The sequence below is a fragment of the Traorella massiliensis genome (assembly GCF_900104665.1).
Lineage (GTDB): Bacteria > Bacillota_I > Bacilli_A > Erysipelotrichales > Erysipelotrichaceae > Traorella > Traorella massiliensis.
Map to the genome: position 1 here is coordinate 424,328 of NZ_LT629968.1, position 56,620 is coordinate 480,947.

At 36.4% G+C, this 56,620-nt stretch carries 63 protein-coding genes and 3 tRNA genes (1 of these 66 only partly in view); 16 read left to right on the forward strand and 50 right to left on the reverse strand.

Annotated elements, in window-relative coordinates; all coding sequences use genetic code 11:
- On the forward strand, nucleotides 1-187 hold a 187-nt coding region (locus tag BQ5367_RS13820), incomplete at its 5' end, for a hypothetical protein (protein ID WP_235858745.1).
- On the opposite strand, the gene BQ5367_RS06560 is transcribed toward BQ5367_RS13820, so the two are convergent.
- The 33 genes from BQ5367_RS06560 to BQ5367_RS06720 form a co-directional block, all read right to left on the reverse strand.
- Nucleotides 184-447: a Txe/YoeB family addiction module toxin gene (locus tag BQ5367_RS06560; protein WP_071440553.1), complete on the reverse strand. Its 264-nt coding sequence runs from the start codon at nucleotides 445-447 to the stop codon at nucleotides 184-186. The two genes, BQ5367_RS13820 and BQ5367_RS06560, sit on opposite strands and share 4 nt — an antisense overlap.
- A gap of 3 nt (nucleotides 448-450) precedes the next feature.
- Nucleotides 451-699, reverse strand: a complete 249-nt coding sequence (locus BQ5367_RS06565; protein ID WP_071440554.1) for a type II toxin-antitoxin system Phd/YefM family antitoxin — start codon at nucleotides 697-699, stop codon at nucleotides 451-453.
- A gap of 189 nt (nucleotides 700-888) precedes the next feature.
- Nucleotides 889-2,154: a ParB/RepB/Spo0J family partition protein gene (locus BQ5367_RS06570; protein ID WP_071440555.1), complete on the reverse strand. Its 1,266-nt coding sequence runs from the start codon at nucleotides 2,152-2,154 to the stop codon at nucleotides 889-891.
- Between the two features lie 293 nt (nucleotides 2,155-2,447).
- A complete protein-coding gene (locus BQ5367_RS06575) occupies nucleotides 2,448-3,032 on the reverse strand; it encodes a hypothetical protein (protein WP_071441727.1) in 585 nt (194 codons plus the stop codon).
- A 97-nt stretch (nucleotides 3,033-3,129) separates the two neighbouring features.
- Nucleotides 3,130-3,441 (reverse strand): single-stranded DNA-binding protein, encoded by a 312-nt coding sequence (locus BQ5367_RS06580; protein ID WP_071441728.1) that lies wholly within the window; start codon nucleotides 3,439-3,441, stop codon nucleotides 3,130-3,132.
- A 282-nt stretch (nucleotides 3,442-3,723) separates the two neighbouring features.
- Nucleotides 3,724-3,867: a hypothetical protein gene (locus BQ5367_RS13500; protein WP_154667083.1), complete on the reverse strand. Its 144-nt coding sequence runs from the start codon at nucleotides 3,865-3,867 to the stop codon at nucleotides 3,724-3,726.
- Nucleotides 3,864-4,259 carry a hypothetical protein gene (locus BQ5367_RS06585; RefSeq protein WP_071441729.1) on the reverse strand — a complete coding sequence of 132 codons (396 nt, stop codon included), beginning with the start codon at nucleotides 4,257-4,259 and terminating at the stop codon, nucleotides 3,864-3,866. Before BQ5367_RS06585 ends, BQ5367_RS13500 begins: the two co-directional genes overlap by 4 nt.
- 290 nt (nucleotides 4,260-4,549) lie before the next feature.
- Nucleotides 4,550-5,932, reverse strand: coding sequence for a HipA domain-containing protein (locus BQ5367_RS06590; RefSeq protein ID WP_071441730.1), 1,383 nt, complete (start codon nucleotides 5,930-5,932; stop codon nucleotides 4,550-4,552).
- 223 nt (nucleotides 5,933-6,155) lie between these two features.
- Entirely contained in the window at nucleotides 6,156-7,181 is a 1,026-nt protein-coding gene (locus BQ5367_RS06595; protein WP_083383187.1) for a toll/interleukin-1 receptor domain-containing protein, read from the reverse strand.
- Nucleotides 7,182-7,198: 17 nt separating this feature from the next.
- A complete protein-coding gene (locus BQ5367_RS06600; protein ID WP_071441732.1) occupies nucleotides 7,199-7,513 on the reverse strand; it encodes a single-stranded DNA-binding protein in 315 nt (104 codons plus the stop codon).
- A gap of 25 nt (nucleotides 7,514-7,538) precedes the next feature.
- Nucleotides 7,539-8,174, reverse strand: a complete 636-nt coding sequence (locus tag BQ5367_RS06605; RefSeq protein ID WP_071441733.1) for a hypothetical protein — start codon at nucleotides 8,172-8,174, stop codon at nucleotides 7,539-7,541.
- A gap of 40 nt (nucleotides 8,175-8,214) precedes the next feature.
- Nucleotides 8,215-9,207 (reverse strand): CHAP domain-containing protein, encoded by a 993-nt coding sequence (locus BQ5367_RS06610; protein WP_071441734.1) that lies wholly within the window; start codon nucleotides 9,205-9,207, stop codon nucleotides 8,215-8,217.
- A gap of 1 nt (nucleotide 9,208) precedes the next feature.
- The gene (locus BQ5367_RS06615; RefSeq protein WP_235858746.1) at nucleotides 9,209-11,035 is read right to left on the reverse strand and encodes a VirB4 family type IV secretion system protein; all 1,827 of its coding nucleotides are present in this window, start codon (nucleotides 11,033-11,035) and stop codon (nucleotides 9,209-9,211) included.
- Nucleotides 11,022-11,735, reverse strand: coding sequence for a hypothetical protein (locus BQ5367_RS06620; RefSeq protein ID WP_071441735.1), 714 nt, complete (start codon nucleotides 11,733-11,735; stop codon nucleotides 11,022-11,024). Before BQ5367_RS06620 ends, BQ5367_RS06615 begins: the two co-directional genes overlap by 14 nt.
- A complete protein-coding gene (locus tag BQ5367_RS06625; protein WP_083383189.1) occupies nucleotides 11,713-12,039 on the reverse strand; it encodes a hypothetical protein in 327 nt (108 codons plus the stop codon). Before BQ5367_RS06625 ends, BQ5367_RS06620 begins: the two co-directional genes overlap by 23 nt.
- Entirely contained in the window at nucleotides 12,036-13,823 is a 1,788-nt protein-coding gene (locus BQ5367_RS06630; RefSeq protein ID WP_143052359.1) for a hypothetical protein, read from the reverse strand. The genes BQ5367_RS06625 and BQ5367_RS06630 overlap by 4 nt, the downstream gene beginning before the upstream one ends.
- A gap of 77 nt (nucleotides 13,824-13,900) precedes the next feature.
- On the reverse strand, nucleotides 13,901-14,203 hold the full coding sequence (locus BQ5367_RS06635; RefSeq protein WP_071441737.1) for a hypothetical protein: 303 nt from the start codon (nucleotides 14,201-14,203) through the stop codon (nucleotides 13,901-13,903).
- 182 nt (nucleotides 14,204-14,385) lie between these two features.
- On the reverse strand, nucleotides 14,386-14,571 hold the full coding sequence (locus BQ5367_RS06640) for a hypothetical protein (RefSeq protein WP_071441738.1): 186 nt from the start codon (nucleotides 14,569-14,571) through the stop codon (nucleotides 14,386-14,388).
- 67 nt (nucleotides 14,572-14,638) lie between these two features.
- A complete protein-coding gene (locus tag BQ5367_RS06645) occupies nucleotides 14,639-19,261 on the reverse strand; it encodes an MSCRAMM family protein (RefSeq protein WP_071441739.1) in 4,623 nt (1,540 codons plus the stop codon).
- Between the two features lie 264 nt (nucleotides 19,262-19,525).
- Nucleotides 19,526-20,548, reverse strand: a complete 1,023-nt coding sequence (locus BQ5367_RS06650) for a DUF5011/hyalin repeat domain-containing protein (protein ID WP_071441740.1) — start codon at nucleotides 20,546-20,548, stop codon at nucleotides 19,526-19,528.
- A 15-nt stretch (nucleotides 20,549-20,563) separates the two neighbouring features.
- Entirely contained in the window at nucleotides 20,564-20,767 is a 204-nt protein-coding gene (locus BQ5367_RS06655; RefSeq protein WP_071441741.1) for a hypothetical protein, read from the reverse strand.
- 100 nt (nucleotides 20,768-20,867) lie between these two features.
- Nucleotides 20,868-21,284 (reverse strand): hypothetical protein, encoded by a 417-nt coding sequence (locus tag BQ5367_RS06660; protein WP_071441742.1) that lies wholly within the window; start codon nucleotides 21,282-21,284, stop codon nucleotides 20,868-20,870.
- 6 nt (nucleotides 21,285-21,290) lie between these two features.
- Nucleotides 21,291-21,728 carry a hypothetical protein gene (locus BQ5367_RS06665; protein WP_071441743.1) on the reverse strand — a complete coding sequence of 146 codons (438 nt, stop codon included), beginning with the start codon at nucleotides 21,726-21,728 and terminating at the stop codon, nucleotides 21,291-21,293.
- Nucleotides 21,729-22,173: 445 nt separating this feature from the next.
- Nucleotides 22,174-22,641: a hypothetical protein gene (locus BQ5367_RS06670; RefSeq protein ID WP_071441744.1), complete on the reverse strand. Its 468-nt coding sequence runs from the start codon at nucleotides 22,639-22,641 to the stop codon at nucleotides 22,174-22,176.
- A gap of 64 nt (nucleotides 22,642-22,705) precedes the next feature.
- Nucleotides 22,706-25,414, reverse strand: a complete 2,709-nt coding sequence (locus BQ5367_RS06675) for an InlB B-repeat-containing protein (RefSeq protein ID WP_071441745.1) — start codon at nucleotides 25,412-25,414, stop codon at nucleotides 22,706-22,708.
- A complete protein-coding gene (locus tag BQ5367_RS06680; protein ID WP_071441746.1) occupies nucleotides 25,401-25,637 on the reverse strand; it encodes a hypothetical protein in 237 nt (78 codons plus the stop codon). Before BQ5367_RS06680 ends, BQ5367_RS06675 begins: the two co-directional genes overlap by 14 nt.
- 20 nt (nucleotides 25,638-25,657) lie before the next feature.
- Nucleotides 25,658-26,098, reverse strand: coding sequence for a hypothetical protein (locus BQ5367_RS06685; RefSeq protein ID WP_071441747.1), 441 nt, complete (start codon nucleotides 26,096-26,098; stop codon nucleotides 25,658-25,660).
- A 164-nt stretch (nucleotides 26,099-26,262) separates the two neighbouring features.
- Nucleotides 26,263-26,577, reverse strand: coding sequence for a hypothetical protein (locus tag BQ5367_RS06690; RefSeq protein WP_143052360.1), 315 nt, complete (start codon nucleotides 26,575-26,577; stop codon nucleotides 26,263-26,265).
- Between the two features lie 4 nt (nucleotides 26,578-26,581).
- The gene (locus tag BQ5367_RS06695) at nucleotides 26,582-26,929 is read right to left on the reverse strand and encodes a hypothetical protein (protein WP_071441749.1); all 348 of its coding nucleotides are present in this window, start codon (nucleotides 26,927-26,929) and stop codon (nucleotides 26,582-26,584) included.
- Complete coding sequence (locus BQ5367_RS06700; RefSeq protein WP_071441750.1) at nucleotides 26,919-27,149, reverse strand: hypothetical protein; 231 nt, start codon at nucleotides 27,147-27,149, stop codon at nucleotides 26,919-26,921. The genes BQ5367_RS06695 and BQ5367_RS06700 overlap by 11 nt, the downstream gene beginning before the upstream one ends.
- Complete coding sequence (locus BQ5367_RS06705; RefSeq protein WP_071441751.1) at nucleotides 27,124-27,915, reverse strand: hypothetical protein; 792 nt, start codon at nucleotides 27,913-27,915, stop codon at nucleotides 27,124-27,126. The genes BQ5367_RS06700 and BQ5367_RS06705 overlap by 26 nt, the downstream gene beginning before the upstream one ends.
- 10 nt (nucleotides 27,916-27,925) lie before the next feature.
- On the reverse strand, nucleotides 27,926-28,222 hold the full coding sequence (locus BQ5367_RS06710) for a hypothetical protein (RefSeq protein ID WP_071441752.1): 297 nt from the start codon (nucleotides 28,220-28,222) through the stop codon (nucleotides 27,926-27,928).
- A gap of 292 nt (nucleotides 28,223-28,514) precedes the next feature.
- A complete protein-coding gene (locus BQ5367_RS06720) occupies nucleotides 28,515-28,775 on the reverse strand; it encodes a helix-turn-helix domain-containing protein (RefSeq protein ID WP_071441754.1) in 261 nt (86 codons plus the stop codon).
- A 59-nt stretch (nucleotides 28,776-28,834) separates the two neighbouring features.
- Here BQ5367_RS06720 and BQ5367_RS06725 point away from each other — a divergent pair, with 59 nt between their 5' ends.
- Entirely contained in the window at nucleotides 28,835-29,716 is an 882-nt protein-coding gene (locus BQ5367_RS06725) for a hypothetical protein (protein ID WP_071441755.1), read from the forward strand.
- A 360-nt stretch (nucleotides 29,717-30,076) separates the two neighbouring features.
- Here BQ5367_RS06725 and BQ5367_RS06730 read toward each other — a convergent pair whose 3' ends face one another.
- Nucleotides 30,077-30,334 (reverse strand): helix-turn-helix domain-containing protein, encoded by a 258-nt coding sequence (locus BQ5367_RS06730; protein WP_071441756.1) that lies wholly within the window; start codon nucleotides 30,332-30,334, stop codon nucleotides 30,077-30,079.
- A 65-nt stretch (nucleotides 30,335-30,399) separates the two neighbouring features.
- On the opposite strand from BQ5367_RS06730, the gene BQ5367_RS06735 reads away from it, so the two are divergent.
- Nucleotides 30,400-31,038, forward strand: coding sequence for a hypothetical protein (locus tag BQ5367_RS06735; RefSeq protein WP_071441757.1), 639 nt, complete (start codon nucleotides 30,400-30,402; stop codon nucleotides 31,036-31,038).
- Between the two features lie 562 nt (nucleotides 31,039-31,600).
- On the opposite strand, the gene BQ5367_RS06745 is transcribed toward BQ5367_RS06735, so the two are convergent.
- From BQ5367_RS06745 to BQ5367_RS06795, 12 genes are all read right to left on the reverse strand, one after another.
- On the reverse strand, nucleotides 31,601-32,002 hold the full coding sequence (locus tag BQ5367_RS06745; protein WP_071441759.1) for a hypothetical protein: 402 nt from the start codon (nucleotides 32,000-32,002) through the stop codon (nucleotides 31,601-31,603).
- Nucleotides 31,992-32,177: a hypothetical protein gene (locus tag BQ5367_RS06750; protein ID WP_071441760.1), complete on the reverse strand. Its 186-nt coding sequence runs from the start codon at nucleotides 32,175-32,177 to the stop codon at nucleotides 31,992-31,994. Before BQ5367_RS06750 ends, BQ5367_RS06745 begins: the two co-directional genes overlap by 11 nt.
- Nucleotides 32,158-32,292 (reverse strand): hypothetical protein, encoded by a 135-nt coding sequence (locus BQ5367_RS13920; RefSeq protein WP_268874439.1) that lies wholly within the window; start codon nucleotides 32,290-32,292, stop codon nucleotides 32,158-32,160. The genes BQ5367_RS06750 and BQ5367_RS13920 overlap by 20 nt, the downstream gene beginning before the upstream one ends.
- 228 nt (nucleotides 32,293-32,520) lie before the next feature.
- On the reverse strand, nucleotides 32,521-33,738 hold the full coding sequence (locus BQ5367_RS06755) for a hypothetical protein (protein WP_143052361.1): 1,218 nt from the start codon (nucleotides 33,736-33,738) through the stop codon (nucleotides 32,521-32,523).
- 88 nt (nucleotides 33,739-33,826) lie between these two features.
- Nucleotides 33,827-34,105: a helix-turn-helix domain-containing protein gene (locus BQ5367_RS06760; protein ID WP_071441762.1), complete on the reverse strand. Its 279-nt coding sequence runs from the start codon at nucleotides 34,103-34,105 to the stop codon at nucleotides 33,827-33,829.
- A gap of 53 nt (nucleotides 34,106-34,158) precedes the next feature.
- The gene (locus BQ5367_RS06765; protein ID WP_071441763.1) at nucleotides 34,159-34,884 is read right to left on the reverse strand and encodes a ParB/RepB/Spo0J family partition protein; all 726 of its coding nucleotides are present in this window, start codon (nucleotides 34,882-34,884) and stop codon (nucleotides 34,159-34,161) included.
- The gene (locus BQ5367_RS06770; RefSeq protein ID WP_071441764.1) at nucleotides 34,881-35,741 is read right to left on the reverse strand and encodes a ParA family protein; all 861 of its coding nucleotides are present in this window, start codon (nucleotides 35,739-35,741) and stop codon (nucleotides 34,881-34,883) included. The genes BQ5367_RS06765 and BQ5367_RS06770 overlap by 4 nt, the downstream gene beginning before the upstream one ends.
- A gap of 35 nt (nucleotides 35,742-35,776) precedes the next feature.
- Nucleotides 35,777-36,040: a cold-shock protein gene (locus tag BQ5367_RS06775; protein WP_071441765.1), complete on the reverse strand. Its 264-nt coding sequence runs from the start codon at nucleotides 36,038-36,040 to the stop codon at nucleotides 35,777-35,779.
- 47 nt (nucleotides 36,041-36,087) lie between these two features.
- Nucleotides 36,088-36,555, reverse strand: coding sequence for a hypothetical protein (locus tag BQ5367_RS06780; protein WP_071441766.1), 468 nt, complete (start codon nucleotides 36,553-36,555; stop codon nucleotides 36,088-36,090).
- 470 nt (nucleotides 36,556-37,025) lie between these two features.
- Nucleotides 37,026-37,099 (reverse strand) — tRNA-Gly (locus BQ5367_RS06785).
- Nucleotides 37,100-37,109: 10 nt separating this feature from the next.
- Nucleotides 37,110-37,185 (reverse strand) — tRNA-Thr (locus BQ5367_RS06790).
- Nucleotides 37,186-37,191: 6 nt separating this feature from the next.
- A tRNA-Val gene (locus tag BQ5367_RS06795) sits at nucleotides 37,192-37,267 on the reverse strand.
- Nucleotides 37,268-37,382: 115 nt separating this feature from the next.
- Here BQ5367_RS06795 and BQ5367_RS06800 point away from each other — a divergent pair.
- The 4 genes from BQ5367_RS06800 to alr all read left to right on the forward strand — a co-directional run bounded on the left by BQ5367_RS06800 (nucleotide 37,383) and on the right by alr (nucleotide 41,964).
- Nucleotides 37,383-38,108, forward strand: a complete 726-nt coding sequence (locus BQ5367_RS06800; protein WP_071441767.1) for a carbon-nitrogen hydrolase family protein — start codon at nucleotides 37,383-37,385, stop codon at nucleotides 38,106-38,108.
- 275 nt (nucleotides 38,109-38,383) lie between these two features.
- Complete coding sequence (locus BQ5367_RS06805; RefSeq protein ID WP_071441768.1) at nucleotides 38,384-39,742, forward strand: UDP-N-acetylmuramoyl-tripeptide--D-alanyl-D-alanine ligase; 1,359 nt, start codon at nucleotides 38,384-38,386, stop codon at nucleotides 39,740-39,742.
- 5 nt (nucleotides 39,743-39,747) lie between these two features.
- Nucleotides 39,748-40,806, forward strand: coding sequence for a D-alanine--D-alanine ligase family protein (locus tag BQ5367_RS06810; RefSeq protein WP_071441769.1), 1,059 nt, complete (start codon nucleotides 39,748-39,750; stop codon nucleotides 40,804-40,806).
- 3 nt (nucleotides 40,807-40,809) lie between these two features.
- The gene (gene alr, locus BQ5367_RS06815; protein WP_071441770.1) at nucleotides 40,810-41,964 is read left to right on the forward strand and encodes an alanine racemase; all 1,155 of its coding nucleotides are present in this window, start codon (nucleotides 40,810-40,812) and stop codon (nucleotides 41,962-41,964) included.
- A 33-nt stretch (nucleotides 41,965-41,997) separates the two neighbouring features.
- Here the strand turns inward: alr and BQ5367_RS06820 are convergent, their stop codons facing one another.
- Entirely contained in the window at nucleotides 41,998-42,216 is a 219-nt protein-coding gene (locus tag BQ5367_RS06820; protein ID WP_071441771.1) for a hypothetical protein, read from the reverse strand.
- Between the two features lie 40 nt (nucleotides 42,217-42,256).
- Entirely contained in the window at nucleotides 42,257-44,170 is a 1,914-nt protein-coding gene (locus BQ5367_RS06825) for a BglG family transcription antiterminator (protein WP_071441772.1), read from the reverse strand.
- A gap of 142 nt (nucleotides 44,171-44,312) precedes the next feature.
- Between BQ5367_RS06825 and BQ5367_RS06830 the strand changes: the two genes are divergently transcribed.
- The 6 genes from BQ5367_RS06830 to BQ5367_RS06855 all read left to right on the forward strand — a co-directional run bounded on the left by BQ5367_RS06830 (nucleotide 44,313) and on the right by BQ5367_RS06855 (nucleotide 49,714).
- Nucleotides 44,313-45,713, forward strand: coding sequence for a glycoside hydrolase family 1 protein (locus BQ5367_RS06830; RefSeq protein WP_071441773.1), 1,401 nt, complete (start codon nucleotides 44,313-44,315; stop codon nucleotides 45,711-45,713).
- The gene (locus BQ5367_RS06835; protein ID WP_071441774.1) at nucleotides 45,710-46,009 is read left to right on the forward strand and encodes a PTS sugar transporter subunit IIB; all 300 of its coding nucleotides are present in this window, start codon (nucleotides 45,710-45,712) and stop codon (nucleotides 46,007-46,009) included. The genes BQ5367_RS06830 and BQ5367_RS06835 overlap by 4 nt, the downstream gene beginning before the upstream one ends.
- Nucleotides 46,010-46,020: 11 nt before the next feature.
- Nucleotides 46,021-47,304 (forward strand): PTS sugar transporter subunit IIC, encoded by a 1,284-nt coding sequence (locus BQ5367_RS06840; protein WP_071441775.1) that lies wholly within the window; start codon nucleotides 46,021-46,023, stop codon nucleotides 47,302-47,304.
- Nucleotides 47,305-47,368: 64 nt separating this feature from the next.
- The gene (locus BQ5367_RS06845; RefSeq protein WP_071441776.1) at nucleotides 47,369-47,716 is read left to right on the forward strand and encodes a PTS lactose/cellobiose transporter subunit IIA; all 348 of its coding nucleotides are present in this window, start codon (nucleotides 47,369-47,371) and stop codon (nucleotides 47,714-47,716) included.
- Entirely contained in the window at nucleotides 47,697-48,311 is a 615-nt protein-coding gene (locus BQ5367_RS06850; protein WP_071441777.1) for a YczE/YyaS/YitT family protein, read from the forward strand. Before BQ5367_RS06845 ends, BQ5367_RS06850 begins: the two co-directional genes overlap by 20 nt.
- Complete coding sequence (locus BQ5367_RS06855; protein ID WP_071441778.1) at nucleotides 48,302-49,714, forward strand: glycoside hydrolase family 1 protein; 1,413 nt, start codon at nucleotides 48,302-48,304, stop codon at nucleotides 49,712-49,714. Before BQ5367_RS06850 ends, BQ5367_RS06855 begins: the two co-directional genes overlap by 10 nt.
- A gap of 198 nt (nucleotides 49,715-49,912) precedes the next feature.
- Here the strand turns inward: BQ5367_RS06855 and BQ5367_RS06860 are convergent, their stop codons facing one another.
- Nucleotides 49,913-51,211, reverse strand: a complete 1,299-nt coding sequence (locus BQ5367_RS06860; RefSeq protein ID WP_071441641.1) for an ISL3 family transposase — start codon at nucleotides 51,209-51,211, stop codon at nucleotides 49,913-49,915.
- Between the two features lie 239 nt (nucleotides 51,212-51,450).
- Nucleotides 51,451-52,749 carry an alpha-amylase family glycosyl hydrolase gene (locus tag BQ5367_RS06865; RefSeq protein ID WP_071441779.1) on the reverse strand — a complete coding sequence of 433 codons (1,299 nt, stop codon included), beginning with the start codon at nucleotides 52,747-52,749 and terminating at the stop codon, nucleotides 51,451-51,453.
- A 220-nt stretch (nucleotides 52,750-52,969) separates the two neighbouring features.
- Here BQ5367_RS06865 and polA point away from each other — a divergent pair, with 220 nt between their 5' ends.
- The 3 genes in view from polA to coaE are tightly spaced (each overlapping or abutting the next) and all read left to right on the forward strand, a layout consistent with a single transcriptional unit that may run on beyond the window.
- Nucleotides 52,970-55,549 (forward strand): DNA polymerase I, encoded by a 2,580-nt coding sequence (gene polA / locus BQ5367_RS06870; RefSeq protein ID WP_071441780.1) that lies wholly within the window; start codon nucleotides 52,970-52,972, stop codon nucleotides 55,547-55,549.
- On the forward strand, nucleotides 55,549-56,376 hold the full coding sequence (mutM, locus tag BQ5367_RS06875; RefSeq protein ID WP_071441781.1) for a DNA-formamidopyrimidine glycosylase: 828 nt from the start codon (nucleotides 55,549-55,551) through the stop codon (nucleotides 56,374-56,376). Before polA ends, mutM begins: the two co-directional genes overlap by 1 nt.
- Nucleotides 56,346-56,620, forward strand: the 5' end (the start) of a protein-coding gene (coaE, locus tag BQ5367_RS06880) for a dephospho-CoA kinase (protein WP_071441862.1). The gene runs 328 nt beyond the window's last position; the window shows 275 of its 603 coding nt (coding positions 1-275); it begins with the start codon at nucleotides 56,346-56,348; its stop codon lies off the right edge, out of view. Before mutM ends, coaE begins: the two co-directional genes overlap by 31 nt.

Consider the following 56,620-nt stretch of genomic DNA (forward strand, 5'->3'; position numbering starts at 1 on the left):
AGGAAGTCAAGCGGCAAGCACTTTAGTGCGAGACGCCGTAGGGCAACGCTTGACGAGTGACTTGGATGCGATATTCCATATTTCTTTCATCGAATCAATAGAAAACAACATGGCAATTTGCCATGTTGGAATCTTAGATTACACAGATGCCTGTAAAAAAGAAAGCTGGGAGATTCCAACTTTCTAAAATTCATAATGTGTCCACATGCTGATGATCTTTACTATTTTTTTATCATCATCTACCTGATAGACAAGACGATGCTTGATATTGATTCTTCTGGAATAGGCAGATGACAGATCGCCTTGCAGTTTTTCATAGCTTGGTGGTGTTGCATATGGATTTTGTTCTAAAAGATCGACCAATGCTTTTGCCTTTTTATCCAGATGAGCACTTTTTAACTTAGGAATTGCATTCACTGCATTTTTTGTGTATACAATTTTATACATACATTACCATTCAACCTCATCGGAAGGGATACATTCTTCTACGGGGGTATTTATTCCTTCAATGATTTCTTCTTTCATGCCAGGAATGGAAGACAAGTATAAGGTTTCCATCAGACCGTTATATTCCTCCTCGCTAAGAAGCACGGCATTGCCTTCCTTTGTGCTTATATTAACAGGTTCGTTATATTTTATTGTATTCTCCAGGATACTAAACATATTTTTTCTAAAATTAGTAGCATTTGTGTTAATCATTGCATTCACCTCACTATGTACATTATAACGTACATTTTACTATGTGTCAAATTATTTCATTTTAATGATAGTTTTTTGTACTCCATATTTCATTCATTGGATTGATAGAAAGCAACATGGCAACTTGCCATGTTGGAACCTTAGAAAACATACCTGGCAATTTGCCAGGTAGTTATTTTTAAGAATTTTTTATTTTTCCGCTGAAGCAGGATATGATTTGTGTGTGCCGTCAAGGAGTTGATTTTCGGCTTCGCTTGGCTGATATCCTATGGAAATCAGAAATTTGTAATATTCATTCATCTGTTGTGCTTTTCTTTCATTGTATTCTCCGCTCCAGGAAGAATAGCATGAAAGAGGATGACTTTCTTCAAGTGAAGCAAATACAGTAGCTTCAAATACTTTCTCAGCGTTGTTTTTGTTTAAAGATTCTTTGATATCGCATTCTATGATTTTCTTGAAAAGTTTAGCATCGAATGAAGAATAACTTTTTGTTGAAAGAATTTTAATAGCCTCAGTATAGAAAACATCACGATGTGAAGCAGTTTTATCGTTTAAGATATTTTTGATAAATTCTATTCTCGTCTGTTGTGCGGTTTTAAATAGATTTTCTAGTTCTGTAATAATTTTATTTCGTTTTTCTTCCTTTTCTGCTTTGTCATTAACCTCTTCTTCACTGACAGATCCATAAACATTTATGCCATAGGTACTTCTTGTATAAAGGTATTCTTTTCTTTCTTTGAAGCCTTCTTCCTTGACATCTTCTGGTGATCTATAGAATTGCAGGTAAGTGTATTTTTTTCTGTCTAGATCTCTGTCTTCTACTTTTTTAGCAAACAAGGCTATTTTCTTTTCAGTCTGATTGACTTTTTTTTCTATTTTTTCAGTTTCAATAGCACTGTTCAAATGATAGCGAAAATCAGTGGTTCCCATATACTGTAGAAGTTCTTTCTTGGTATCATCGTTTTTTACCTTTTCCAGATCAATATAATCCTGGATGGATGCTCCATTTACCACTGTTTTTTTGACTTCTTCTGCATCAAACTTAAGCATATTAAGGCGATGCTTGACTGTTTTCTTAGAGAAACCCGTCTGCTTGCTTAATTCATCTTCAGTCATTCCCAAGTCCAGACACATCTGAAATCCCTGTGCCTGCTCATAGGGTGTCAAATCGCTTCTCTGCATATTTTCAAGGAGCATGGTTGCCTGCTGTTGCTTCTCATCCATATTGGAAACAACACAAGGAAGTTCTTTCAGTCCTGCTTTTTTTGCCGCCGCAAGACGACGATTTCCAATTACGACAAAATACCCGTCATCATCTGTTTTTGGAACAACCGTTAGATTCTGCATAACACCATTCGCAAGAATGCTTTCAGTCAGTTCGCTTAAATTTCCTAAATCCTGTCTAGGATTTTTCGGATGAGAATAAAGCTTGTCGATAGAAATGTTAGTAATCATGAATTATCCTCCTCTGCGGTATGGTAGCCGCTAACTTAAGTAAGGCTCATGTACCTTACACTTTCTTCGAATAGCAGCTGAGGAAGGAAGTCAAGCGGCAAGCACTTTAGTGCGAGACGCCGTAGGGCAACGCTTGACGAGTGACTTGGATGCGATATTCCATATTTCTTTCATCGAATCAATAGAAAACAACATGGCAATTTGCCATGTTGGAACCTTAGATAGAATGAGAAACGATACTACATAAAAGCAGGTGGCTGTATTTCCACCCGCTTTCTGTAGATTTTTTTTCTTTATAGCTTTTTTTCATCTTCTTTATCTGCGTTTGATTTGCTAGAATCCATCGCTGATTCATTCAAATTTTCTGCAAAATTCAGGAAATTAGTTTTGATATCTTTAAGTCTACTGAACTCATACTCGATTCGACTTTTGAGACTTCTTCCATCTATTGCTTCCTCATAAAAATATCCCTGTAAAGGACACCCCGGACTAATTTCAGCTTCTTCATAAGGCACCGGTTTTTCAACGATCTTGATCGGATACTTTAATTTCACCTGGTCTTCATAGTAGCATGCCAGATCAATGCCTATGTTCCTTATTTCATCATCAGGAAGCCAGTTTCCGTTAGTATCTTTGCAACTATCTGGTACATTCCATTTTGCGACCAGTGCATAAACATCCTCTCCATCGAATCTTCCATAACCATCATAGCTATCCTCTTCATATGGTTTACCAAACGGATTGAGCAAATATACCTTTTCACCAGGCATAATCACCCATTCTTTATTCTTTCCTAATGAATTAATCAAACTTGAATCAACATATATATTTGCGATGCTCTTTCTTGTATCGCTCGTGCACCAACTAAAAAAACCCATAAATAGTAACACTTCCTTTCATTTTCGTTTTAATCGTTTAGAGTGTGTTCATCGTCATTTAAAATAAACATGATATCTTTTGTATCAAGGCTTCTTTTCAGGAAAGAAAAGAAACCTTTTCAGCAACAAATTTATAAACAATGTATTTTCTTTCGTCTTGGTTTTTCAAAGATGACTGAATTTTTCCTTGAATGCTGACAAAATCGCCTGCTTTACAATTTTCAAAAATGATATCAGCCATTCCATGAAACACTTCGATTTCAACAATATCTGTTTCATAAATTCCTTCATAATTGCGATAATTTCGTTCGCATTCAATGGCTAAATTCAAATACCTGATTCCATTCTGATTTGCCTTCATTTCTCCAATACTTCTGATTTTCCCTTCTAAAATAAATGTGTTAATCATAAAATACCTCTCTTTCTTTAGGGGGTTGCCCTGTTTATGATGTAAGACCTTTTTATATGTGCCTTACACTTTCTTCGAATAGCAGCTGAGGAAGGAAGTCAAGCGGCAAGCACTTTAGTGCGAGACGCCGTAGGGCAACGCTTGACGAGTGACTTGGATGCGATATTCCATATTTCTTTCATAGGATTAATAGAAAACAACATGGCAATTTGCCATGTTGGAACCTTAGAAGAAACTACCTGGCAACTTGCCAGGTATATTTCTGATAGAAAGAAAATAATTTTACAATTTGAAAGAACGAATATCATCGAGAATTTCAATGAGGCATTTTTCATAATTTTCTGCAATCGATTTCCAGTCGCCTTCAGTAGCAAGCACTTTTTCAATTTTCTGTGCCAGTTCTAGGAATATATTGCTTTGTTTCATGCTGTTCTTAATAGACCTCCCATATTTTCCTCAATACCGATTGCTCCGTATTCTGAACAGTTATCATCGTCTAAATTCAATACATAGGCATACGGGTATCCCATTGTCAATACTTGTCTGTCGTCTGACCATTCTTCAATATGCTGGCTGATGTAAAGAAGTGAGAGACATTCACCAAATTCAAAAAAGTTGTGAATAACGTGATAAACAACGTTCCCAGTTGTTTCTTCCCAATTTCGAATTAGGCTAGTATAATCTGGTTCGATTTCAAAAAGAAAGCTGTGAACGGATTGAAGAATTTCTCCTTCTAGAAAGGCTTCTTCTACACATTTGTCGAGATTAAGAAGCTTGATTCTTTCAATCGCCTCTTTTTTCTGCAAGTTTTTATCCATGATTTCTCCTCCTCTGCGGTATGGTAGCCGCTAACTTAAGTAAGGCTCATGTACCTTACACTTTCTTTGAATCAGCAGCCGAGGAGGGAAGTCAAGCGGCAAGCACTTTAGTGCGAGACGCCGTAGGGCAACGCTTGACGAGCGACTTGGATGCGATATTCCATACTTCTTTGTAAATATAAAGAAAAAAACATGGCATTTCATCTGCCATGCTGATTGAATAGATAAAGTGTATATAAGTGTTAAAGAAATATTCATTTTATTGAAAAGCAACAGAAAGTAGTTGGATGTTATCTACATTTAGTCCGTTCTTCAGCTAATACTTCAATTTTGTTTTCAATAAATGTTATTGCATCCATCTGTTCCAGATCGGATTTAGAAATCTCAAATTCTTCAACGAACCCTTCATTGCTGTCATAAATTTTACATATTCCGCCGTTTTCGTCATCGCCGCGATACTCGTACTGGTAGCCAAAAAGTTCGTCACGAATTGTATCCTGCACCGGATCATTAAGATTTACAGTCTTATTTTGTTCTACCACTCGAATGAGATCTCTTGAACGTTCCTGTACAAATGATTCGATCACTTGTAGTCTTTCATCTTCAAAATTGTACAGATCATGCTTTTTAAAATGAAAATCGAATAACTGGCGTAGCTTTCTTATATCCTGTCGGCTGCAGAAAAGCGAAACAAGCTCATCATGAGGACGTCCTAATGCAGAATAACTGTGATCTTTGATATACTGTTCAACTTTACTGTTATCCAGGATATCTTTATTTGACAGATGCGAGAGCAAGGAGATCCCGTGATCGAATAGAGGCGCCATCTTTTCATATTGATTTGTTTCATTGTTTTTTAGGAAACCAAAGTTACCAAAGTGACGATCTTCATTCAATAAAACAGCATCCAGAAGGATCATATCTTTGAATGAATCATAAGCATTATTTTTTTTGATTGCTTCTACAAGGGAAGTTAGCGTACCATCCTGCAGAAGCTTGCCAATAGGAACAAATGAATGATCCAAAGAAGTAAAATTACGGCACGTGCTTGCCAGAATGTTTTTCCATTTTTCAAGGTTATATGTGACATGCTCTATCCCCATAGCTTCAGCAACCTGTGCCGCATAATATTCAGTATATGGCTCGTTGCCCCCGTTTGAAAATTCTAAAGGATTTGTACCGCCTTTATATAGATAGAGGGAACTGTCGATCCTTCTCCAGCATTTAGGAAGCATTCCATTGGTCGTCATTTCAGGGCTTGGCGATAATTCTTTGATCGTATCGCTGTATCCTGTAAAAGCAACAAGACTTAATGCTTCAGAAAAGCTGTTTTCATAAAGATTATATTCTCTGAAAGTACCGGAGAATTCTTTTTTTGTTACCCAGTAAACATCATTGACGCTAAGTCCCAGGCAAACATCAAGAAGACCTGCCAGATCATGTCTTTGCAGCCCTTGAGAAGACAGGATTTCTTCAACAAAAGTTCGATTTCTCGGAATCATTCTTCTTCTTAGCCACTCAAGAAGAGAATCGTTATTATAAACTTTTTCTGGATAGTCATCTTTAGCCTCACTCATTGAAACTATGCTGACAGAGTAATCGCCTAATTCATTTTTATTTAATTCGAATTCGATAAGCAGCATATCTTTTTTCTTTAACTGATATCTAGCCAATGAAACCACCTCCTTATTAATAATAGATCTCTTTTTCTGCATTTTAGCATAATTCATTTATAGATGCAATGAAACATATTGTTATGGAATTTAATAAAGAAAAGATATTTTTTCTCCAGCAAGCATATAGGCAATATACTCTTTTTTATCTTTTACAGAAAACGATGTAATTTGCTGAGTGGAAATATTAAAAGAAAGTTACCTGGCAATTTGCCAGGTATGACTATTTATGATTCTTTATGTTATCTAAACCTCGAAGAATACTTTCTATTAATTCATTTTCCTCATTTATTGAGTAATACTTATATTGAGAAAGAGAAGGGAATATGCTGTCGGGATCAATATCATCCAGCTTTAGAATTCTCCAATCTTTTTTATTCGCAACTACATTTGCAAATGCGGTTTTAAGTTCAGCTTTTGCATTTAATGACATTTCATAATTTTTGCTAATGATCAGCAGAACCATATCACATTGCCATATTCCTTTCCTAATGGCCTCATGAAGATGCTCTCCTCCTTCAATATTCTTTTTATCTATCCATATATTTAAACCAATGTCTTCAAGATGATCAACGATCCTTTGAACGATTTCATTATCTTTCCAGGAATAGGATATGAATAATTTTGGCTGATATTCAGGAGTCAAATGAAAACCTCTTTGTTCTAGTTCCGAATCTTCTAAAAAGTAAAAGAGTTCCTGAAAAGATAATCTAATATATTCTTCATCAGCTTTATGGTGAAGGCTGCAGCAATTCCATAGCCTTGATTTCATTTCTTCAAATAGATCCTTCAATGTTTTATCTGAATAAAGGACGATACCACATGAATTTAAATAATTTCGGATTGCTTCAATTTTATTTTGGTCTTCAGCAACCAGTGCAACTAATGAATCCAGTTTTCCTGGAATATTATTGACGCATAATAAACAAAGATCATTTTCTGATAGTCTGCTGTTAATCCAGTGTACAGTCTTGATATATTCTGTTCGGGATCCATAGGGAATTTTAAAATAGTGCATTTTACGAGTCATTAGAAATCTCCTTGAAATCATTACGTTATTATTATATATCACTACGGGAAAAAAAGGAGACTCTTTTAATTCGAGAAATGATAGAAATCCTATAAAATGAAACAAGTATGAATTGGAATTGTTTTGCTTTTCCAAACATATTATATAGTCTTCAGAACAGACATCTGATTTTATTTTATCAAAATTCCTGTAAAATAAATCTTCGGAAATATTTTTCATAATTGGCTTTCATCCCGTTATTTCAAGTAATTTATCTTTTCGCCAACAAGCGTATAGGCAATATACTCTTTTTTATCTTTCGTTTTTAAAGGAGTTGCCTGAATCCGTCCCTGAATACTGATCAGATCGCCATTTTTACAGTGTTCCATGATAGTTTCAGCGTTGGATTGCCATAGTTCTATCTCCATCAGGTCTATGTCATATTTTCCTTCTTTATTGGTAAAGTTTCTCTTAGATTCAACTTTGATTTTTAAAAATTTGGTACCATTTTCTGTTTGCTGCAATTTGCTTATTTTTTTTATTTTTCCTTCTATTACGAATAGATTCAGCATATAATCACTCCCCTCTGTCTGGTGCCTATCTGTTATATGAACGTTCAATCTGCAGCTTATCTGAAAGATCTTTAATTGTCATGATCCAGTCTTCGTCTTTTAACTGATCGATGTCACCGATCTGCTGAAGATATAGGATGAGTTCTTCTTTATTACTGGACTGCTGGAATGCTTCAGCCTGAATTTCTGTAATCTGTTCGCTTTCTTCCAGGTCATTGAGTTTGCTATCATAATAACGGTCAAGTGATTCTTCAAATTCTTTATAATTTTTTAAGATAACAGGTTTCATATCTTCTACAGAAGGAAGCTGAATTTCCTTATCCTTTAACAGTTCGTCAGACAGAAAGCAGACTCCAATAAGATCTTCAGCTGTGACTCTATCCATTTTGCTGATCACCTGTTTCACAGTATTCAGCTGATATTGATTCATCATGTTAAGCTGCATAGAAAGAAGATTGATTTCCTGCGGGTCACCGATGGGTAGTTTTGGAATAAAGGCATATTCTTTTGGAAGGTACCGTTCTGTTATGTAGTGTGTTCCATCACCTATAAGGTCTTTCTGAAGCTGAGACAGCTGATCGGGATCTTTTGGAAAAGAAAACCCTTCACCATCAAAATAATAATCGAGATATTTAATAAAATGCGGGGTCAATTCTGACATTAAATCACTCCTTTCGGTTTACATGGCAAATTGCCATGTATTATTCATTATCTGTGTTAACATCACCATCAAGATAAATGAAGCCGATAAAATAGCCTCCGCCATTGCTTTGCCGATTTATCAGCCAGCTGATATCACCGGAATTGATCCGGATGCTCTGTATAGCCTTTTCCAGTGTTGTCCACTTTAACAGGCTTGTTCCACTGGCATTTCCTTCTGAAATCGTAATTGTTTCACCGTCATATGATTCGACATAAGCAACATGCTGAAGATCTCCGCCCCATACGACGATTGAGTTTTTAGCAGGAGCCTGTCCTACACTGTAACCTTTTGCCGCAGCGGTCTCATACCAGGTTCTTGCATCTCCAAGGGGAAGATCCTGAAATCTTTTGTTATTGACTTCATTAACTCTTGCGTAGACATACCATGTACACTGACCGGTCCAGCCTGCATTTGAAAATGGATTAAATGGCGATCTATAGGTTTCACCATAATAGTTTGCAGGAAAATCAATTGATCCCATTCCTTCATCTCCAGGATCATAAAGACTTGTACCTAAGAATTGAATCAGATTCTCATCGCTTATATTTTCGAGACCTTTATAGAAATCAGTTTTCTTCAGATTTTCTAAATATTCTTCACTGGATACAATAACAGAACCACAGGATTGCTGAGATTCATCTTCACAGACCTCCTTGGTGAATAAGCTTTTTAACTGTTCAAGCGATTCTCCTGTAGGACGCTGATCATTCAGATAGTGCGGTAAAATCAGCCACATAATGTTAACGTATATATTTTCACTATAAAGCTCGCTGAGGAAAGGTTCGTAGAAATTCTGATAATCTTCGGTACCGTTATTGCTTGAAAAGTAGGTCTGCATGATCTCTGAAGCCGAGGTCGTATCGCCGGATATGATACTTTCTTTTACAAAGGAACTGTTTCCTCCGGAAAGAGACGGAACTACAGCTCCTGCTATAAGAGAGAAAACAAGGATTGCGGCAAATCCATAAATCATAGTTTTAGTCTTCACCATGCTACATTTCCTTGAGTTCGTTCTGAGTCGGTATGACATGAATAGGGATATGCCGCTGACCGCAGATGAATAGGGCGTCTCCCTGAAGACTGCTTTCTATAAACTGCATCTCGTTGTTATTAAGATCGATCAGTTTTGACAAATCTTCAATCGATCCTTTTTCAAGATGCATAATGATTCTGTACGGCGAGTTGTCAAAGATTGCTTTTCCATGAGTAATGATGCGTTTGTCAGTGAAATCTCTTGGCTGCTGTGTACCAATGACACAGACATTATTGTATTTACGGGAACGGCGTACCATCTGTGCGAGAAGCTTGCTGATTACTTCTTCAAGCATCTGTGTTGAGGCTTCATCAAGAATAAATGCGCTTAGTTCGGAATCATCAAGACACAGTGACCAGGCATACTGATAGATGACTCTTGTTAAAGCATTGACGATCTTATCGTCCTTTGTAAAGAGTATTTTTGTACCGAATCCGATGATATTGCGGTCACCGTCACTTGGCTTGATGGTCGTATGTCCATTGAGATAGATGCTGTATTCATTGAGTATAGGCTTGATCTTCAGCTTCAGATCGTTCAGCAGAGATACCACTTTCTCTTTTCCTTCCATATTCAGATTTTCTTCGATCATAAGATTCAGAGTTTTATCAAAATCTGTAAAAGTAGGGAAGCGGTCTGACGGCATGCCTTTAAATGAATCGGAAAAGGTGATTCCATGTTCTGCGTAAGTTCGTATGACGACATCGCCAACGATTGAAAGCGAGTCATCGGATATGGAAGGCGACAGATATGAAAGGATGATCTTGATATCATCGATATTGTTATAAATGGACGTTTCCGTATCCCACATAACTGAAGCATCCTCATCTTCTTCAACGCTGTTCGGCTTCAGATCGAAAACGTTGATAATGTTTCCTTTTCTTCCCATGTTGATAAAGGAGCCTCCGTATTTTCGGATCATTTTTCCATTCTTGTTTTCAGGATCGATCCAGACGATCTTTGCTTTTTTTCGTATAAAATAGCGGATCAGCAATGACATGGTAGTTGTTTTGCCGCTTCCGGTATCGCCAGCTAGAACGATATTGCCGGCCTTTCTTCCTTCCTTTTTTGCTTCATCTTCTTCGTTGATCCATTTAAAAGGATCAAACAGTATAATTCCGTGATTGACATGCTCGTGTCCTAGGATGAAGCCGTATTTATCTTTCAGTGTTTCAAATACAAAAGGATAGAGTCCGGCTGTTCCTAGAGAGGGAAGAGGGACACCTAAATTTTCTTCGATTACTTTCGGGAGTCCGGTTTCTGTAAACAGGGGAGAAGCAGCTTTAAAAAGCTGTTCCTGCATCAGCTTGGCAGAAAAAAGACTGAATCCCTGAGTCTGAAGCGATGATTTGAAATCTTTTGTCTTCTTGTTCAGATCATCCAGATTATCTGCCATGACAGTAAAACAGATTGTTACGTTCTGTGTCATATCCTTTGAATTGATGATTTCATTGACATACTGATTCATGGAGGCCAGTTCATCGCTGAGCTGTTCCAGTCTGAATCTGTCATTTTCGGAATTTTTATATTCTTCTTTTTTATCGTTGAACTCTTTTTTCAGAAGCGATGCACAGTCCATGTCCAGCCTTTCCGTAACGATCTGCATCTTGATATGTGGAATGGCCGCATACTGAGAAAGCAGTCCTAACGAGAATTCCCGCGGCAGCTGTGTTACCAGCAGATTGCGAGCATATTTTTCTCCAATCATATAATAAGTACCTTTGAAGGCAAGATCCATCGGAGTCAGACGCGATTTCTTTACTAATCGTTCATTATTCCATATCATCTATCAATTCCTCCTGTTCTTCTTTATCATCGGTGTCATATCCGTACTCTTTTCCTGGAAGGACTTCATAATCTTCATCTTTCAGACTGGAAAAGATTCCATGAGAAAAATAAAAATTATTGATCATCGGATTTTCATACAGATAAGCAAGAAAATTTTCATAGTCGTAATCATCAAGTTCTTTAAACCGGTATCCTGTAGACAGGAACAGTCCTACGAGCTGATTGTATTTTTTTACACAGTTTTCATAGTTATGGTCTTTGACCATGAGGAAGAATTCAATTTCTACATGCGTCTGTTGAAACCAAGCAGCTTTCTCAAAGTCGTTCTCGATCATTTCCCAGATTACAGGATCTTCCTCCTCCTGCATCTGTTTAGAAAGCTCGCTGAGATGTGCATCAAGGTTTACAGGATTGTGACAGACTGCCCAGTAAAGCTTAAAGTTAATTTGATTCAGAACGGAACGGATCTGATTGATGGCGACAAACTGGGCATTGCTGTTTTCGATAAAAAGATTGCGTGGAATCAGCTTAATGCCAAGAATATATTCTTCCGTCTTTTTTGATTTAAGAACAATCATATTGTCTCTGATTCGCTCGACATGACTCCAGGCAAGGGATGTAGCCAGTTTCTTTTTTGTGCGCTCTGCTTTCCTGATTTCTTTTTGTTTTGCTTTTTCAGGACTCAATTTTTTCTTCATACTTATAAATTCCTTCCCATATATATTTCTTCGGCTCTTTCATAATTCTTATTTTTAAAATAATATATTCCATCATATTGTGATAGGTACTGTATGGAACCACCAGAAAAGTAGAGGCAACCAGCGGAACCAGCAGAAGAAAAAAGATACCAGGATGGATAGATAAATCGCTGGTCAGATAGAATAAATTTGACACGATAGAAAAAGTCCATCCTACGATAAGCAATATGAGATCGATGATACGAAAACGTCTTGCAATAAGACGGGATTTTTTAAAATTGCTTGGTGAATAAAACCTTATCAAATAAAATCATCTCCTTCTTCTATTGGGTTCTGTCCAGAAATACCTGCTGGATTGTTTGCCGGACCTCGAACTGCATGATAAAGATTGCTTGCTGTCTGGAAGCCGGTATTCTTAGTAACGTAGCCTCTTCTGGTTGAAACCGACTTTTGGCCTAGAATTCTGTTGGCTGAGGCAACATACATGGCACTGCTGAATTTAGCGGCCGTTGGATGCTGATTTGCGAAGTTTCTTGCAAATGTATTGCTTCGTGTGAGACGCGGAGCTTCTGAACTAGCTGTCTGCTGTGATGTTTCAGTATTGCTGGCACCGGACTGTACAGGTCCGGAATCGACAATCCCCGCATTGCTGTATGAATAGTTAGCTCCTCCGGCAGAAGTGCTGAAACTGCCCATACCGTATGGAGCCGAGCTTTCCTGTGTCCGTGGCTGATCTCCCCAGAAGGATTGTTCCATGCCGGCTTGATGGAGTGCCTGGGAGGGCTGCCCGCGATTCATGCCCGTTGGATCTACTCCCATATATTTAGCTGCATTCATCTGTTTTTCAGTAGGATCTCTGAAATATGAGCTATTCATTGAACCGTTGCTTCCATCAGAAAATCCTCCTGCACCTCCGCCTCCTCCAAAAGGCGAGAAACCGTTAGTACCGGATACTCCAGGCAGAGGACCTCCACCGCTTCCGTCACCGGAGTCATGACCGCCTAAGCTTCGTCCGCCAAGAAGACGGCCACCGCCATAGATGCCTGCCGCTCCGGCAGTAACAGCTGCTGATGTGAGCATGCTTCCAGCTGCTCGGATTCCACCGGCAAACGAAGTTGCTGTATGAATTGCCTGCATTGACTGCATAGCACCCATGCCGTCACCGCCAATGATCTGTGCAACACTTGAAGGACCAGTGAGGATACAAAGCAGACCGCCCAAAAATACCATCGTTCTTGCGATTACACCTAAATTAGCGATAGCCGTTGATGACGTTATCACTAATACGAATTTAAAAAGCAGGATCTGAAGGAAGTTATTCATCAGGTCTGCTGCCAGCAGGCGTACCCATCTTGAAAAAGACTCGTCATTAAAAGAAACGAGTCCGCTGATTGGTATAGGTGAAATAAGAATCTTGAATCCTATATCAAGAAGTCGTTTGCCAAATTCAAGTGAAACTAAAACGATAGCATAACAGGCAATTGCTGCTTCGACAAGCAGAAAAATCAATGCTGTCGTATCAGGAAAATAGTAGTATTCGCCGTCGGCGCCAAGAAGCCAGGCTAAAGCTCCGCCGATGATAGGAACATTGCCTTCCAGCCATCCTTCCAGACCGGTTGATGAATTGATATCAATCACCTGATAAGGCGGGTAGATGCCATCGGCAGCAGACGAATAGATTAGATAAGACGGGGTGCCCTGATAGGTCGCATAGACCTCGTCGATATATTCATCGATGAGTTCATTTCCCGTATGTTCTGGCACATACTCGATAACGTTGTTTTCAACCTGAAAGAGTTCTGATGAAGTTTCGATCATATCTGAAGCAAATCCTGTAAAGAACGAAACAGTCATTGGTAGAAACAATATTACGGTACAAATTACACCGATCTTTACGATAATCTGAAATGGATTAAATTTATCCAGCAGATCCTCATTGAGACTTACTTTCAGATATAGAGAAACGACACGAACAAAAGTAAGAAAAGCGATAAAGATACACAGGATTCCCCACCACTGCCATAAAGTCGTGCTAGAGCTGATATCGAACGCTGCTATTGATTCCATAGCATTGTACAGGGAGTCCATAATAAAGAACATTCCTTTTAAAAACAGCCATAGTATCCATCGAAAAGCATCGATAATGAGATCCATAATTCAACTCCTTATTCAACAAGACCGAAGATCTTAAAGAATGTTGGTATAAGTTCAACAATGATCGTTGTTACAAGGATCGTAATGCCTGTTTTTTTGAATGGCCGCTGTTCTTTCTCGTTTTCATCTTTTCCAAGCCATCCTATGTAAGACACCAGAAGTACAAACATTCCAGTAATGGGGATTGCCCATAGCGCAAAGTCTGTTAACGGAGTAAACCATTCATTAAATGTATTTCTTGCTTCATCTTCATTGAATGATGGGGTAACAAGAAATACCGGGATTGTATAAAAGAAAATTTTCAATTTATTCATTTTTATATTCCTTTCTAGCCTGGCAGATTGCCAGGTAATAAAAAAACATGGCAATTTGCCATGTTGTAAATCATTTTATAAGTTCATATTCCTGCATTTTATTTTTTATGTGGGAATTGTAGTAAATTTTAAGCATTTTCCCTTGATGTCCATAAATGATTGCCTCTAAACAAATTATAGCATCATTTCTCGTTGAATTCTAGAATTTCCAGTTTTGGATCAAGAAAAATTATGTTTTCATTTTCAATTTTAAGTAGATCCATGATGTTGCATATACTCATACCAGTGATTTTTTTGTATGAAATTTTTGTATCATGCCTCTTTATTTTTAATTCTTTTTCAGAATTAGAAGAATTTTTGTTATTCATATTTTTACACTCTTTTCCTTTCTACATGGCAAATTGCCATGTAATAAAAAGAAAAAAGTGAGGCTAGTTATCTAACCTCACTAGTTTTTCTGTGCTTTAACAAAATAAAAATAAATGCAAACAAACTACATAACATAGCTATTAAATAGCTTTGCAATGGTGTGCTGTCATCTGTTTTTACAGAATCATCAGGAAGAATCGTATTTAAATAAGCGATAGAATAGTAGCCCTCTTCTCCGGCTTCTACAAGCTCGCCATTGACGAATAGGCCGGCATCGTTGTATTCAACTTTTACGACTTCATCTGATAATCGGTAACCCTGTGGAGCGGATGTTTCTTTGATGTACCAAGTACCATAAGTCAGGTCAAATTCTGCGTATCCGTCCTTCGTGTTTCCTGCAACAGTTAGAATTTCTTCTGTGCATTCCGCATCACTGTATAATGTGAATGCGAAATCTTTGCTCAGAATAGCTTCACCGGTCTGAGAATCGATCTTGTTTACATGAACATAAGCCCATTTCAGTTCGTTCATGATAGCTTCACCATCGTTGATCGTGATCAGAACATTATCTTCATGCGACTGATCGATGCTGAAGTCATATTCATTTTCGTCAAGAATGTAGGCACTGTTCGTAGAAAGTTCACGAAGATAATAGTTACCAACTGGAAGTCTAGGTACATTGACAAGATGTCCTTCTTCATCAATGCCTACGGTAGCCACTAAGGTATCCGGTTCAATTGCGACATTGCCCATGTAATCATAAGTATCGTCTCTTGTGAAAATGCCAAACACAACATCCTTATAGGCATCCGGATATTCAAGATAGCCTTCTTCAAATGTCTTGGTAAAGTCCAGCTCATAGGAAGGAAGATCATTGACCAGTGTTGATTCGATCAGCTGTACTTCTGTAGACTGGCTGGCCTCGATTTCAAAATAGTGTCTTTCTGTATCCGGAATATATCCGATTGGTGTCTTGGTTTCAACATAATAGTAAGATCCTACCAGAAGATTCCTGCTTTCTACTGCATCCCAGTCGCTTTCTAAAGTCTGAATGGCTTCACCCTTCCTGTAATAAGTATGATTACCGATCGTGATATCTTCAGCTGCATAGATCGTGATTTCAGCACCTAAAATGTTGGTTTCTTCTAATACCGGGGACTGAACAGTGCCGAATTCTGTCTGCCATGTATCCGTGTGCGTGAAGATCTCGCCGATCTTGTTCCATACAAGTCTTCCAACGACAAGATCATCGAACATTTCTACTGTCTGAACCTCACCGGTAGGAAGTACAGTAAATTCAACATCCTGTGCGATCGCATATCCGTAAGGAGAGCTGGTTTCACGAAGAACATAGGTAACACCGACTTCCAGACCTTTGATCAGATGCGGCTTAATGCTTCCGTCTTCATTTTTGCCATCCTGTCCGGAGATCCATGTATCAAATACTGCTCCCGGATCGTCTTTCGGGAAGACAGTCAGATGAGCGTCTTCGATTTCCTCGCTGTTAGTAATATCCTTTTTGGATACTTCCACTTTAGTGATTTCATTGAGATCGTTAAAAGAGTTATTGACTGTCGTAATGGTCTGTTCCTTGAACTTCGTATCGACATCAAAAACAGCATCAGATAATACATACCCTGAAGGCTGTTTGATTTCCTTGACATAGAAGTGAACTTCATCATCTAAAGAGATTGGAAGATCTGCTTTGAATGTAAGCCTGCCATTCTCATCTGTAACAGCTTCTTCAATTAATGTATCTGCCGGCAATAAAACATTGCCATCAAGAACCAGATCCGTTTTAGTGTATAAGCCATAGACAGCACCGGACAATAAATTACCCTCATCATCTTTCTTCGTGAGTTCTATATTTACTTTCTGACGGTCATTTTTAAAACTGATTTCTTCTGAAACGACTTCAACTGTCTGATCTTTGTATTCCAGCTTTACTTTCTGAATTTCAGTATTTAAGATCATACCGTTTTGTACCTTAGTTTCTTCAATGCGATACTCACCTAAAGGAAGCGTGCCGGACGTTGCATAGCCGTTAGTTCCAGTCGTAATTGTTTCTACGATTTCATCCTTTTCATAAAGGACTGTTCCATCGTTTGATGGATCCATAATATCGGCATCCGCAATGATGTTAAACTGAGTATCAGACTGTGGCATTTCTTCATAGATGAAGGAATAGCTTCCGTCATCGTTCTGATGAATGCCTGTGAAGACTTCGCCCTCTTTGTACACTGTGATCTGTCCTTTAACAGAAATGTCTTCCATTTCAACCGTGATCACAGGTGTTTGACCATCTTCACCGACCTCATATACACCATCCTCAGAAACGGTAAATTTTACTGGTTCAGTGTTCAATACATAGCCATTTGGAGCCGTAATCTCTTCCAGCTGATAGTTACCGTACATGATAACATCATTTAAATAAACGATGCCCTGATCTGTCGTTGACCATGTGTCTACGGTGTGGGGAATAGGGAACCAGACAAACTGAGTCAAATATTCATTCGTATCAAGATTTTTAATTTTGAAAGTCGTATTTGGCAGTAAAACAGTCTTGCCGGTTTCAGCATCTTTCTTCACAAGTTTCAGCATACCTTCAAATGGCGCATCATTCATGATGATCCAAGGCTGAGGTTCATCGCTGTCTTCGGTGATCGTAATGATGAAATCTTCCACTGCTTCATGTTCATCGGGTTTCTTTGTTTCTCTTACTATGTAAACTCCATAAGGCAACTTTTGAGATTCCAGATATCCTTTGGAATCAGTCATTGAAACATCATAGGTTGGTGCAGCATCCCAGCCTAAGCGATCCACATCTGATTTCAGTTTTGCGGTAAATTCAGCACCTTCAAGTGTTGGTACTTCGCCCGTTGATCCATTAGAACCAATTTTGATCAAGCTATAAGCCTGTTCATTCGGCTTGTCCTTATGTGTGACAGAAACACTTACATTTGGAGTATTCTGATCTGCATACTCAACATCAGCTTGTACGTCCACAGTATTCACAACGACCGTACCATTACTTGTCACTTCATGGACGTCGTAAGATCCTAGATATAGATCAGTCCATATGATCTTGCCATCAGCATCTGTCTGTTTTGAAGTATTTGGAATCAGTGATCCCGCACTGTAGAGAACAGATCCATCCGCAGGATTTAAGATATTCTCATGAGCGTGAAGCTCATAGGTAACGCCATTCAAAACAGCATCGCCGGTCATGCCTGATTCTGTATCATCAAATTCTTTCTGAAGTGTGATACTTCCTTTGACTCTTGTATTGCTGATGTCTACTGTATAAGTCTGATTGTTAACGACTACAGCAATTGGATTGCTTTCAGATACATTGACTGTGTATCCATCAGGAGCAGTCTTTTCTCTTACGGTATATGTACCGTAGTCAAGAAAATCTGAAATTGCTACACCCTCGCTATTTGTCGTAATCGTTGCAACTACCTGATTGCTGGTATTCAAAATATCGAATTGAGTACCAGCTTTTTTTACGACTTTTCCAGTTTCATCATCCTTCTTCACAACTTGAATTTTCCCTTGTTTCCAGTCGTTTGTTGCACTGAAATAAACTGTCTCGTTTGGCACAATAGTAATTGAACGAATCGTGTTGTCAAGGATCAAATGCTCTGGAACGCTTACTTCCTGCACATAGACTGTTTGCGGCAACAATTCATTGATCGTAACTGTACCGTCATTTCCAGTTGTATAAGTACCAATTGGATCACTCATATCAGCGTTATAGCTGATTCTGAAAGATGTATTTGGTACAAAATTGCCTTTGTCATCTTTCTTTGCAATATTCAAATTTCCAAATTTATTAACAGTTATATTAATATATTTTTCAGCAGGGTCTCCTGATTTCAGTGTATTTAATGAACTTACAGCCTGTGAATCACTAGCAGTTACTTTAGCTGCAAATGGAACGCCTTCCTGAAGAATTCTAATATTTCTCTTAAGGTTTATATATGACTCTTCATTTGCACTAGCAGTAGCAGTAATAGTTAGTTGATTCCCATTGATAGAAACATTTAAGCCTTCACTTTTACCATTAACTATAAAATTTGATAATACATTATTAGAATCCGTTAATGTTATAGATTCTCCTACATCAAGAGTAATGGTAGACACATTAAATTCAGGGGTTGTTTCCATTGCATTGACTTTTGCCATGACATCATTACGCCAAGCCTGCTGACTAGCAACTGTCGGATAAGTCGAATTAAAGTAATAGTTTCTATTTGCTAGATCTGGACGCAAAGTCGCCCAGATCAGATTCTGTGTCAAAAAATAATTATCTTCACTAGGTTGTAAATGATAGCCAAAATAAGCAATATAAGTAATTGTCTTTCTAATAGTGTCATTATAACCTAATGATTCAAATGTGACAGATTCATTAGCTCCTATGTGAGCACTCTTTCCGGGTTCAATACACCAGCCTAATTCACCGTCTATCCAAAAGTAGGTTCCATCTCCATTTGAACCATTCGGCAAATGTAAATGGTTGGCTTTCCAGTTAGATGTATAGGTCTCTGTCACGTTTGGACTAGCTGCCTTTGCTGGTACAGCCATGTTGGATAGAGCCATACCGAAAGCTAAGGAAGCCATCATCAATGATTTTAATCCATTCTTCATTTTTCGAAATAATGAAGAACGTTTCTGTCTATCATCCATATCTGTATTCCTTTCCGAGTATTTTATACTCTATTTCTATCATTCAATAAAAAAAGAAGAAAGCTTAGATTTCTTTCTTCAAATAATTGGTCTTGTTCTTTTTACTAATTAGGAATTACTACGGTCATAAATTGATCAGATTCTGTATTCCGCAACCTTTCATTTCTACACGGTCAATGCCGAAAGAGAAATAGCATATAATATAAAATCATTGACTTCACCTCTATTCAAAAAGAAACGCTTTACAATAAAGCGCTTCTTATTTTAATAAACATTAATTGTATATTTCAGAGATTGTTTACATTTTTCGCATCTAACAGGGTAAACATCCACAGCATAATTACCACCATTTTTTTCTAATATTGGTCTAATGTATTTTTCAAATAACTCGTCGCCAGGAACAGAACTATAAATTGCTTCAGCTAAGTCTCCCGGATATTCGTCTGTTAAAATTCCTGTACTTCCTACATTACTGTATTCGTGCTGGCACTCAGTAACTTCCGGCTGGCTTGGTTGAGTAATTGTTGATCCTCCTGAACCAGATGAGCCGGTGTTGCTGCTTCCACTTGAACTTGATCCTGAACTACCAGTATTCGATGATCCGCCTGTATTTCCAGTATTGTTACTTGAACCAGTATTTGAGCTATTGCTACTGCTGGATGAAGAATTAGAACTACTAGAACCTCCTGAAGATCCTCCAGAAGTATTTGGTGTTTCTACGTCTACTTCTTTTTCAGTGATTACGATGCTGCAATCCTTTTCTGTGGTATTTTCATACTCGTCCTTTGCAGTCACTTTTACAGGATATGTACCAGCAGTATTGAAATCAACATTACCTTCAACAGTAATTTCTGCACTAGAAGCATCTTCTGCTTTGAATAGATTCTCTAAAGCAACATCAGCAATACCCTGTTCGATAGATATCGTATCATTAAAATCTACAAATTCTGGTGCAGTTGTATCTTCAACAGTAACATTCACTTCCTCTACCTCATCATTGTATGAAAGCGATAGAATGTAATTGCCAACTTCAAGGTCTGATCCATCAGTTTCGAGTGCTTTTTCAGCTTTCTGATCATCTTCGACAACAAACACTTCCACTTTAGTATCTTTTAAGACATCTTCAGACGTATCTTCAGCCAGATATTCTTTTGGCTCTAAAGATAAAGCTTCACCGTATTCAACAGTAATCTCAGTTGTCTCTAGCTGAAGATTATCAGCTGATGAACAGGCGACTACTGAAAACATCAGTGCCATAGATAATAAACTTTTCATTAACTTTTTCATATTCAAGACCTCCTTCTATCTTTTGAATAATAAATTTTCCGGCAGTATTTCTATATCGCAGGGTATTATTTCTGCATATTTTTCGATTAAATAGTCATTGGAACTCCATCCAATATTTATGAAATCAAATACCAAATCATATTGTAGTTTTATTTTGAATAATTTTAATTTTTTTGCTTCATCTTTTTCAGCAAATGGAACATTCAATAATAATGTCATAAGTATTTCCTCCGTTGTGTATAGAATTTGTTTTTCTTTTAAACCTGCCACCTGGTATCTTTGTATTACGAATTGTCGATATATGCTTATTTTACATAAATCATTCATATGCATAAGCAAGAGCTACAGCACTGCCTATAACAAATGCAATTGCCTGCAGGATTGGATTGTTTATCGCAATAATAAGCAAGCAAATAATTACAGCTGTAAAAGCAAACGATAGCATTGCATATAAGATTTCAATTGGTTCAAAATCTTTATATTTAAACTTTTTGAAACGAGATTTGACAATAATTATTCCCCATATTATTGATAGAACAGTAATTATAAAGAATACTACAGGTTTATAATTTTGATACATTAACATTTCTAAATATTCTTGATTCGAATATTTACTAAATAATTCTTTGTTCAATTGGTGTAAAAATAGAAGGAATATTGTATTGATAACAGTATACAAAATTTCCAACCCAAAAATTTCTACAAACTTTTTTATTCTATCCTTATATACATTCATTTTGCTTTATACCTTTCGTAGTTCTTTTATTTCTTCAATAAATATTTTTTCTTTTGTTAAAAGATACATATTTTTAATCAAATCATGAATAATCAATACTCCAACAATCAAGATAATGAACATAATAGCCACTACCAATATTTCTGCCACCTTAATCATATCTTCTTCTACATTTTTTACATTTCCAAGCATTAACAGTCTAAAAATGAAATCATATAGTCTTCCCCATATATCCATGATAATCGTAATTAAAGTAGTGACTATAATGACTGATAATACAAATTTCTTATGCTCATACCTTGCACCAATTCTAGTATATTCAAACAAAAATTCATCATCGCTCATAGCAAGATACTTTTCTTTTTTCTCAATCATAATTACCATTTGCTTATCTTTTCTTTTAGTATAAGATATCCAATCTAGTAGCTTTTGTTTATATTCCATTTGTTTCACTCTCCTAAACGTTTTATCTATTAGTTTGCTTTTAATTCACTCAGTTTATCGAGCTTTAACTCACCATCCACATACTGTATAATTTCATTTATGCTCATGTTTCATCAATCCGTATCTTACAATTAAATTATAAAGCATAAAATTTTACGAATTCAATAACTTTGAAAGAAAATATAAAACCTTTTGTTGAATTTATAATATGCTATAATATTCACGGAGGTATTAGTCATGAATAATACTATCCTGATGTACCATTGCCACTCTACGACACCTAAATTATACCATATCCCGAAAGAATGTCAATTTTGAGTCAATGCCCGATATTTTCAAGACTATAGATAATTCTGCATGGCAAATTGCCATGTAGTTAATTTTCTTATTTACGACTTGCTGAAGACACAGGATCGGATGTATCTTCAGCAGGCCGCAAAACTTTTTATTTTACGACCTGAATAATCGTTTCCTGTGAAACACTGTTGCAAGGTTCCAGTGTTTCTATATCCAGTGTGTCCATCTGAATAGTAAGATTGTATTTTCCTTCATCTAAGGATGAATACAGATCCGGCGTAACCATTTTGTTTGGTGGAATGTAATCCGATTGATAGATCTGAGTACCATTTACGAATAAAGTAAACTGAAATAAAACAGTATTGTTTTCAGGATTAATCAGATAGATTGTTGGGTTAGCTTTATTGATCGCATAGCTTGAATCAAACCCAGGTACCTCAATGGCTTCCGTTTCGCCGTCATCCATGTATAATGGTTCGTTTATGACAATCTCTTCGCCACCGACCACAACTGTACGTGTTTCCTGGCGGTTCCATAATATATAAAAACCGGTTCCTATTCCAGCCAGCAGAAGAAGCACCAATAGAACCAGTCCTCTTTTCTTTTTCTTGCTCATATTTTTCCTTTCTTCTAATAAAATAATCAAAAGGCAGAGCTGACTCCGCCTTTTGATTGAAATCTTAACCTTTCGTTACAGTGATTTCACATGAACGGACATATTCCGTACCATCCGCATCAGTTACCGTACCGACAATAGCGGCAACACCTTCCTGTATCATCCAGAAATCGGCTCCATCTATTAGTATGACTTCCGAGTCTGTGGACTCCACCTGTATGCCGATATGAATATCATTCGGATCATAGCAGTACAGCAGACTTCCATATTTTAAGCTGAAAGTGACGGTGATCTTTGCAGGAGAATCATTTTCCAGTACACCTTCGAGGCTTTCAGGTTCAACAGTAAAGTATGAATCTTTTATTTTCAGATAGACTCCATAGTTTTTGCTTTCAGGTTCAGTACGTGTGCTGACCGCAGCGGAAGTAAATGAATCGTCGTCTCCAGTAACTAGCAGAATAGATCCTTCATTGATTGAAGCACCTTCAAACATACCAATAATATGCCAGCCTGTTTCGGAATTTCCTACTTTTGGAAGATTCAGAGTCATAATACCATCCAGTGACTGACAGTCTTTGAACATGTAGGAAGCATACTGAACATTAGACAAATCCATTTCCTCTAATGGTATTGATATCAAACTAGCACATCCGTTAAACATGTACTCTGCATATACAACTGAACTGAAATCGATATTTTCAAGACCATCAATAGAAGTTAAAGAAGCAGCATTTTCAAATAGCCGGCTGCTGTTTTCATTAGCAATAATATGAATGCCTTTTCGCTGAGTTGATACTTTCCACGTAGTGCTATCCAGCCATGCGACAATGCCTTTGTCCTGGGCTGCAGATACATCTACTGCTTCAATTCCTTCAGGAGCTATTTCATCGGTAAATAGGATGTTTGTCACACCTTCAGGAATGTTTTCGCTGAATCTGGCTCCTGTTTCAAGAACTGTCGAAAGCTCTATCTTTTCCCAGACAGCCGTCAGATGCCTGTTTCCTGACGTTCCGGCTTCGATGGACTGAATTGTTTCACCGCTGTCCGCATCATGCCATCCGATAAATCGGTATCCTTCCTTCAGGGCATCCGGAAGAATAACTCTCCGGTCGCTTGTATATTCCGTAGGGTATTCAGCAGGCAGAGTGCCTCCGGCCGTATCGTAAGTGATTGAATAGGTTTCAGCAGGCTCCCACTGTGCTGTCAGGTTCAGATCGCCTGTAGATCCGACAGGAATGGAAGTAATGGCTTCTCCGGCAATTTTGATATTGCTGACTTCACATTCGCTAGGAGATCCGGAGGATATGATGAGCTGATAGCTTCCAGATTCGAGTTCGTGGGATATGTTGTAAACATAACCCGTACTCATCAGAGATTGTCCGGTCACGAGCGAACCGTCTTTATAAATGCTGTAGTACGGATATTCCCAAACCGGCATCCTCGACTGATTTACAAAATCAAACGATAAAGCTGCAGGATTGAATATTTCAAAATTGATTACCAACTGTTTTTCACCATCATGTGTAAAAACGCCATTGTTTTCTGTCCATTCGCTTGAAGGATCTACTTCGTAAGGAGTAATTTCACTCCAGCCTGTGAATGTATAGCCGGCCTTAGTCGGCACTGGAAGAGGATCCAAGCCTTCTTCAGAATAATAATATGTCTGATATTCATCCGGCATTGTTCCGCCTGCCGGATCATAGCTGATCGAATAGGTAACAGCCGATTCCCAAACAGCTGTTAGATTCAGATTCCCGCTAGTTCCTTTAGGAATAGAATTTAATACCGGTTGAGAAACAACATTGAAATCTCTTACTGTTTCTGTAACACCTTGCTTCATTCCGATTAATTCTACATAGCCTTCAAAAATAATTTGATAATTTCCAGCTTCCAGATTTCTTGAATAATCCATTGTGCCTTTGATAAGTTCGCCTGTGCCTGAAGGAGTAAATTCATCTATCAGAGTCTCGTCTTTATATAGATAGAATTTTCCACCGCCTTCAGTCGAAGTGACCTCTGAAATATTTCTTTCATAGTCAAACGAGAAACTTAGCATTGCTTCGCTTTCGACCGAGAAGGTGATTCCACGATATAGTGGCTTCACTCCTGCTATTTCAGGTGCCTTTGGCTGAGGGCCGCTATTTGCACCTGCATATTTATCACTAACGAGCAAAGAGCCGCCTTCACCGATTTCCCAGTAATCGCCCAATGTATATTCAATGGTTTCGCCCCAGCCTAGGAATTTAGAATTATCCTTAGTCGGAACTGGTAGGGAATCTAATCCTTCATCAGAAAAATAATAAGTCGGATATTCTACAGGCATTACGCCTCCAACAGAATCATAAGATATGTTGAAAGTTTCTTTATGAGTGACAGTGAAATTGAGCTTACCAGTGTAAGTTCCTACTTTTTTCTCACTAAATGTGATCGTACCTGTTTTTTCTATATATGTATCAGGATTCAGATCACTTCCACGCCATTGAGCAGAAAAATCAACCGTTGCCGTATTGAGATAGTATTCATCGCCCGCACGCTTCATCGCAACCTCTTTATCAGCAGAAACTGTCACGATATCGATATCATTCAGTTTGCCCTTTGCCTGCACAGAGAATGAAGCACTGTCTGCATTTCCCATATCAATATTTTTAGGAATTAATATGGAAAGATTGCTTGTGTTCTGAACAGATATATTGTCATTAGCAGAAACGGAAGCTGGCAGATAGCTGATACTTAAAGCTGCTGCCAGAGCCAGCATACTTTTAATCAGTTTCATGCCGTTTCCTCCTTCTTGCTGTAACAACCAGCAAAGATCCTGATGTTACAAGCATTATCATGTAGTTAGATATGTTTGATAAATCAGCGGTGTTTGGACTTTCCTGATTGTTTTCATCTCCGTAACGAATAGCAGTCACTTCGGCAGTTTCGGCAGAAGCACTGACAGGATCTATCAGTGCTGCCGCCAATACTAAAGCGAAAGTTAAAAAAAGCTTTTTCATAAGCTTTTCCTCATTTGATATTACTGTAAACTAACAGTAAATTCAGCTGTACCTGTGTATGAGCCGGCTTTAGTTTCTTCAAAAGTAACTGTACCGTTCTTTGAAGTATATTCAGATGTAAGTGCATTTCCTGTCCATGTAGCATCTGCCAGTTCAGCAGTTGCACTTCCGCTGTATCCAGCATCATTTGCACGAGTCATGGCAATCGTTTCACCTACAGTAACACTCAATGTCTGATTTGGAGCAATGTTACCTTTTGCCTGAACGGTGAATTCTTTTTCAGTAGCTGTTCCAAGGTCAATAGCTTTAGGGATCAGTACGCTGTAGCTGCTTTCATTTGTCTTTGTTACAGTAGCCTGAGCGCCACCGTCATTTGTAATTTCAGTATCCTCAGCATTAACACCAACTACTGCGAATGCCATCATAGAAGCTACAGTTAATAAAGAAAGTAATTTTTTCATTTTTCTTGTCCTCCTTAGCCATTTCGGCTTTTAAATGAAAATTCAAAGAAACACTTTTTACTGATGTGTGAACAGATGATTTCAGGAATTATGCTGAATTGATCAGCAACCTTCTAATTGGTACGGTCAACGCCGGAAGGGATAGAGAAGATAATACTGTATCATTATCTCATCTCCTTTTCATTTTTTATAAGTTTCAAAAATGCAGTCTGTGAAATATTTAATGATTTTGCTGCCTCTCGTGAGGATATTTGTCGCATTTTATAAAGTTCTGCGGCAGAATTGAACTCATTTTTATTTACTTTTACTCGAGGCCTTCCCCAATGCATTCCCATTTCTTTCGCTTTTTTTATTCCTTCCATCTGATTTTTCTTATATTTTTGTTTTTGCAGTATATAACTTTCTAAATCTTTTTGATCTTTTTGTATTTTTTCAAATAGATCCTTATTATCTGAAAGTATTTTTTCCAGATGAATCATTTCCTCATTTGTTAGCATTTGATTTCTCCTCCCCGTATTCTTTATATAGCCTTAAAAATTTTGATTGGGAAACACCCATCATATGCGCAGCCTCACGCGATGTAACTTTCTTTTTGTTATATAAATCGATTACTGAATCTAAGGTTTTTTTATTGATCTTGATAAAAGGCCTGCCAAATGAAATACCAGCAGCTTTTGCAGATGCAATTCCTTTTTTTATATTGCTTTTTCTTATTTTCTCTTTTGTGATCAGATAGTCTAATTGCTGCTGATCAGCCTGTATTTTTTCGAATAATTCATTATGATCATTTAATATTATCCTTAATTCATTCATTTCATTTTCATCCAGCATCTCTATTCCTCCTTCGATTTCTATAAATCAAAAATATAATGACAGCTGCAATAATGATAATCAGTATAATGACTATGAGCTTATCCATATTCGAGCCTGCTGCTAAAACAGCTCCGCCAATAGAAGCTAAAAGAATAGCAGCCACCGCTATAAGTGAAACGAACATCATCGATTTGAAATTCTTCCATAAATTTTTAAAGAATATGTCTATGAATCTCATTTTCTTTCTCCTTTCCATAATTTAAGCGTTGTTTGTTCAACTCATCATCAATGACAGCTGTCACTTCCTCAGATGCCAGGTCATAGCTAAATAGTGGCTTTTTGATTTCTAAGTTTTTTTCCACGTTTCTTTCGATTTCATAATGATTAAACCAGTCATCTGAGTCATAAATGCTGGACAGACGATTCTTTCTATATTGAATTCTTTCAGAAAGCTCATCTCTGAATTTGGATAAAGAAAAATCGGGTATCTTTCCCGATTCCGATAAAAGCCATTCATTCATAATTGTTTTCTTTTCCTGTGGTATTTTGTCATCAATAAGATCTTTAATAAATTCATGCACTAGCTCTTTTCCTGTCATTTTTCTTGAAGCGGCGACTTTATTTAGTTTAGAAATATCATTTTCGTTCAGTTTTATGACGAGGCATTCTTTTTCGATTCTATCAATGTAAGCATTTAAATGTTTAAGAGCCTGTCTGGATCCATTCAGTGTTTCGAGATCATATTCCACTTCAAGCCTATTTGCAATACTTGTCTTTATTTCAGAAGGAATATATTCTATTGATTCTATATTGATTTCCTTGCTGATAAGATCCTCTATTTTATAAATAAGTGTACTCAAAGAGGTATTGATTTCAATATATGTTTTTTTTGCAGCAGTAGGACAGTTAGAATCTTTTATTTTTTTGTTCAGTTCTTTGGAATATTCCTTTAGCTCTTTTTTTAATTCAAAAAGAGAATAGATACCTTGTTTTTCTGAAGTCATAATTCACCTCCTAGATGGTTTCAAAATCAATGTATAAATAATTTAGCCAAGCTTCAAGACAAGCAATTTTTTCCTGTTCATATTCACGTTCTCTATCGCAGTAGGATGCTTCTTCGTGCCATTCTTTGAAACATTCTGTACAGCATCCATAATGTAGGATAGGAATATAAATGACACCCTCCGGCAATTCTTTATTGCAGAAGTCACATTTATCGCCAAAGAGCCCAACCCTTTGCAGCATTCGCTGACTTAAAGCATCTATTTCATAAATCGTAAATCTTTTATGAGTAATTTTTTTCTTGATCATTTTATTTTCCTTTCTGTGACTCGGTGATTCTTATCATATTTGCTATAAATAATTAACAATAAAAGTAGATAATATACCTAAAATAATCCAAAATAATATAAAAGACACTATAAATACATCAAGAGATGATAAAATTTTGCGCTTTTTACAGATTCTTTGAAATATTAGAACAATTGTTACTGCTAATAAAACTAATATTAGCATCAAGATAGTCCCTTTTATATCAATAGACCAAGAGTTTTTATCCAACTGCAAATTAAATCTGGTCGTTATAGTGTTTAAAATAATTACCTTATTCATAACTTTTCCTTTCTTTGTCACCGAGTGCCACATTTTCAAACTGCGATAGATCTTTGTAGATAAAATCATCAATAGTAACTTGAAAGAAGGAGGCCAGTTTGGAAATGGTATCGATCGTGATCTTCTGTTCAGAAGTTTTGCTGGTTTCAATATTATAAATAGTCATGAAATCAACATCTATTTTTGAGGCTAATTCTCGTAAGCTTAGTTGATATATTTTTCTATAATAAAGTAAATTTTGACTTATATGCATATTTGAATTCTCCTTTCTTTGTAATATAATGTATTATCGTAATAATACATGGAGGATTTATGGATACTTTAAGGGGGATATTTAAATTTATCAAAAAATTAAATGAAGAATGGGGATCACTTTTTACTGCATTTCTTTCATTTTTAGGTACAGCTATTTATGTAGTTTTCATCAACTTTTTTTTGAGAAGAGTATATGATGGGTATTTAATGCGTTTTGGTATTGACTCTTCAATTACAATAAGTTCACCTATGTCAAATTTATATGTGTTATTTTTTATATTTGGAACAGCATTATCTTTGATTACATTTTTTACACCAATGAGATTATCTAAGGCGTTAGGATTGTCAGTTCAAAATAAAGAGGAAAAAATATCAAAAAAACTAGTATGCAAGTTTTTTATTCTTGATTTTCTATTGATCTTTATTCCTACGCTTATTTATTTATCTTATTCAACAAACATAAAAATTTCTTCACTATTTATTTGGGGAATAGTTTATATGGCAGGGACAGCTTTTTTTTCATTCATGATTTCTGTTGTATCAACAATTTATATTGTTGCAGATCTTATTTTTCAGAAGAAAAGTCGGAATAACGATACTTCTAAAAATAGTAAGACATCAAATGATTTTTTATCAATTTTATCTAGTAAAAGTGTAAAGCACATAATTCTTTCTGTATTCCTTCTTGTAATCTTATCAATTTTTGATTATGCTGCTGTTTTTTATGGAAAAATGGTTCCGTCCTTAAAAAAAGCATATCCATCATTTACAGTAAATCAGGTTGAATATATAGTTATTGCAGAAATGCCTGATAACGAGTATTTAATAGTAGATCTTGAGTCAATGGCCAATGAAACTAAATATACTATTCAATCACTTGAAGGTATTTATCTCAAAGATAAATTGACATCTGATTTTTTGAAATATTTAAGTGATTAGCTATATTTCATCTGTTACGGTAAAATTAAAATTGTGAAGAGTAACGATGACATTATTATAATTATAAATAAAATACCTTTAAATGCAGTGTTTAAACCTAAGCTTGTATATTCATTAAAGAAACAACGTAGTAAAGCAGCCGCAAGTAATAGATAAATTAGATTGATAAAACATATATATTTAATGAAATTGTGGAAAAATTTGCTTTCATATTTTCTATATAGTAAATATAAAAGAGCGATTATAAAACAAATCAGTCCCGGCATTAACATATATACAAATAACTCTGCTTTCGTCATAGAGGATTATCTTCCTTTCTTTATTTACTTTTTAAAGTGAATTTAATCCAAAACTTTTTTATCATAAATGATTTCTTTCCGTGTCACCCGGTGACACATTTTCAAACTGCGATAGATCTTTGTAGATAAAATCATCAATAGTAACTTGAAAGAAGGAGGCCAGTTTGGAAATGGTATCGATCGTGATCTTCTGTTCAGAAGTTTTTCCGGTTTCAATTCTAAATATCGTCAAATAGCTGATGCCTGTATATTTTTCAATTTCTCGCTGGGATAAATTCGCTCTATTTCTTAATAATTTAAGATTTCTTTTAATATTCATTTAAATAATTCCTTTCATTTTTACTATTTGGTATAATATATACATCGTTGTATATAGGAGGATTTATGTATAAAAAGTTATTTGATAATATTCGAGATTCATTTATTTGCTTTTCCTTTTTTATTGTTTCATTAGCTATACCAGGAATCTATCTTTGCATAGCATTGCCTATATGGAGATTGACGTTGTTAAACGAGCATCTAATAACATTTCAGTCAGATGCCAAGCTTGTTGGATCTACAGTAGCTCTTTTTATTTTTTTGCTATATCTTTTTTATCTTTTTGAATGTCAGGTTTTAAAAATAATTAAATTATTTCTTTTAGATTTGTTTAAAAGAAGTAAGATAAAGTATGAAAGCATCATCTCTAATTTTTATGTTATTTTAAAATTGATGAATAGTGTTGTCATAGCATTTATATTATTTTTTAAAGATATATTTTTTCAGTTTTTTCATAGTAGTATTGGCTCTGGTGTAGATTCGAACACATCATTAATTTTTTTCTCTTTAATACTGTGTTCGGCTGCAATTTCAATCACTTGTTTACAGATTTCATTTGAGAGAGTATATTCAGATAAAAGAGAGGTAGAAAAATATTTCGAGAATACTAAAAAGATAAGATATAAGGTACAGAAGGGCAAAGGGATAGCAAAATATAATCATAAAAAACAGAAAATTTATCCAAAATTTCAGGAATACAAGTAATATTTTTTTTAGACTGGTTCTAATATTGAGTTTTTTATATTTTTTTGAAGTAACATTGAATGCTTCCTGCTCTTCTAATTCTCTTCTTTCTCTTTTGGGTAAGTTATCATAGCTGTTCATGTAATTTTCCTCCGTTTTATATTTAACAAAGGATGCTAGAATTTCATTGCAATGAAAACTGTCATCCCTATGATTTTTAGGGTAGAAACAGCAGGTTACCTAAATAACCTACGTTCCAATAATGAATACTGGACTTACATGACTGTCGGCAATGAATTTTATGGAAAGGAACCGACAGCCAATGCCAGCTGCAAATTAATTGAGGATGGAGATGCCAATACTTTTAAGCACTAACATCTCCTGACAGTGTGAGATTTACTTGACTGAGAATTAGGCGAAAATGGAATGATTGAAAATTGTCAAACAAGCAATACTCACAGATTTCTAGGAAAGGGATCTAGTCTTTACTAGCGTCCCTTATATAATTTGGGACTTACATGGCTGCCGGCAAATGAGATTCGGAAAGGAACCGACAGCCAATGCCCATTGTTTCTTATTAATGTTATTGAATTGTTTCTATCATTTTCTGGAAGTCTTCATAACCTTTTTTTCTATGATCATAATCCGTATAAATTTTTATTCCGTTGAATACCCCAAACAGATGTGGATAATCTAAACGATTTATATCCGACAAATTTAGCTGAATTTCCTTCCATCTGAATAGGGAGTCTGTTACTTGAATGTAGAAGCAGATAGCGGGTGTTAAGTCCTGATTCATATAGAGATCATCAAAATAAATCCCTTTATCAGAGAAATAACTAATAGCTTTATCAAATACTGATTGACTAATAGAAAGCATATAGGCTGCTGTCATATATTCTCGATCATTCAAGCATTTAGCGTTTTTCTCACAAATTTTGATATATCTTTCTTCATGCCCTTCATCTAGAAAGTTAAGTTTCATCTTTCAACTCCTCCATTTCATAAATATTTAGCTGCTGTGGTTCATCTAATTCAAATTTTCCATGATGTTCTTCCATGCATCGGCAACAGACGATCATCTTTCCTTTATAAGACTCGTATTCGTGGCTCCAGGAACCACAAATATCACATTTCTCTTTAAATCTGTGCTTTGTCATATCTGTTTTCCTTCATTAGATTGGTCCAGCTGGTATCATTTAGAATGACTTTAATCAGTGCAAAAATGGCGATAAAAGCTATCAGATACTTAAAATCAATTACAATATTAATCATTAAAATTTCCTCCTTTGTGGCATGGTAACCACGAACTCCGTAAGGATCATGTACCTTACACTTTCTTCGAATAGCAGCCAAGAAGGGAAGTCAAGCGGCAAGCACTTTAGTGCGAGACGCCGTAGGGCAACGCTTGATGACTGACTTGGTTGCGATATTTCATACTTCTTTTTCATGGCGATTAGCTTAAAAATAAAACCTGGGAAATGACCAGGCTAACTGAATATTTTATTGAGAAAGCTCAATTTGGTTTATTTCAGTGAAAAACATCTGCAGAAGAAGATATATATTGTGTTCAAACTGATCAACACGCTGATGGAATGGGTCTATTTTACGCACTTCATCGTTATTGTCATGAAATTCCTTTTTATTGAATCGTGTGCGGTATTTTTCAAATACACTTTCAACCTCTTTATATGCCTTTGTTTTTATGAATACTGTATTTTTCGCTGGATTATAGGGTTCCAGATGCTGACAGTATCCATATTCATAAGATAAGATCACATTTGTAGTTTTCTGAATTGTACTCTTGGCAAAGTTCATCATTGTCAGTCTTCTTTTCGCAAAGTTATTATATTCTTTCTTGCAGATGCGCTTTGGAAGCACTTTTCCTTTAAATGGTTTCTTTCTTGAAACCCGAATGCAGGCATTGATGACTTTTCTCTTCAGGATCATGATAAATTCATTAAATGTATCTCTTCCTGCCTTTGTTCCGTCTGCCCATCTGAAGATACGCTGGCATCTGGAAAAGCTGGCCATTACTGGGATCCTGTTGCCATCCTTGTCTTTTTTATAATCGCCTTTTTTGGCAATTACTTTTTTATAGTCATTGGGGCAGTTTCTGCTTGCCCAGCATCCTGTTCTTATATCGATGACGAGATCTTTTTTATATTTCTGCCATTCTTCTTTTTTCTCAAATTCTCTTTCTATAAGAAGGATCACTGCATATTTTGCTTTTCCTCGATGCTCATTATATACAAGGTAGGGAAGATCTGCTGTTGTATATGCGAATTCCTCTATCAGAGAGGCAATAAAACTTGATTCTGTTTTTTCTTCACGGATACAGTTCGGATACAGGACACGGATACTGATTGCATATACCATCTTTCGCTTTTCTGTGCTGAAATTATAGGTATTCTTTTCCATGAAGTCATTATATAGGGTGAAGAATTCATTTTTCATCATTTTTCTTCCATTCAGTTCGGGAAGATGTTCAATCATATAAATTCTTTCTTCATTTATGATGTCCATCCATTCATCCTTATGCAGCCGATTGAATTCGATAAAGACATTGCTTTCATTTCTGCTTTCATCCTCTATAAGATCCACTTTGTTTTGGTTGTAAGCTCCTAAAACGCTTTTTCTGAATTTATATATATCTTTATTTTCTTTATCTATAAAGCTCCCGATCAATGAATCGACATCATAAGTCATTACGTTCTTCACTCATATACCCTCGCTTCCTTTAAATACGCATCTTCGGCACCGCCTTGCTCATATATACGAATTTCAAATTAGATAAAACCGAAAAGAATCACAGATTCATATCCTGTTCTGCCATCCTTTCATAGATGATATCATTGTTGAATTCCATGATCTGAATGTTAAGATCATCGCAGAAACGGACCAGTGTCTTGAACTGGACACATTTTTTTCCTGCCAGGAAAAGTTTAATATATACAATAGGCTCTCCTAGCCGTTCTGCCCACTGTTCTGCAGTAATACCGCGCCGTTTTAATATTTGTGCAAATTTAATGCCTGCCTCCGGCTTTGTACAGCCCCTTCTTACTGCGGATTTATTATTGTTTTTCACTTATATCGCTCTCCTTATAATAATATGAATATAGAAGGGCAGCAGAAGCCCTTCTATTCTTCGATAAGATTAAGAAGTTCCAGTATTCTGTTCAGATCTTCTGTGTCTGTATAGGAAATTGTCAGCTTTTTTGGTTTTACAGTTACTTTGGTTTGTAGCTTAGTCATAATGTTTTCCTGTACAGCTGTCAGAAACGGATCTGGTTCTTCTTTCTTTTTTTCTTTGATTTTTTCTTTGTTTGCACTAGCTAGAATATTCATATAATCCTGGACACTGCGGGGACTGAATCCCGTCTGCTGAGATATCCAGTCACGCTTGAGAGTGCCTGAAGGAATCATGCCTGCTGCTTTGGCTTCTTCATAATCATTCAGACATTCCCTGGTGATTAGAAGTTTGTTTTTTATTGGAATGTTTTCACGGTGGACATTGGCAATGCGAACTTTGACCCTTCTTTCCAGAGGCGACAGCTCGTTATCGTTGATGATACACTCAAGTTCCTCAAACTGATCATATCCTAGTTCGATATTGATTAAAGCAGCTCTGTATCGTCTTTCGCCGGAAAGGATATCGTAGCGGCCGTCTTCCCGCGGTGTTACAATCAGTGGCTGCTCCTGTCCGTTCATTCTTAAAGAAGCTGCCAGCTCGTCCAGATCCATCATTGGATAGTTTCTGTTTTCCGGAGAAGGTACCAGTTCATCTACCGAAAGCATCATTTTCTTTCTTCTCTTGGAAGAACGGTTCAGCATATCCACAACTACATCTTTGTTTTCTGTACTCATAATATTTCCTCCAGTTCGCTGAGAAGCATTTCATAGTCTTCAGCAATATTGCTTTTTTTGATGTCCAATACTGTCAATCCTTTTTCATTGGCTTCGTTGATCGGACTTTCCTGAAACCGGATCGTTGTATTCAGCACTTTTTCTCCAAAAAAGGCACGTACAAGAGATTCAGTATTTTGATGAGATCTCATTCTGCTGTTTTTCATAGTTAGAAGAATTCGATAGTCAATATCAGCGATTTCATCATATTCTTCTCTAAGTGCGTTGATTTCCTGAAGAGTCAATGCAATTCCCTGGAGTGAATCATCACTAAAATCGACTGGAATCAGAACCAGCGGTTCAGTCATAAGTGCATTGACAGTCAATAACGATTTGGCCGGACTGCAGTCCATTACGACCAGGTCGTAGCAATCTCGTACATGGTTTAATGCTTTTCGTAGTCGGTTTTCCTGTCGCTTCATTGTTTCAAGACGAAGCTTTGTATCTGTCTGTGAAAGTTCCAGATTGCTTGGCAGTACATCAAGATGATTGAATCTTGTAGAACGTATAGCTTCAATAATCTTTTTTGGATCATCAAAGACGTCGCTCAGGCAGACGCCGGTCTGCTGTTTTGAATACTGCTTGATAAAAAGTAATTCTTTTTCTTTTGAATAGGCACTATTCAGTTCACTGATTGCTTCGGTTAGCCTTTTGATGTCGTTCGGAACCTGGGTGAATGATTTTGTGCTATTGCCTTGCGGATCGAGATCGATCTCAAGAACTCTTTTTCCACGCATGGCGAAACCTTTGCTGAGCGTTTTCGCTTGAGTTGTTTTTCCTGTTCCGCCTTTGATACTGTAAACCATAATCTTTTTCATGACCTTTTTACCTCCTTTGTGGCATCGATAACCACTTACTCGTCATATCTTCTGTATTTGTATTTTTCATATTTCACATGTACCGCTTTTGAACCTTTATCTGAAGATTCACGTCTGAAATAGACTTTTTGTCCTATAAACAGGTTTTTTGTTTCGGTTTCACAGATATCTGTGTAATGAACAAAAATGTCCTCCAGTTCACCAGCATCAGGTCGAATGAAACCATATCCTTTTTTTGAATTCCACATGACGACAACACCGCTCTCGTCTGTGCCGGTCTTTATTTTTTCATCCAGCATAACGCACCTCCTTCCAATAAAAAAACAACCATAACTGGTTGTCATTGCTACATTTGTTCAATTTTAAAATTTCGTTGTTTCAGGTCATCAAGGGAAAAACTGACGTTGACTGCATAGATTCTTTGATTTTGAATATCGAATTGATAGAATACTCGCATTCCTTTTAGAAAGTATCCTTTTAATTTATCATCAATTCTTTTGGCTGAAAACCGCAGTGTAACTCTTGGATCATTTTTTGGGATAATCCATCCTTTAAATGTGCATGGATCATAGTAGGCAACACTGCCCTCGTGACTGATCAGTGTTGCATCTTTGATAATAAGAGATCCTCTTTCTCTTTTTATACTATCAAATGCTACAGCGGCACCTTCTTCAATTTGGCTGATGGCCCCGCTTTTGAATGATTGGCGATTAAAGAAATAATTTATTTTTTCTTCTTTTGTACTTTTAGAATCGAGAACGATACCAAGATTTTTTTTCATATCCCAGTATGTAATTATTCCTGTTTGCAACATTGCGACAACCACCCCACTTTACTTTCTATTGATAGATACACAAAAGCTGCCTATAAATAACCCATATATAAATATAAGGATAGGCAGCTTTAATCTACTATCAAGTTTTTTTAAATTTGTGTTTATAGTGTTGTCATCACCTTAGACTATGGATAGCATATCGTGCATCATTGGAATTTCACCAGCCCGCTTGGTCGGGCGACTCAGTTAACGTCAAGTACCATTATATCCAATAGCCTGTCATCGCGTACACATATTGATCGCTATTATTTTTTTAAAATAATAAGTCACGGCGTACGGTATTCTCGCTATTTGCTCTTGGGAAGTTCCACAGCCCGTATTCAGTTATCAAAGAGCAAAATACTCTTTGCAAAAACAACTGACACAGACTATCGAACAGTTTCAAAAAGTTCGGAGAAGATATAAAAATAAAGCTAATTCACGGGACGAATTAGCTTTTCTTTCTGGAATGGAGCGGGTGATGGGAATCGAACCCACGTAGTCAGCTTGGAAGGCTGAAGTTCTACCATTGAACTACACCCGCAAAAAAAATATGGTGCCGACTAGAGGACTTGAACCCCCAACCTACTGATTACAAGTCAGTTGCTCTACCAGTTGAGCTAAGTCGGCAAACAATGGTGGAGGTTAACGGGCTCGAACCGCTGACCCTCTGCTTGTAAGGCAGATGCTCTCCCAACTGAGCTAAACCTCCATGTATATTTAACCTAGATTTCTAGGTGCTTTATTATATTAATTCAAAATGAAAGACTTGTCAATCATAAATTTAAATTTTATAATAATTTATGGTAAAAAAAGGAAGCGTTATTATGAGAATTTCACTTTTGTCTTATGAATTTGTTAATAATGATGTAAGAAAGAATATTGGTGTCATTATCAATGCTCTGGAAAAAGCAAGTCATGAAAATGTAGATATGATCATGTTTGGTGAGAGCTTTATTCAGGGATTTGATTCATTGGGATGGAACTATGATAAGGATCAAGATGATGCAATCTTTCTTTCATCTTATGAAATACGTTGTATTCGGAGCATTGCAAATCGTTATCAGGTAGGCTGCGCCTTTGGTTATTTTGAAAGATTTAAGGAACATATCTATTCTTCATATCTGGTTATTGGTAAAAATGGTAATATTTTATCTAATTATCGAAGACGTTCGATTGGCTGGAAAGTAAAGGAATTATGTGATGAACACTACAGTGAAGGAGATTCTTTCGATGTTTTTGAGTTTGAAGGGAAACGTTTTGTGAGCGCTTTATGTGGTGATTTATGGGATGATGGACTTCTGGATGAAATGAGTAAGATTGATGCTGATGTAATTTTATGGCCAATTTATGTTAATTTTTCTAAAGAACAATGGATAAAAGAAAAAGAAGAGTATCTAAATCGTGTCAAAGAGTTAAAACCTTATGTGCTTTTAGTAAATTCATATACTCGAAATCCTGAGTCTTTGGGAGGTAGTTTCGTATATAAAGATGGCAAGATTTTGATGGAAGGGAAAAGAGGACAAACGGATAAGATCACGATAGAGTTATAAATAGGCAGGATGAACCTAACTACTTTAAAATATTCAAAAAAAAAATACATTTTTTTGGGAATTTTGCTGTTTTAGTGGATATATAATAGTAGGAGGTAGAGATTATGATCATTATGCCTGTATTTTTGATCAGTGCTAATATTGCGGCACTGGTGGCTGCTGTTTATCGAATGATTTGCGGCAAGTGAAGAGAAGGGAATTTTACCTTCTCTTTTGTTTTACGTTATTGAAAAATGGTGTATAATAATAAAGATTAAAACAAGGGTGGTTTGTTTATGCATAAAAAATGTAGTGAAATAGCGAAGATGCTGGGTATTGAATGGGACAGCAATGTTGAAGATAGAATAGTCAGTGGTGTTTGTTTTGACTCACGTCAAGTAAAAGAGAATGATTTATTTGTTCCTTTGCTCGGTGAACGAGTAAATGGACATCGTTTTGGTCAACAGGTAGCTGATGCAGGTGCCAGTTGTATCTTGTGGAATGAAAATGAAGAAGATGTACCTCAAGGTATTTGTGTATTGAAAGTAAAAAATACGGCTGTAGCTTTTAGAGAGCTTGCTAGAAGTTATCGTGATCTATGCGGTTTTAAGATTGTTGGGATTACAGGAAGCAATGGGAAAACGAGTACCAAGGATCTTGTAGCAGGAGTGTTAAGTGCTAAGTATCGAGTTCAAAAGACGAGTGGAAACTATAATGCTGAAATAGGTATTAATTACACGATCTGTAACTTTGATGAAAATATTGATGTAGGTGTTGTGGAAATTGGCATGGAAAGAATGCACGAGATCGAACAGTTATGTGAGATCGTTCGTCCGGATATAGGAATCATCACAAATGTTGGTACAGCTCATCTTGAGAATTTAGGAAGTCAGGAAAATATTGCGAAAGCAAAGTGTGAGCTGATCGATAGTTTAAGCAAAGATAGTGTATTTATATACAATGGTGATGATCGCTATCTGATGAAAGAAATTAAAAATCATGTTTTACCGAAGACAACTTTATCTTATGGTGAAAAAACATATAACGATTGTATTTTGACCTCATTTATGCAAAATGAGAAGGGAATCAGTTTTTCTACGAATCTGCTTAATGGTATCAATACGCCTCTTTTGGGAAAACATCAGGCATTTAATGGTATGGCTGCCCTTTTGACAGCGAAGCAGTTAGGTCTTGATGATGAAGAGATTCGCAGAGGATTTACACTTGTTGAACCGACAAAATGGCGAACACAGTTAGAATCATTAGGTCCATGTAAGATTCTTAATGATGTTTATAAATCAAATCCACAAAGTGCATTAGCGGCTTTAGAGACATTCCAGGAGCTTGTGAGTGATGAAAAGATCATTGTATTTGGTGATATGTTTGATTTAGGAAAAGATAGTGCACAGATTCATTATGATCTAGGAAAAAAGGTTGCCCAGTATGACTGTGATTTATTACTTTGTATTGGCGAGATGGCAAAAGAAATTCAAAGAGGCGCCAGTGAAGCTGGTGTGAATGCGAAATGGGTAGCTTCTTCTGAAGAATTAGTAGAAATCTTAAAGCCTTATTTGAAAAAAAATTGTATGATTTTGATGAAGGGCAGTCGTGGTATGCATCTGGATCAGGTGCTGGATGAATTAAAAGGAGTATAGAGAAAATGGAAAAAATACGTTTAGGTGTAATATTCGGTGGTAAAAGCAGTGAGTATAGCGTTTCACTGCATTCAGTCAGCAGCATGCTGAGAAGCGTCGATCCTGAGAAATATGAAATCAGATGCATTGGTATTTCTCCTTGTGGAAGCTGGTATTATCTTACACAGCCGGATTATGATAAAATTGAACATGATCATTGGCTGGATGATACTTGTGTTGAGATGTGTCTGAGCATGGGTGAGAAAAAAGGAATCATTCTTTTAGATGGTGCGAATACATTTATTGGACTTGATGTCGTATTTCCAGTGTTACATGGAAAAAATGGCGAAGATGGGACGCTTCAGGGTTATTTAGAACTAGCTCAGATTCCTTATGTAGGCTGTCATGTTTTATCAAGCAGCTGTGTTATGGATAAAGAATTTACGCATATCTTATGTGAGAGTGCTCATATTCCTTGTACACCATATAAATGCATTTATAAAAATGAATATAAAAATGAAAAAGAAATCTATGAGGATGCAGTTCAATCTTTAGGTGATGTTTTATTCCTTAAGCCATGTAATGCAGGCAGCAGTTATGGTATCAGCAAGGTGCGTAATTTTGAAGAGTTTAAGGCGGGCATGACAGAAGCTTTCCGTCATGACAGCAAGGTATTGATTGAAAAAAATATCGTTGGTTTTGAAATTGGCTGTGCCGTATTGGGAAATGATGAACTGGTTGTGGGTGAGTGTGATGAAATTGAAACCCATAAAGATTTCTTTGATTTTGCCGCAAAATATGAACTGGATCAGACAGAGATCCATTGTCCTGCCAGAATCAGCAAAGAACAAAGTGATATTGCGAAAGAAATAGCAAAAAAAGCTTATCGTGTCATGAATTGTGAAGGTTTTGCTCGTGTGGATATGTTTGTCTGTGAGAATGGTGAAATTGTTTTAAATGAATTAAATACGATTCCAGGACTTACAGCTACAAGCCGTTATCCAAGCATGATCTCTCATGCCGGCTATAGTTTCAGTGAGCTGATCGATCGTTTGATTCAATTGGCTATGGAGAAAAGAGGATAAGTCATGCTTCAATCAAAAACAAGGGCATGGGTCAGCGTTGATCGGAATGCTATTTTACATAATGTAGAAGAAATAAAAAAGCTGTTAGATGAAGACAGCGAGATCATGGCTGTGGTGAAAGCAAATGCTTATGGACATGGGGATACTGTCATTGCGAAATTATTGGAAAATAATGGTATCCATACATTTGCTGTCAGCAGTGTAGATGAAGCACTTAATTTAAGAAGAGTTGGCGTGAGTGGGGATATTTTGATACTGGGATATACACCACCTGTCCATTTCCATTATTTAATAGAAGAAAATCTGCTTCAGAATTTTTTAAGCTTGGATTACGCTAAAAAAGTAAATGAATTTGCTTTAGCCTATGGTGTAAAGATACGTGGTCATATCAAGGTAGATACCGGGATGGGACGTTTAGGCATCCGTTATACGGATGATGAAGACGGTTATGAAGATATCAAGGCTGTTTATCAGCTTGAACATCTTGCTGTTGAAGGCATCTTTTCTCATTTCAGTGTTGCCGATGAATTAGATGAGGAGAATTTAAATTATACTTCACATCAGATCGAATTATTTGAAAAGGTGCTTGAGCGTTTAAAAGAAGACAAGATAGAACCGGGTAAAAGACATATTCAAAATAGCTACGGTATCTTAAATTACAAGCTACATTATGATTTTGTCCGCCCAGGACTGCTGATATTGGGAGTTACGAGTGATGATGCCATTCCAATTAAATCAAATCCTGATTTTATTCCTGCATTAAGCTGGCATGCCAACATAAGCTATGTGAAAACAGTACAGCCGGAATCAAGTATCTCTTATGGCAGACATTACATCGCAAAAAGCGAACGGAAGATTGCAACGGTGAGCATAGGATATGCGGACGGTGTACCTAGAGAAGTTTCTAATTCTGGTATGGAAGTGCTGGTACATGGTAAACGTTGTCCGATCATTGGTAATATCTGCATGGATCAAATGATGGTCGATGTCAGTGATATTGATGATGTATGTGAGGGAGATGTTGTTACACTGGTAGGAAAAGATGGTGATGAGCAGATCAAGATCGATGAATGGAGCCGTAAGGTGCCTACGATCAACAACGATATGCTTTGTAGGATCAGTGCCCGTGTACCAAGATTTTATTCAAGATTGAAATAATAAAAAAGAGTCCAATCATAGGACTCTTTTCTATTATTGGATACTGACAAATAAAGCTGCAAATTCTTCATGTGATTTGATGATTTTCTTGGCAGCTGCTTTTGCTTGTGAAAAATCGTCTGTATTGCAGTCAAACTCTGCGTTGATTCCTCTTTTTACACCAGTATAGGTAAATGTTACCCCATCTTGTGTCTGTTTGTCTAACGCCTGAATAACGTCATCGATTTTGGTAGTGCCTACTTTAATTTTCATTTTATCCTTCCTTTCTCGGCAAAAGCCGTTTCAGCTATTTTTATAATAATAAATACCTCTTTAGATCATCTATCTTTTTAATTTTATCAATATTTTCAAAAACTGTATTACTATGGTATAAAGCTTCTGTGATTCCTTCATATAATTTTCTAAAATCTTTTGCAGCTTCATGATTAATCAAAATTAGAAAAACGAGATGAATTTTTTCATTGTTCCAATTAATGCTTTCATGATTGACCATGATATATAATTTAGTCATATTAGCATTTTGAATATTAGAATGCGGAATCGCAAACTTTCCATAGAAAGAAGTACTGGAACTTGCTTCTCTTTCAAGCACTTGTTCATAAAAATTCTCATTTACATCACCATGTTCATAAGCATGATCAACTAAAAATCGAATGGCTTCGTATTTATCCATTTTTTTATTTACTGAAAAGAAACAGTCATCAGAAATATATCTGTCAAATAAACCCGAAAACTCTTCCCGTGATTTCTTTTTCAAATAGTCATTGATTCCTTCAGTTACTTTTTGTAGATCTGTATCGCTAAAGAAAGGTGAGATATAACAGATTTTTGAATATTTATCTGTGAATTGTACTGTAGAGATCACAAAATAATCTTTAAAGTTGCGATAAGGAATATCGCTGAGATGATGGTAAAAGCCCATGATCTGTACTTTACCTTTGAGATTTGTTGTTAGTTTCTGTGCGATATTAGTTCCAATATTACGATAATTTTCTGCAATGATAATGACAGGAGCTATCGTTGAATCAGATACTGCTTGTTCAATAGTATAGCCAATATGAATAGCAATCAAGTTGATCTCGCTGGCTGGAATCTGAATGTTGAAAACATCTGATATTCTTGAAGCAATACTTACGGCTATTTCATAGATATAAGGACTTGAATGTTTGACAGAAACATTGGTCGGTGTAAAATTCTGAGAATTGGAACAACGTCGGATAAGCTCATTGACATGAATACAGAAAACATTTAAAAAGCTTTCATAGTCAATTGAAGTAAGATAGTAATATTGAAATACTTCTTTAAGAATTTTTCTTATTTTATTGACAAAGCTCTCTGATAGAAAATGAGCTACAGGGGTTTCATATTGATTTCCTTTTGGCTGAATAAATCCATATAAGCACATATCCAATTCTTGGATAACATGTGTTGGATTAATGAATTGAATCATATAATTTGATGCCATCATATCAATGATCGTATGAGCGATTCTAATTTCAGGATATTTTTCTAAGTCTTTACTTCTTTTTGATGGTGCATCAGCCATTTCTTTAATAAAAGGATTGCGGCTTAAGATCACTAAAATATTGATAAGAAAATTTAATTCATAATATTTTGGTACATAATAGTTCTCTTTTTCAACGATTTCAATGACTTTTTGAGAAACTTCTTCCACTTCAATATTAGGGAAATATGAAGAGAAATTGTTCATATCATCAAAAAAGGATTCAGTTTCCTGGTGTATCATCTTAGCAAGTAAAACTCTTTTATTGGTTTCTTCACCTTCAATCATATATGAATTGCTTTGACGGATGATTTGAAGCGAATAATCTTTTAATGTGTGATTGATATCATGAATATATTTCTGTAAAGAACTTTCTGAGATGTAATATTTTTCGATAAGTTTATCTTGCTTGACTTTTGTTCGGGAAGTAAGCAGATATTTTAAAATCTCATTATTATTCTCTTTTATATTCTGATAGCCCATTAAAATATCTTCTACTTCATTTAACTTCCCTTGACTTATAAAATATCCACGGTTATCAGAATCAATTAATTTATCGTTTGCGTTGATGCTTTTGATATCATTGATCAGTGTTCTTCGGGTGATAGATAATGAATTAATCAAAATATTAGAAGTAACATGACTATTTGCCTGAAGAATAGTCGATAGTATTTTATATTGTCGATGTGTCAATTCTAGCATTAAAAATCACCCCTTATTTATATTAGACTATTTTCTTAAAAAAAAGAATATAAAAATTTCACAGTACTGTGAAATAGATGATGTGGAGAAATCTTTTCTTTTTTGTAAAATGAACTTGCAAGTTAAAGAAAGGAGGTTCTTTATGAGTGAAAGAAAATTTTTATGGGGTTCAGCAACCGCCAGTTATCAATGTGAAGGTGCTTGGAATGTAGATGAAAAAGCTGAATCAATGTGGGATAAATATCTTCATGAAAATAATCTGGAAAATGGTGATGTAGCTTCTGATCATTATCATCATTATAAAGAAGATATTCGTCTGATGGCTGAAGGTGGGCAAAATGCTTATCGTTTTTCAATATCATGGCCAAGAGTGATCAAAAATAAAGAAGGTGACATAAATCCAAAGGGTATTGCCTTTTATAGTGATTTGATCGATGAATGTTTGAAAAATGGTATAGAACCTTATGTTACTTGTTATCATTGGGACTTGCCTCAATATTGGCAGGATGAAGGTGGATGGTTAAATAAAGATGTGGCTTATGCCTTTAAACATTACTGTGAGGTACTCTTTAAGGCTTTTAATGGAAGAGTGAGGTATTGGTCAACCTTTAATGAACCAAAATGGTTTATCTTTAGTGGTTATATGTCAGGTAATTATCCTCCATGTCATGTAAATCAGGTACAAGAGGTCATAGAGTGTTGTTATCATGTGATGCTGGCTAACGCTCTAGCAATTCAATCTTTCAAAGAAATGAAGATTGAAGGAGAGATTGGTATGGTTGCTTCTTATCAGACAATTTATGCTGATAAAGATGATGAAGCATACCAGCAAGCCATAAGAAATGCTGATAATTATTGTAATAATTGGCAAGTGGAAACTGCTTGTGTGGGTGCTTTTCCAAGTGATATGGTAGAAAAATTAAAGAAGCAGGGATATGATCTTTCTTTTGCGAAAGCAGAGGATTTAAAAGTTATTCATGATCATACTGTGGATTTTATTGGTCTGAATTATTATTCACCACAATATGTCATGCCTTATCAAGGTGGTGAAACGGTTGTAAAGGTGAATAATCAAGGGAAAAACTATAAAGGTAATTTACATACAGTTGTGAAAGACTGGTTTGAAATCAATGATGAGCTAATGAAGCAATTGCCTCATAACCCATGGGGCATGGTCATTTATCCACAAGGCCTCTATGATGCAATCAAAAGATGTTCAAAATATCATGTACCGATGTATATTACAGAAAATGGACTAGGTATGTATGAGGATATTCATCAAAATGGTATTCATGATACAGAGCGTATTGATTATATCCGTGAACATGTGCGTTGCCTGTTGAAGGCAAAAGAAGATGGTTATGATATTAATGGCTATTTTGTCTGGTCACCGTTTGATTTGTACTCATGGAAAAATGGTTGTGAAAAACGCTATGGTTTAGTAGCTGTTGATTTTGAAAATGACTGTAAGAGAATACCCAAAGATTCTTACTATTGGTATCGTGATGAAATTAAAAATAACTGGGAGGATTTAAAAAAATGATCAATGTAGTACTAGTGTGCAATGCGGGAATGTCGACCTCTTTATTAAAAGCACGTATGAATGAATTAGGTGAGGGGAAATATTCAGTAGAAGCTTATAGTGAACAGGAGTATGTGAAACATACCGAAAATGCAGATGTTATTTTAGTAGGTCCGCAAGTTCGCTATCTGATTGATAATATTAAGGCTAAAACAGGAAATAAGATTCCTGTAGAAAGCATAGATCCATTGGCATATGGAAGAATGAATGCCGCTAAAATTCTTGAGCAAGTGGATACTATCGTAGGTAAAAAGTAAAGGAGAAGAGTATGGAAAAATTTATTTCTTGGCTAGAAAGAACGATGCTGCCAGTTGCAAATAAAATTGCAAAGCAGCGCCATTTAATGGCTATTAGGGACACATTTATGACGATCTTACCGCCTATTTTCTTTGGAGGTATCATTGCTGTTATCAATTCAGCACCGGCGGTTGAAGGAACAACGAATGGTTTTATGATTGCATGGGCAAATTTTGCTAGTGACAATGCAATTATCCTGAGCTGGCTGAATACCGTGACATTAGGATTCTTATCCTTCTATGTATGTATTGGTATTACTTATTATTTATGTAAGCATTATGAAATTACACCATTCATGCCAATTGTTATCGCAATTGCTGGATTTATGATGCTGACAGCTGAGCCGGTTGAATTATCTTTTGGAAATGTTTTAGGGCAGTTAACTTATTTTGATGGAAAAGGTATGCTGGTAGCCATCTTTGTATCAATCGCAACGGTGGAGGCTTATCGCTTCTTGACAGAACATCATGTTGGTGAAATCAAAATGCCAGATAGCGTACCTCCTGCTTTGATCACTTCTTTTGGTTCGTTAGCAACTTGTATCATCATCTTAGCTGTTGATTCACTGCTCTTTATTATCTGTTACAAAACACAGGGTGTTGGATTTGCACATACGATCATCAATGTATTATCACCAGCAATTGAAGCTACGGATAATATAGGTACAGCTATCTTGGTAGCAATCTTATTAAATCTAGGCTGGTTCTTTGGTATTCATGATGCTATTTGGAATGGCTTCTTATCACCAATTGAATATGGAACACTTTCTATGAATGCTGCTGCTAAGGCTGCAGGAACAGCATTACCTTCAGTATTTACTGTGTCATTCTGGTGTTACTTTGGTATTATTGGTGGACTTGGTAACTGTTTAGCTTTAGGTATTCTTTGCCTTTTATCAAAGAGAAAGGATATTAAGACAGTAGGTAAACTTGGTATTGTACCTGCATTCTTCGGTATCTCAGAACCAATTACTTTTGGTTTACCAATCATGTTAAATCCAATCTTATTTGTTCCATGCATTCTAACAAGTGTTGTTAACGTAACAGTGAGCTATCTTTTGATGCAAAGTAATATTATCGGACGTACTTATGCAATGCTTTCTTATAATATGCCATCGATCTTTGGATCTTATTTCTCTACAGGAGATTTCAAGGCTGTTATTTTAATCATTGTGCTTATTCTTGTTGATATGTTGATTTACTATCCATTCTTTAAGGCTCATGAAAAAGCCACTGAAGATATGGCGGAAGAGTAATTTACAACTAAAGAACCTTATCATAAGCACATGCTTATGGTAAGGTTTTATATAGGAGGTATTTATGGAAGATGAAAAACAGGTCGAATCGTTTACTTTGATCTTGCATTCTGGAAATGCGAAATCAAGCGCAATGGAAGCGATTCGTGCTGCCAACCAAAAAGATTATGAATTGGCTGAAAAAAAACTGCAAGAAGCTTCAGAGGAACTTACGATTGCTCATCAGATGCAGACCGATCTATTGACGAAAATGTCTCGAGGAGAAGAAGTGAAAGTGGATATTCTGATGGTACATGCACAGGATCATCTGAGTTCAGCAATTTTAGTCAATGATTTAGCGAAACAGCTGATTGCCATGGAAAAAGAAATACAGGAATTAAAGGCTGTGATTCATGGACAAAAAGAAAATTAAAAAATATATCGTCTTTATATTAGGATCATTTATTATGGGAGTTGGCATTGGTCTTTGTAACTTTGCAAATCTAGGTGTTGACCCAATGTCGGTTCTTGTTTTAGGAACTTATCAGCGATTGCATGTTAGTTTTGGAATGATGAATTTGTTAATTTCGTTGCTGCAGCTTCTTATTGCCTATCTTTTAGATAAGAAAAATGTAACGATTGCAACCTTATTGGCAATGATCTTTGTATCAGTAGGTATTGATACTTTTGGACTTTTACATCTTTCTGAAGCTCTCTCTGTTTTTCCATTTGATTATCTTTGGCTGCTAGGAGGTATTGCCGTTTATTGTTTTGGAATTGCTTTAAGTCAGCTTCCTCATTGTGGTTATACTTCTTATGATGGAGTAATCTTTGGTTTACAGAAATATACAAACTTCTCCTATCATACGATTCGATGGGGAATTGATCTGACATTCTTAGTATCTGGTATCCTTTTGAAAGGAACAGCAGGTATCGGAACGCTGATGATTCTTTTACTGGCTGGACGCTTGATTGAAATATTTTATGAGTTATTAGAAAAATATGTAGGAGGAACTCTATGGCATTAAGAAAAGATTTTATGTGGGGATCAGCAACTGCTTCCTATCAATGTGAAGGAGCATGGAATGTTGATGATAAGGTTGAGTCGATGTGGGATCGCTATCTTCATGAAGGTAATTATGAAAATGGCGATGTAGCTTCTGATCACTATCATCATTATGAAGAAGATATTCGTATGATGGCTGAAGGAGGTCAGAATACTTATCGTTTATCGCTTTCATGGCCACGAATCATTAAGAATAGAGAAGGAGAAGTCAATCCTAAAGGAATTGCATTTTATAGGAAGCTTCTACAGTGTTGTAAAGATTATCATATTATCCCATTTGTAACTTTATATCATTGGGATTTACCTCAATATTGGGAAGAGCTTGGTGGCTGGTTGAATGAAGAAACTTGTTATGCCTATGCACATTATGCAAAGGTTTGCTTTGAAAACTTTGGTGATTTAGTTGATTATTGGGTAACTTTTAATGAGCCTAAGTGGTGTACTGCTTCTGGCTATCTAGTGGGTAATTATCCACCGGGTCATCATAATGTTCAAGAGATGATCACAGCGGCCTATCATATTATGTTTGCTAGTGCTTTAGGAGTAAGGGAATTTAAAAAAGGTCATTATCATGGACAGATCGGTATCGTTCATTCTTTTTCTCCAGTCAATGGTATTGATGATACCTTGAAGACAAAAATTGCGATGCGTTTTGCAGACAATTACTCAAATAACTGGGTATTGGATACGGCAGCTAAGGGTGAAATCCCATTTGATCTTTTATGTGTATTATCACAAAAATATGACCTCTCTTTTATCAAGGATGAACATTTACCAATCATTAAAGAAAATACAGTACAATTTTTAGGCTTGAATTATTATTCTCATACACTTGTTAAGCCTTATACAGAGGGAGAAACTACTTTTACGGTAAATAACTCTGGAAAAAATAGTAAGGTAAAGAATACGGTAAATATTAAAGGCTGGTTTGAACAGATCACGGATAATCCAGATGCCATTTATACAGAATGGGGAACTGAAATTTATCCGCAAGGATTAGAAAAAGGATTACTTGAAGCTTATAACAAATATCACTTACCGATCTTCATTACTGAAAACGGTGTAGGCGTTAGAGAAGATGTCAGTGTTGATCGTGTTCATGATGATTATCGTATCTCGTTTATGAATGATCATATCAATGCAATCATGAATGCCGCAGATAAAGGAGTTGATATTCGTGGTTATTATGCATGGAGCAGCTTTGATCTCTATTCATGGAAAAACGGATGTGAAAAACGTTATGGATTGGTCGCAATTGACTTTGAACATGATTTAGTTCGAAAACCAAAAGATAGTTATTATTGGTATAAAGAAATCATTGAAAGTAATGGCGAAAAAATTAAGCGTCAACAATGGTTTAAATAAAAAGGGATTCTAAATAATTCTGTGGTCTAGGCTATAAACAGCGTGTGGGTCAGGCTATCACAACCATGTGGAAAGTTATAACAGAGTGTGTGGTATGACTATGACAAATCTGTGGTTTATATGAGGAAAAAGGTGATCGGTTCGATCGCCTTTTCTGTTCAAAATCACTTGTATTATCGTTATATACTGTAGCTGTTTTTAAATTTTAAAAGTGTCTTTTTTATTCAGGCAGTAAAGTATTCTGTTACGGGTTCTTTTGAAATTTCTAAACCCGTTTGCATTCATCATCAGTCTTTCCAGCTGATTGTTTCTTGATTCAATATAGCTGTTGTTGATTCTTCTGCCGCTGACAGCAGAAAATGAATGGACGATCTCTTCATTCCAGTTAATCAAAAGATTGTAGAAGCCAGCATATTCACTGATTCCGGAATCTGCAAACTGCCGGATCTGATCTGCAAGCTTTTCCTTTGCATTCTGCACGCAGCAGGACTCGTTGAAGAGAATATAGCCTTCTTTCAGTTCATAGGCTTTCTTCAGATCAGGGAAACGCTCAAACAGGATGGTCTGCATGTCTCTGTAGTTCATGCGGCGCTTGAATCTTTTATTGTACTTAGGATCGTTGTCGAGATTGAAGCCATGACTGAAGATATACTTGAACTTTGTAAGAAGATACCGGAGATTTTCATCTTCGGTGTTTCTTCTGCACCTCAGACGGACAGCTCTGAAGGCCTCAGTGAGATGTTTGAGAACGTGAAAGGAATCGGCGCAGATGAGAGCTTTAGGAAAATAAATCTGAGCAATGATTTTATAAGGCTCGTAGAGATCAATCGAGACATATCTGACATTGTCGAGTTCGCTTTTTCCGGTCTTTTCATCGTAAGTATCCAGCCGCACTTTAGTAAAATAGCCGGCAAGATAATCTTTTTTTCTGTCAGGAAGCACATCGATGATGGTGCCGTCCTCAAAATCCATCAGAAGACAGCAGTAGAGAGAATCATAGCTGGATTCAGGAAAATGGTGTTCATCGATAGACAGGACTTCCGGCAAAGGCTTTCTGGGGATATTGACATGGGCATCAAAGATGCGCTGGACTTTGGTGGCAGAAAGATGATAGCGGGCAGCCGTAGAAGTGTAGGTATTATTGACGAACTTGAGATCCTTGAGAACATTGACCTTGGTTTCAAAGGTCACATTTTCAGAAGAATTGATGAAAGGATTCTCTTCAAAGAAAGTCATCTCACACGAATCACATCTGAATCTTCTGCGTTCATAAAAGATGGTGCATTTTCTGTTGACAAGAGTGGAATGGATCAGTTTTCTTAAGGAATAGCCATGGATATGGACTTTTCCGCCGCATACAGGGCAGCAGATATCTTTCTTGGCTTTCAGTCTGATTCTAAGATTTACAGAACCGTCAGAAAGATCAAAGGAATCAATCTTATCAATATTATCCGGTTTAATGTTCAGCATATCTGTGATAAACTTATGTAAGGACATGAATATGTCTACCTCCTTTTCTGTATAAAGTGATTTTGAACACACACATTATACGACAAGGAGGATTTTATTTTACAAGCAAAAACCACAGAAATGTCATAGGACTACCACAAAAACTGTTATACCAGACCACATAGTCACATAATTTTCACATAACCACATTTTCTGTTATAGGGGTAACCACACCACACGATATGGTATATACCGAATAAAAATTACGCAGCGATTGCTGCGTTTCTTTATGTTTTTAGGATAAGACTATCATGAGCCTGTATAGTTAAGGTAGATCGTATATGAAGGATGTCATCATTTAAAAGATTTTGATAGGTACCTTCAGGGATCTTTACCTCTGATGGATGATCAGCACAGTTAAGAGCAATCAAACAGTTATTTCTTTGGAAAACAAACTGTTCATTAGTCAGATAGATTTGTTGATAGTGAAGGTCATGAAAGCTTTCTTCTTTTATTTTGATTTCACCTAGTTTTTGTATGTGAGAAACTACATCATTTTGTTTTATATCATTTAGATGAACTTCTGGACGTAAAACTTCATCGCTGTGTTTAGAACGTTTGCCGGTGATGCCCCATTCGCTGCCATAATAAAGGCTAGGAATACCACACATCGTATAGAGAAGGGTCATGACATTTTTTAAATCACGTGGATCATGAAGGGCTGATGCAATGCGATCAACATCGTGATTATCTACAAAATTGTAAAGATAAAGATTTTTATAGATGCCATGATCGCCATGCTGACGATTAAAAGCATAGGCAATCTCGAAATAATTTTTAGTATTATGAGAGGAATAGATTCCTTTATAACATTCATAATTTGTAACAGAATCTAACATTTCCTGATTGGCCCATTGATTATAATCACCATGGATCACTTCCCCCATCAGCCAGAAATCTTTCTTTTTTGACTGAGTGAAGTTTTTTAACTGTTTAAAAAAATGAGGTGGAATGCAGTTAGCAGCGTCAAGCCGTAATCCATCAATATCAAATTCATCGATCCACATATTGACTGCCTGCAGCAAATGGTCACAGACATTTTGATTATATAAATTCAATTTGACAAGTTCATAATGACCTTCCCAGCTGTCATAGTAAAAAGGATCGTGATAGGGTGTAGTACCTTCAAAATGCAGGTTTGAGAACCATTCTTTATAAGGAGAATCCCACTTTTTCTCACAAACATCTTTGAATGCCCAAAATTCTCGTCCTACGTGATTAAAAACACCATCAAGGATTACCTTGATTTGATTTTCGTGCAGTTTCTGGCAAAGCTTTTTAAAGTCCTCATTTGTGCCTAGACGAGGATCGATCTCATAATAGTCAATCGTATCATAGCCATGACTTGAAGAGGCAAAAAGGGGACCGATATATAAAGCATTTACATGAAGTGAGCGTAAATGTCCGATCCATTGTTCAAGTTCATTGATGCGATGAACAGTTTGATTAGTCTGAAGCTTTTCACATCCGAAAAAGCCAAGGGGATAGATATGATAAAAAATAGCGTTTTGTGTCCAGTGGTTCATAAAGTTACCTCCATTTATATTATATCATAATTCATCTGGTTCATAATACCTGTATTATTCTCATCATAAGTTATGGATCATAAAATCATCAAAGCGGATAACGATCTTGAGTGAATGTTAAACTTTCTTTTTATTGGTAATAAAGTAGTAAGCATTTTTTCATATCTAATGTTTTTATAGTTGCATTTGTGGTAAAATAAATGAAAGCGAGGAGTTTTTTATGTCAAAAATATTATTAGTAGATGGAAATGCAATGCTTTTTAGAGCGTATTATGCAAGTAAATATGTTAGAAGAATGACGACTTCCAATGGTATTCCAACCAATGCTGTTTATGGTTTTATCAGTATGTTTAAAAAGGCAGTCGAGCTTTTACAGCCTCAATATGTCTGTGTAGCCTGGGATGCAGGAAAGCCTACCTTTCGTCATAAGGCGTATGATGCCTATAAAGGAACAAGAAAGGAATTAGATGAGGATTTGATCGTGCAGATGCCGATCATTCGTGAATATTTAGATCGTGCTCATATCTTTCGTTATGAACAGGAAGGAATCGAGGCGGATGATATCATTGGAACACTTTCAAAGATGTATCCTGATCATGAAACCGTTATTTTATCAAGTGATCGTGACCTTTTACAGCTGATTGATGATTCGACTTCTGTATTGCTGATGAAAAAAGGGATCAGTGAGATGCATTTGGTCGATGAAAAGGAATGTTTGGAAAGCTTTGGGGTAACACCTTCACAGATCATTGAATTAAAAGGACTGATGGGGGATGCCAGTGATAATATTCCGGGTGTCAAAGGTGTTGGTGAAAAAACAGCCTTGCAGCTCTTACATAGTTATGGAAGTGTTCAGGGAGTGTATGAGCATCTGGATGAGATCAAAGGGAAACTGAAAGAAAAATTAGCTGAAAATAAAGAAACAGCTGAACTTTCATTATATCTGGCGACGATCGTGCGTGATGCCAAGTTAGATATGAAATTAGAGGATTGTCTTTTTCAAATAGATGATGCTGGTCAGAATGAATTTTTGCGCAAGTATGAAATGAAATCGTTGCTTGTGGAAGTGAAGAAAAATGATGAGGTTCATGAGAAAAGTGAACGTCGTTTTGAGGTAGTTGATTCTTTTTCTATCTTAAAAGATGGGGTGAGCCTTGCTTTAGATGTTGATCAAGAGGAAGCTGGATATGCCAATATCTATGGTATTGCCTTATGTGATGGTCATGTTGTGGAATATATGGAGTGGGATCAGTTTTTGAAGGATGAAAAGGCAAAGAGTTTTCTTGCTGGAAATGCTTCTAAAAGTGTTTATGATGTAAAACGGATTTATCATCTTTTTAAACGTGAACAAGTTGAGGTTCAAATTGATTTTGATTGTATGATCGCAGCTTTTTTGATTGATAATAATATTAATTCTTATGCAGCTTTTATTGAGAAATATCAATTTGATACAGAAAGTCCTGATGAAATATATGGTAAAAGCGGTAAGGTAAAATTAGCGGATGAAACGATGCGTTATGAATATATGCGCTGTTTTTGCGGACGGCTTTATGAGGTGAGCATTCAGCTTAAAGAAGATCTGGTTAAAAATGGCTGTGAAACTTTGTTTAAAGATATTGAAATGCCATTAGCTAAGGTCTTATATGAAATGGAGAAAAATGGTGTCTGTGTAGATCAGAGCATTCTTGATGCGATCGCAAAGAAGAATCTGGCGAAAATTGATGAGTGCACCAGGCATATCTATGAGCTGGCAGGACATGAATTTAATGTTAATTCGCCAAAACAGCTGGCAGTAGTATTGTATGATGAGCTAGGATTAAAGGCTGGAAAGAAGCGAAGCACGGCTGTTGATGTGTTAGAAAAGCTTCGTTTTCAACATCCTATCATTGAAGAAATTTTAAAACAGCGTAAATACCAGAAGCTGTATTCAACGTATGCGGTAGGTCTTGTCAAGCATATTCAAAATGATGGTAAGATCCATACGACCTTCCATCAGTGTCTGACAACGACCGGACGTCTTTCAAGCAGTGATCCGAATTTACAGAATATCAGTGTACGTGATGAGGATGGAAAAGAAATCCGTAAGGCGTTTGTTGCCAGTGAGGGATGTGTATTAGTGAGTGCTGATTATTCGCAGATTGAATTGAGGATGTTAGCACATATGGCTCATGTTGATAAGATGATCGATGCTTTTAAGCATAATGCGGATATTCATACGGAAACAGCAATGCATATTTTCCATGTGAAGAAAGAAGAAGTGACTTCGCTGATGCGTCGTCAGGCAAAAGCAGTTAATTTTGGGATCGTTTATGGGATGAGTGCTTTTGGACTTAGTGAACAATTGGATATTTCTCCAAAAGAAGCCAAAGATTTTATTGAGAGCTATTTTGAGACATATCCGAATATTCAGAAATTTATGAATCAGTGTATTGAAGAATGTGAACAAAAAGGTTATGTAACGACTTTATTTAATCGTAAACGCTATATTCCTGAGATCCATGATAAGAATTATATGGTGCGTGAGTTTGGCAAGCGTGCAGCGATGAATGCACCGATTCAGGGAAGCAGTGCAGATCTGATCAAGGTGGCCATGAATAATATTCATCAGAAAATGGAAGAAAAAGGATGTAAATCAAAGCTGATCCTGCAGATTCATGATGAACTGATCTTTGATGTGCCTGAAGATGAGGTGGAAGTCATGAAAGAACTTGTAAGCTATGAGATGGAACATGCTATGGAGCTTTCTGTTCCTTTAAAGGCAGAGGCAAGTGTATCTCATAACTGGTATGAGGCGAAGTAATGCCTGAATTACCTGAAGTTGAAACGGTCCGCGCAACCTTAGAGGCACAGCTGCAGAGCAGGGTCATTGAGGATGTAGAAGTTCTGTGGCGAAAGATCGTGGATCAGGAGTTGGATGAATTTAAGCGTATCTGTCATCAAAGAATCATCCAATATGACCGATACGGCAAATATTTACTTTTTAGATGTGAAGATGTTACGTTGATCGTTCATCTTCGCATGGAAGGAAAATTTTATATCTTAGAGGATGAAAAGCCTTATGATAAGCATGTACATGTGATTTTTAAGCTGGATAACGGTCAGTATCTGCAGTATCATGATACTCGCAAGTTTGGCAGGATGAAGGTCGTAGATAATGATCAGGTGGATGATTATCTGCAATCGAAATCTTTGGGAAAAGATGCGATCGATGAAACAATAGATTCTCTTGAATTGTATCAAAAGTGGCATCCTAAAAAGATTCATTTAAAAAAGATGCTTTTGGATCAGAGCTTTTTAGCGGGTATTGGAAATATTTATGCGGATGAGATTTGTTTTTCATGTGGTCTTGATCCAACAAGTCGTGTTTATGATCTTTCTAAAAAAGATTTTGAAAATATTGTCTTTCATACACAAAGAATTTTAAAAGGGGCGATTGCAAGCGGTGGTACGACGATTCGTTCCTATACGAGTTCTTTAGGTGTAAATGGTCTTTTTCAGCTGAAATTAAAGGTACATGCACAGAAAATATGTCAGGTTTGTCATGGACCGGTAGAAAAGTTTATATGTGATGGAAGGGGAACCTATCGATGTGTCAAATGTCAGAAGAAAAAAAGAAGGCGTGGATAGCTATTAGTGGTACGATGGCGAGTGGCAAGTCCAGCGTTCTTGCTTATTTGAAAAGAAAGGGCTATCCTGTTTATGATTGTGATGCGATCAATGCTTCTTTGCAAGAAAAAGGTGAGGAAGGGTATGAAAAGATCGTAGAGGTTTTTGGTCATGGAATTTTGAATGAACAAATGGAAATTGATCGTAAAAAGTTAGCCGTTCTTGTATTTTCAAATAAAAATGAAAGAAAAAGATTAGAGGGTAT

What these genes read in the sequence shown, in the direction of transcription:
- BQ5367_RS06735 (WP_071441757.1), top strand. Translation starts at nt 30,400, where the DNA reads ATGTATAAAAAGTTATTTGATAATATTCGAGATTCATTTATTTGCTTT.
- BQ5367_RS06585 (WP_071441729.1), bottom strand. Translation starts at nt 4,259, where the DNA reads ATGGATAAAAACTTGCAGAAAAAAGAGGCGATTGAAAGAATCAAGCTT.
- BQ5367_RS06600 (WP_071441732.1), bottom strand. Translation starts at nt 7,513, where the DNA reads ATGCTGAATCTATTCGTAATAGAAGGAAAAATAAAAAAAATAAGCAAA.
- BQ5367_RS06705 (WP_071441751.1), bottom strand. Translation starts at nt 27,915, where the DNA reads ATGACTTCAGAAAAACAAGGTATCTATTCTCTTTTTGAATTAAAAAAA.
- BQ5367_RS06805 (WP_071441768.1), top strand. Translation starts at nt 38,384, where the DNA reads ATGCATAAAAAATGTAGTGAAATAGCGAAGATGCTGGGTATTGAATGG.
- BQ5367_RS06695 (WP_071441749.1), bottom strand. Translation starts at nt 26,929, where the DNA reads ATGCTGGATGAAAATGAAATGAATGAATTAAGGATAATATTAAATGAT.
- BQ5367_RS06665 (WP_071441743.1), bottom strand. Translation starts at nt 21,728, where the DNA reads ATGGAATATAAACAAAAGCTACTAGATTGGATATCTTATACTAAAAGA.
- BQ5367_RS06765 (WP_071441763.1), bottom strand. Translation starts at nt 34,884, where the DNA reads ATGAGTACAGAAAACAAAGATGTAGTTGTGGATATGCTGAACCGTTCT.
- BQ5367_RS06700 (WP_071441750.1), bottom strand. Translation starts at nt 27,149, where the DNA reads ATGAGATTCATAGACATATTCTTTAAAAATTTATGGAAGAATTTCAAA.
- BQ5367_RS06560 (WP_071440553.1), bottom strand. Translation starts at nt 447, where the DNA reads ATGTATAAAATTGTATACACAAAAAATGCAGTGAATGCAATTCCTAAG.
- mutM (WP_071441781.1), top strand. Translation starts at nt 55,549, where the DNA reads ATGCCTGAATTACCTGAAGTTGAAACGGTCCGCGCAACCTTAGAGGCA.
- BQ5367_RS06745 (WP_071441759.1), bottom strand. Translation starts at nt 32,002, where the DNA reads ATGAAACTTAACTTTCTAGATGAAGGGCATGAAGAAAGATATATCAAA.
- BQ5367_RS06595 (WP_083383187.1), bottom strand. Translation starts at nt 7,181, where the DNA reads ATGAAAAATATTTCCGAAGATTTATTTTACAGGAATTTTGATAAAATA.
- BQ5367_RS06850 (WP_071441777.1), top strand. Translation starts at nt 47,697, where the DNA reads ATGGACAAAAAGAAAATTAAAAAATATATCGTCTTTATATTAGGATCA.
- BQ5367_RS06570 (WP_071440555.1), bottom strand. Translation starts at nt 2,154, where the DNA reads ATGATTACTAACATTTCTATCGACAAGCTTTATTCTCATCCGAAAAAT.
- BQ5367_RS06675 (WP_071441745.1), bottom strand. Translation starts at nt 25,414, where the DNA reads ATGAAACTGATTAAAAGTATGCTGGCTCTGGCAGCAGCTTTAAGTATC.
- BQ5367_RS06820 (WP_071441771.1), bottom strand. Translation starts at nt 42,216, where the DNA reads ATGAAAATTAAAGTAGGCACTACCAAAATCGATGACGTTATTCAGGCG.
- BQ5367_RS13500 (WP_154667083.1), bottom strand. Translation starts at nt 3,867, where the DNA reads ATGAAACAAAGCAATATATTCCTAGAACTGGCACAGAAAATTGAAAAA.
- BQ5367_RS06670 (WP_071441744.1), bottom strand. Translation starts at nt 22,641, where the DNA reads ATGAGCAAGAAAAAGAAAAGAGGACTGGTTCTATTGGTGCTTCTTCTG.
- BQ5367_RS06635 (WP_071441737.1), bottom strand. Translation starts at nt 14,203, where the DNA reads ATGAATAAATTGAAAATTTTCTTTTATACAATCCCGGTATTTCTTGTT.
- BQ5367_RS06680 (WP_071441746.1), bottom strand. Translation starts at nt 25,637, where the DNA reads ATGAAAAAGCTTTTTTTAACTTTCGCTTTAGTATTGGCGGCAGCACTG.
- BQ5367_RS06730 (WP_071441756.1), bottom strand. Translation starts at nt 30,334, where the DNA reads ATGAATATTAAAAGAAATCTTAAATTATTAAGAAATAGAGCGAATTTA.
- BQ5367_RS06770 (WP_071441764.1), bottom strand. Translation starts at nt 35,741, where the DNA reads ATGAAAAAGATTATGGTTTACAGTATCAAAGGCGGAACAGGAAAAACA.
- BQ5367_RS06605 (WP_071441733.1), bottom strand. Translation starts at nt 8,174, where the DNA reads ATGTCAGAATTGACCCCGCATTTTATTAAATATCTCGATTATTATTTT.
- BQ5367_RS06690 (WP_143052360.1), bottom strand. Translation starts at nt 26,577, where the DNA reads ATGATTCATCTGGAAAAAATACTTTCAGATAATAAGGATCTATTTGAA.
- BQ5367_RS06855 (WP_071441778.1), top strand. Translation starts at nt 48,302, where the DNA reads ATGGCATTAAGAAAAGATTTTATGTGGGGATCAGCAACTGCTTCCTAT.
- BQ5367_RS06835 (WP_071441774.1), top strand. Translation starts at nt 45,710, where the DNA reads ATGATCAATGTAGTACTAGTGTGCAATGCGGGAATGTCGACCTCTTTA.
- BQ5367_RS06830 (WP_071441773.1), top strand. Translation starts at nt 44,313, where the DNA reads ATGAGTGAAAGAAAATTTTTATGGGGTTCAGCAACCGCCAGTTATCAA.
- BQ5367_RS06750 (WP_071441760.1), bottom strand. Translation starts at nt 32,177, where the DNA reads ATGACAAAGCACAGATTTAAAGAGAAATGTGATATTTGTGGTTCCTGG.
- BQ5367_RS06640 (WP_071441738.1), bottom strand. Translation starts at nt 14,571, where the DNA reads ATGAATAACAAAAATTCTTCTAATTCTGAAAAAGAATTAAAAATAAAG.
- BQ5367_RS06650 (WP_071441740.1), bottom strand. Translation starts at nt 20,548, where the DNA reads ATGAAAAAGTTAATGAAAAGTTTATTATCTATGGCACTGATGTTTTCA.
- BQ5367_RS06825 (WP_071441772.1), bottom strand. Translation starts at nt 44,170, where the DNA reads ATGCTAGAATTGACACATCGACAATATAAAATACTATCGACTATTCTT.
- BQ5367_RS06655 (WP_071441741.1), bottom strand. Translation starts at nt 20,767, where the DNA reads ATGACATTATTATTGAATGTTCCATTTGCTGAAAAAGATGAAGCAAAA.
- BQ5367_RS06615 (WP_235858746.1), bottom strand. Translation starts at nt 11,035, where the DNA reads ATGATATGGAATAATGAACGATTAGTAAAGAAATCGCGTCTGACTCCG.
- BQ5367_RS06860 (WP_071441641.1), bottom strand. Translation starts at nt 51,211, where the DNA reads ATGTCCTTACATAAGTTTATCACAGATATGCTGAACATTAAACCGGAT.
- BQ5367_RS06645 (WP_071441739.1), bottom strand. Translation starts at nt 19,261, where the DNA reads ATGGATGATAGACAGAAACGTTCTTCATTATTTCGAAAAATGAAGAAT.
- BQ5367_RS06810 (WP_071441769.1), top strand. Translation starts at nt 39,748, where the DNA reads ATGGAAAAAATACGTTTAGGTGTAATATTCGGTGGTAAAAGCAGTGAG.
- BQ5367_RS06720 (WP_071441754.1), bottom strand. Translation starts at nt 28,775, where the DNA reads ATGCATATAAGTCAAAATTTACTTTATTATAGAAAAATATATCAACTA.
- BQ5367_RS13920 (WP_268874439.1), bottom strand. Translation starts at nt 32,292, where the DNA reads ATGATTAATATTGTAATTGATTTTAAGTATCTGATAGCTTTTATCGCC.
- BQ5367_RS06865 (WP_071441779.1), bottom strand. Translation starts at nt 52,749, where the DNA reads ATGAACCACTGGACACAAAACGCTATTTTTTATCATATCTATCCCCTT.
- BQ5367_RS06565 (WP_071440554.1), bottom strand. Translation starts at nt 699, where the DNA reads ATGATTAACACAAATGCTACTAATTTTAGAAAAAATATGTTTAGTATC.
- BQ5367_RS06800 (WP_071441767.1), top strand. Translation starts at nt 37,383, where the DNA reads ATGAGAATTTCACTTTTGTCTTATGAATTTGTTAATAATGATGTAAGA.
- BQ5367_RS06620 (WP_071441735.1), bottom strand. Translation starts at nt 11,735, where the DNA reads ATGAAGAAAAAATTGAGTCCTGAAAAAGCAAAACAAAAAGAAATCAGG.
- alr (WP_071441770.1), top strand. Translation starts at nt 40,810, where the DNA reads ATGCTTCAATCAAAAACAAGGGCATGGGTCAGCGTTGATCGGAATGCT.
- BQ5367_RS06710 (WP_071441752.1), bottom strand. Translation starts at nt 28,222, where the DNA reads ATGATCAAGAAAAAAATTACTCATAAAAGATTTACGATTTATGAAATA.
- polA (WP_071441780.1), top strand. Translation starts at nt 52,970, where the DNA reads ATGTCAAAAATATTATTAGTAGATGGAAATGCAATGCTTTTTAGAGCG.
- BQ5367_RS06660 (WP_071441742.1), bottom strand. Translation starts at nt 21,284, where the DNA reads ATGAATGTATATAAGGATAGAATAAAAAAGTTTGTAGAAATTTTTGGG.
- BQ5367_RS06685 (WP_071441747.1), bottom strand. Translation starts at nt 26,098, where the DNA reads ATGAAAAAATTACTTTCTTTATTAACTGTAGCTTCTATGATGGCATTC.
- BQ5367_RS06840 (WP_071441775.1), top strand. Translation starts at nt 46,021, where the DNA reads ATGGAAAAATTTATTTCTTGGCTAGAAAGAACGATGCTGCCAGTTGCA.
- BQ5367_RS06575 (WP_071441727.1), bottom strand. Translation starts at nt 3,032, where the DNA reads ATGGGTTTTTTTAGTTGGTGCACGAGCGATACAAGAAAGAGCATCGCA.
- BQ5367_RS06725 (WP_071441755.1), top strand. Translation starts at nt 28,835, where the DNA reads ATGGATACTTTAAGGGGGATATTTAAATTTATCAAAAAATTAAATGAA.
- BQ5367_RS06780 (WP_071441766.1), bottom strand. Translation starts at nt 36,555, where the DNA reads ATGTTGCAAACAGGAATAATTACATACTGGGATATGAAAAAAAATCTT.
- BQ5367_RS06610 (WP_071441734.1), bottom strand. Translation starts at nt 9,207, where the DNA reads ATGGTGAAGACTAAAACTATGATTTATGGATTTGCCGCAATCCTTGTT.
- BQ5367_RS06845 (WP_071441776.1), top strand. Translation starts at nt 47,369, where the DNA reads ATGGAAGATGAAAAACAGGTCGAATCGTTTACTTTGATCTTGCATTCT.
- BQ5367_RS06630 (WP_143052359.1), bottom strand. Translation starts at nt 13,823, where the DNA reads ATGGACTCCCTGTACAATGCTATGGAATCAATAGCAGCGTTCGATATC.
- BQ5367_RS06775 (WP_071441765.1), bottom strand. Translation starts at nt 36,040, where the DNA reads ATGCTGGATGAAAAAATAAAGACCGGCACAGACGAGAGCGGTGTTGTC.
- BQ5367_RS06580 (WP_071441728.1), bottom strand. Translation starts at nt 3,441, where the DNA reads ATGATTAACACATTTATTTTAGAAGGGAAAATCAGAAGTATTGGAGAA.